Origin of the sequence: Streptomyces sp. NPDC127129 (assembly GCF_042671585.1) — a bacterium.
GTDB lineage: Bacteria > Actinomycetota > Actinomycetes > Streptomycetales > Streptomycetaceae > Streptomyces.
In genome coordinates, this window is record NZ_JBHXTV010000001.1 from 611,798 (window position 1) to 669,305 (window position 57,508).

The 57,508-nt window shown below is 69.8% G+C and carries 50 protein-coding genes and 2 pseudogenes (2 of these 52 cut by a window edge); 15 read left to right on the forward strand and 37 right to left on the reverse strand.

Annotation, left to right across the window (positions count from 1 at the left end):
• On the reverse strand, positions 1-382 hold the 5' portion of the coding sequence (locus ACFVGW_RS02665) for a RidA family protein (RefSeq protein WP_385850428.1). Its footprint begins 26 nt before the window's first position; 382 of the gene's 408 nt are visible here — the first part of the coding sequence; its start codon is at positions 380-382; its stop codon lies off the left edge, out of view.
• A gap of 122 nt (positions 383-504) precedes the next feature.
• On the opposite strand from ACFVGW_RS02665, the gene ACFVGW_RS02670 reads away from it, so the two are divergent.
• Positions 505-885, forward strand: a complete 381-nt coding sequence (locus ACFVGW_RS02670; RefSeq protein ID WP_383219787.1) for a winged helix-turn-helix transcriptional regulator — start codon at positions 505-507, stop codon at positions 883-885.
• A gap of 58 nt (positions 886-943) precedes the next feature.
• Here the strand turns inward: ACFVGW_RS02670 and ACFVGW_RS02675 are convergent, their stop codons facing one another.
• The gene (locus tag ACFVGW_RS02675) at positions 944-1,774 is read right to left on the reverse strand and encodes a YhjD/YihY/BrkB family envelope integrity protein (RefSeq protein WP_385850429.1); all 831 of its coding nucleotides are present in this window, start codon (positions 1,772-1,774) and stop codon (positions 944-946) included.
• A gap of 504 nt (positions 1,775-2,278) precedes the next feature.
• On the opposite strand from ACFVGW_RS02675, the gene ACFVGW_RS02680 reads away from it, so the two are divergent.
• Complete coding sequence (locus ACFVGW_RS02680; RefSeq protein WP_385850430.1) at positions 2,279-2,614, forward strand: hypothetical protein; 336 nt, start codon at positions 2,279-2,281, stop codon at positions 2,612-2,614.
• Here ACFVGW_RS02680 and ACFVGW_RS02685 read toward each other — a convergent pair.
• Positions 2,609-3,484: pseudogene (locus ACFVGW_RS02685) on the reverse strand (IS5 family transposase). The gene ACFVGW_RS02680 and the pseudogene ACFVGW_RS02685 overlap by 6 nt on opposite strands.
• A 1,149-nt stretch (positions 3,485-4,633) precedes the next feature.
• On the opposite strand from ACFVGW_RS02685, the pseudogene ACFVGW_RS02690 reads away from it, so the two are divergent.
• Positions 4,634-5,032: pseudogene (locus ACFVGW_RS02690) on the forward strand (tyrosine-type recombinase/integrase); the annotation flags it as partial.
• Positions 5,033-5,145: 113 nt separating this feature from the next.
• Here the strand turns inward: ACFVGW_RS02690 and ACFVGW_RS02695 are convergent.
• The 11 genes from ACFVGW_RS02695 to ACFVGW_RS02745 form a co-directional block, all read right to left on the reverse strand.
• Positions 5,146-5,898, reverse strand: a complete 753-nt coding sequence (locus ACFVGW_RS02695) for a hypothetical protein (protein ID WP_385850431.1) — start codon at positions 5,896-5,898, stop codon at positions 5,146-5,148.
• A gap of 81 nt (positions 5,899-5,979) precedes the next feature.
• Entirely contained in the window at positions 5,980-12,858 is a 6,879-nt protein-coding gene (locus ACFVGW_RS02700; RefSeq protein WP_385850432.1) for an RHS repeat-associated core domain-containing protein, read from the reverse strand.
• Between the two features lie 327 nt (positions 12,859-13,185).
• Complete coding sequence (locus ACFVGW_RS02705; RefSeq protein ID WP_385850433.1) at positions 13,186-16,854, reverse strand: LamG-like jellyroll fold domain-containing protein; 3,669 nt, start codon at positions 16,852-16,854, stop codon at positions 13,186-13,188.
• 1,074 nt (positions 16,855-17,928) lie between these two features.
• Entirely contained in the window at positions 17,929-18,828 is a 900-nt protein-coding gene (locus ACFVGW_RS02710) for an IS5 family transposase (RefSeq protein WP_385850434.1), read from the reverse strand.
• 21 nt (positions 18,829-18,849) lie between these two features.
• Positions 18,850-19,866 carry a TIGR03842 family LLM class F420-dependent oxidoreductase gene (locus ACFVGW_RS02715; protein ID WP_385850435.1) on the reverse strand — a complete coding sequence of 339 codons (1,017 nt, stop codon included), beginning with the start codon at positions 19,864-19,866 and terminating at the stop codon, positions 18,850-18,852.
• A gap of 12 nt (positions 19,867-19,878) precedes the next feature.
• Entirely contained in the window at positions 19,879-21,282 is a 1,404-nt protein-coding gene (hydA, locus tag ACFVGW_RS02720; protein WP_385850436.1) for a dihydropyrimidinase, read from the reverse strand.
• A gap of 28 nt (positions 21,283-21,310) precedes the next feature.
• Positions 21,311-22,591 carry an aspartate aminotransferase family protein gene (locus ACFVGW_RS02725; RefSeq protein ID WP_385850437.1) on the reverse strand — a complete coding sequence of 427 codons (1,281 nt, stop codon included), beginning with the start codon at positions 22,589-22,591 and terminating at the stop codon, positions 21,311-21,313.
• A complete protein-coding gene (locus ACFVGW_RS02730; protein WP_383219779.1) occupies positions 22,588-23,430 on the reverse strand; it encodes a nitrilase-related carbon-nitrogen hydrolase in 843 nt (280 codons plus the stop codon). Before ACFVGW_RS02730 ends, ACFVGW_RS02725 begins: the two co-directional genes overlap by 4 nt.
• Positions 23,431-23,680: 250 nt before the next feature.
• Complete coding sequence (locus tag ACFVGW_RS02735; RefSeq protein WP_385850438.1) at positions 23,681-25,027, reverse strand: UL36 very large tegument protein; 1,347 nt, start codon at positions 25,025-25,027, stop codon at positions 23,681-23,683.
• Positions 25,028-25,148: 121 nt separating this feature from the next.
• Positions 25,149-25,529: a PPOX class F420-dependent oxidoreductase gene (locus ACFVGW_RS02740; RefSeq protein ID WP_385850439.1), complete on the reverse strand. Its 381-nt coding sequence runs from the start codon at positions 25,527-25,529 to the stop codon at positions 25,149-25,151.
• A gap of 20 nt (positions 25,530-25,549) precedes the next feature.
• Positions 25,550-25,801: a helix-turn-helix domain-containing protein gene (locus tag ACFVGW_RS02745; protein WP_385850440.1), complete on the reverse strand. Its 252-nt coding sequence runs from the start codon at positions 25,799-25,801 to the stop codon at positions 25,550-25,552.
• Positions 25,802-25,834: 33 nt separating this feature from the next.
• Here ACFVGW_RS02745 and map point away from each other — a divergent pair, with 33 nt between their 5' ends.
• The gene (gene map / locus ACFVGW_RS02750) at positions 25,835-26,602 is read left to right on the forward strand and encodes a type I methionyl aminopeptidase (RefSeq protein ID WP_385850441.1); all 768 of its coding nucleotides are present in this window, start codon (positions 25,835-25,837) and stop codon (positions 26,600-26,602) included.
• A 15-nt stretch (positions 26,603-26,617) separates the two neighbouring features.
• Here the strand turns inward: map and ggt are convergent, their stop codons facing one another.
• Positions 26,618-28,423, reverse strand: a complete 1,806-nt coding sequence (gene ggt / locus ACFVGW_RS02755; RefSeq protein WP_385850442.1) for a gamma-glutamyltransferase — start codon at positions 28,421-28,423, stop codon at positions 26,618-26,620.
• A gap of 104 nt (positions 28,424-28,527) precedes the next feature.
• Between ggt and ACFVGW_RS02760 the strand changes: the two genes are divergently transcribed.
• On the forward strand, positions 28,528-29,304 hold the full coding sequence (locus tag ACFVGW_RS02760; RefSeq protein WP_385850443.1) for a hypothetical protein: 777 nt from the start codon (positions 28,528-28,530) through the stop codon (positions 29,302-29,304).
• On the opposite strand, the gene ACFVGW_RS02765 is transcribed toward ACFVGW_RS02760, so the two are convergent.
• Both ACFVGW_RS02765 and ACFVGW_RS02770 read right to left on the reverse strand, forming a co-directional pair.
• Positions 29,276-30,514, reverse strand: coding sequence for a cytochrome P450 (locus tag ACFVGW_RS02765; RefSeq protein WP_385850444.1), 1,239 nt, complete (start codon positions 30,512-30,514; stop codon positions 29,276-29,278). The genes ACFVGW_RS02760 and ACFVGW_RS02765 overlap by 29 nt on opposite strands.
• Before the next feature lie 47 nt (positions 30,515-30,561).
• The gene (locus tag ACFVGW_RS02770; protein WP_385850445.1) at positions 30,562-31,179 is read right to left on the reverse strand and encodes a hypothetical protein; all 618 of its coding nucleotides are present in this window, start codon (positions 31,177-31,179) and stop codon (positions 30,562-30,564) included.
• Between the two features lie 185 nt (positions 31,180-31,364).
• Here ACFVGW_RS02770 and ACFVGW_RS02775 point away from each other — a divergent pair, with 185 nt between their 5' ends.
• On the forward strand, positions 31,365-32,537 hold the full coding sequence (locus ACFVGW_RS02775) for an Ig-like domain-containing protein (RefSeq protein ID WP_385850446.1): 1,173 nt from the start codon (positions 31,365-31,367) through the stop codon (positions 32,535-32,537).
• A gap of 123 nt (positions 32,538-32,660) precedes the next feature.
• Complete coding sequence (locus tag ACFVGW_RS02780; protein WP_385850447.1) at positions 32,661-34,214, forward strand: alpha/beta fold hydrolase; 1,554 nt, start codon at positions 32,661-32,663, stop codon at positions 34,212-34,214.
• Positions 34,215-34,266: 52 nt separating this feature from the next.
• Here the strand turns inward: ACFVGW_RS02780 and ACFVGW_RS02785 are convergent, their stop codons facing one another.
• From ACFVGW_RS02785 to ACFVGW_RS02835, 11 genes are all read right to left on the reverse strand, one after another.
• A complete protein-coding gene (locus ACFVGW_RS02785; protein ID WP_385850448.1) occupies positions 34,267-35,139 on the reverse strand; it encodes an amino acid ABC transporter permease in 873 nt (290 codons plus the stop codon).
• Entirely contained in the window at positions 35,136-35,780 is a 645-nt protein-coding gene (locus ACFVGW_RS02790; RefSeq protein ID WP_385850449.1) for an amino acid ABC transporter permease, read from the reverse strand. Before ACFVGW_RS02790 ends, ACFVGW_RS02785 begins: the two co-directional genes overlap by 4 nt.
• Positions 35,781-35,796: 16 nt before the next feature.
• Positions 35,797-36,714, reverse strand: coding sequence for a glutamate ABC transporter substrate-binding protein (locus ACFVGW_RS02795; protein ID WP_385850450.1), 918 nt, complete (start codon positions 36,712-36,714; stop codon positions 35,797-35,799).
• Between the two features lie 17 nt (positions 36,715-36,731).
• Positions 36,732-37,061 (reverse strand): ATP-binding cassette domain-containing protein, encoded by a 330-nt coding sequence (locus ACFVGW_RS02800; protein ID WP_385850451.1) that lies wholly within the window; start codon positions 37,059-37,061, stop codon positions 36,732-36,734.
• Between the two features lie 152 nt (positions 37,062-37,213).
• On the reverse strand, positions 37,214-37,648 hold the full coding sequence (locus ACFVGW_RS02805) for a DUF6278 family protein (RefSeq protein ID WP_385850452.1): 435 nt from the start codon (positions 37,646-37,648) through the stop codon (positions 37,214-37,216).
• 106 nt (positions 37,649-37,754) lie between these two features.
• A complete protein-coding gene (locus tag ACFVGW_RS02810; protein WP_385850453.1) occupies positions 37,755-38,534 on the reverse strand; it encodes an exodeoxyribonuclease III in 780 nt (259 codons plus the stop codon).
• 65 nt (positions 38,535-38,599) lie between these two features.
• Positions 38,600-39,232 (reverse strand): MBL fold metallo-hydrolase, encoded by a 633-nt coding sequence (locus tag ACFVGW_RS02815; protein WP_383219749.1) that lies wholly within the window; start codon positions 39,230-39,232, stop codon positions 38,600-38,602.
• 40 nt (positions 39,233-39,272) lie between these two features.
• Positions 39,273-40,541 (reverse strand): alpha/beta fold hydrolase, encoded by a 1,269-nt coding sequence (locus ACFVGW_RS02820; protein WP_383291994.1) that lies wholly within the window; start codon positions 40,539-40,541, stop codon positions 39,273-39,275.
• Between the two features lie 93 nt (positions 40,542-40,634).
• A complete protein-coding gene (locus ACFVGW_RS02825) occupies positions 40,635-41,384 on the reverse strand; it encodes a sterol desaturase family protein (RefSeq protein ID WP_385850454.1) in 750 nt (249 codons plus the stop codon).
• Positions 41,385-41,386: 2 nt separating this feature from the next.
• On the reverse strand, positions 41,387-42,106 hold the full coding sequence (locus ACFVGW_RS02830) for a FadR/GntR family transcriptional regulator (RefSeq protein ID WP_385850455.1): 720 nt from the start codon (positions 42,104-42,106) through the stop codon (positions 41,387-41,389).
• Positions 42,107-42,204: 98 nt separating this feature from the next.
• Positions 42,205-42,792: a hypothetical protein gene (locus ACFVGW_RS02835; protein ID WP_385850456.1), complete on the reverse strand. Its 588-nt coding sequence runs from the start codon at positions 42,790-42,792 to the stop codon at positions 42,205-42,207.
• 58 nt (positions 42,793-42,850) lie between these two features.
• Here ACFVGW_RS02835 and ACFVGW_RS02840 point away from each other — a divergent pair, with 58 nt between their 5' ends.
• On the forward strand, positions 42,851-43,780 hold the full coding sequence (locus tag ACFVGW_RS02840; protein WP_385850457.1) for a hypothetical protein: 930 nt from the start codon (positions 42,851-42,853) through the stop codon (positions 43,778-43,780).
• A 32-nt stretch (positions 43,781-43,812) separates the two neighbouring features.
• A complete protein-coding gene (locus ACFVGW_RS02845) occupies positions 43,813-44,364 on the forward strand; it encodes a MepB family protein (RefSeq protein ID WP_385850458.1) in 552 nt (183 codons plus the stop codon).
• A 60-nt stretch (positions 44,365-44,424) separates the two neighbouring features.
• On the opposite strand, the gene ACFVGW_RS02850 is transcribed toward ACFVGW_RS02845, so the two are convergent.
• Complete coding sequence (locus ACFVGW_RS02850; RefSeq protein WP_352189125.1) at positions 44,425-44,676, reverse strand: DUF6479 family protein; 252 nt, start codon at positions 44,674-44,676, stop codon at positions 44,425-44,427.
• A 185-nt stretch (positions 44,677-44,861) separates the two neighbouring features.
• Here ACFVGW_RS02850 and ACFVGW_RS02855 point away from each other — a divergent pair, with 185 nt between their 5' ends.
• Entirely contained in the window at positions 44,862-45,461 is a 600-nt protein-coding gene (locus tag ACFVGW_RS02855) for a hypothetical protein (protein ID WP_385850459.1), read from the forward strand.
• 5 nt (positions 45,462-45,466) lie between these two features.
• Here the strand turns inward: ACFVGW_RS02855 and ACFVGW_RS02860 are convergent, their stop codons facing one another.
• Positions 45,467-45,880 carry a VOC family protein gene (locus tag ACFVGW_RS02860; protein ID WP_383219731.1) on the reverse strand — a complete coding sequence of 138 codons (414 nt, stop codon included), beginning with the start codon at positions 45,878-45,880 and terminating at the stop codon, positions 45,467-45,469.
• A gap of 313 nt (positions 45,881-46,193) precedes the next feature.
• On the opposite strand from ACFVGW_RS02860, the gene ACFVGW_RS02865 reads away from it, so the two are divergent.
• From ACFVGW_RS02865 to ACFVGW_RS02875, 3 genes are all read left to right on the forward strand, one after another.
• Entirely contained in the window at positions 46,194-47,030 is an 837-nt protein-coding gene (locus ACFVGW_RS02865) for a DUF4097 domain-containing protein (protein ID WP_383219729.1), read from the forward strand.
• A gap of 66 nt (positions 47,031-47,096) precedes the next feature.
• Complete coding sequence (locus ACFVGW_RS02870; protein WP_385850460.1) at positions 47,097-48,314, forward strand: cytochrome P450; 1,218 nt, start codon at positions 47,097-47,099, stop codon at positions 48,312-48,314.
• Between the two features lie 182 nt (positions 48,315-48,496).
• Positions 48,497-49,339, forward strand: a complete 843-nt coding sequence (locus ACFVGW_RS02875; protein ID WP_385850461.1) for a helix-turn-helix domain-containing protein — start codon at positions 48,497-48,499, stop codon at positions 49,337-49,339.
• A 6-nt stretch (positions 49,340-49,345) separates the two neighbouring features.
• Here ACFVGW_RS02875 and ACFVGW_RS02880 read toward each other — a convergent pair whose 3' ends face one another.
• Entirely contained in the window at positions 49,346-50,398 is a 1,053-nt protein-coding gene (locus ACFVGW_RS02880; protein ID WP_385850462.1) for a glycoside hydrolase family 43 protein, read from the reverse strand.
• 410 nt (positions 50,399-50,808) lie between these two features.
• On the opposite strand from ACFVGW_RS02880, the gene ACFVGW_RS02885 reads away from it, so the two are divergent.
• Positions 50,809-51,735, forward strand: a complete 927-nt coding sequence (locus ACFVGW_RS02885) for a hypothetical protein (RefSeq protein WP_385850463.1) — start codon at positions 50,809-50,811, stop codon at positions 51,733-51,735.
• Between the two features lie 116 nt (positions 51,736-51,851).
• Positions 51,852-52,304, forward strand: coding sequence for a peptidase inhibitor family I36 protein (locus ACFVGW_RS02890; protein WP_385850464.1), 453 nt, complete (start codon positions 51,852-51,854; stop codon positions 52,302-52,304).
• A gap of 92 nt (positions 52,305-52,396) precedes the next feature.
• Here ACFVGW_RS02890 and ACFVGW_RS02895 read toward each other — a convergent pair whose 3' ends face one another.
• The 6 genes from ACFVGW_RS02895 to ACFVGW_RS02920 form a co-directional block, all read right to left on the reverse strand.
• Positions 52,397-52,972, reverse strand: coding sequence for a hypothetical protein (locus ACFVGW_RS02895; RefSeq protein WP_385850465.1), 576 nt, complete (start codon positions 52,970-52,972; stop codon positions 52,397-52,399).
• Complete coding sequence (locus tag ACFVGW_RS02900; RefSeq protein WP_385850466.1) at positions 52,969-54,147, reverse strand: ROK family glucokinase; 1,179 nt, start codon at positions 54,145-54,147, stop codon at positions 52,969-52,971. Before ACFVGW_RS02900 ends, ACFVGW_RS02895 begins: the two co-directional genes overlap by 4 nt.
• 36 nt (positions 54,148-54,183) lie before the next feature.
• Positions 54,184-55,011 carry an ATP-binding cassette domain-containing protein gene (locus ACFVGW_RS02905; RefSeq protein WP_385850467.1) on the reverse strand — a complete coding sequence of 276 codons (828 nt, stop codon included), beginning with the start codon at positions 55,009-55,011 and terminating at the stop codon, positions 54,184-54,186.
• The gene (locus ACFVGW_RS02910) at positions 55,008-56,063 is read right to left on the reverse strand and encodes an ABC transporter permease (protein WP_385850468.1); all 1,056 of its coding nucleotides are present in this window, start codon (positions 56,061-56,063) and stop codon (positions 55,008-55,010) included. Before ACFVGW_RS02910 ends, ACFVGW_RS02905 begins: the two co-directional genes overlap by 4 nt.
• On the reverse strand, positions 56,060-57,079 hold the full coding sequence (locus ACFVGW_RS02915; RefSeq protein ID WP_385850469.1) for a sugar ABC transporter substrate-binding protein: 1,020 nt from the start codon (positions 57,077-57,079) through the stop codon (positions 56,060-56,062). The genes ACFVGW_RS02910 and ACFVGW_RS02915 overlap by 4 nt, the downstream gene beginning before the upstream one ends.
• A gap of 75 nt (positions 57,080-57,154) precedes the next feature.
• On the reverse strand, positions 57,155-57,508 hold the final stretch of the coding sequence (locus ACFVGW_RS02920) for a GntR family transcriptional regulator (RefSeq protein WP_385850559.1). The gene runs 381 nt beyond the window's last position; only the last 354 of its 735 coding nucleotides appear in the window; the start codon falls outside the window, past its right edge — the gene reads right to left on this strand; its stop codon occupies positions 57,155-57,157.

Sequence of the window (57,508 nt, forward strand, 5' to 3'; positions counted from 1 at the left end):
TCTCGACGAGGTGGTCGGGCACGTCCAGCGCCGCGACGCCCAACAGCGTGGCGGGCGGCACGGGGGTGACGCCCAGCTTCGCGGTCGCCCGGGCGATGCCCTCCATGAGGAGAGGCATCTTGTCGGGCGTCCAGTCCACGACGTAGACGGTCAGCTTCGCCACGTCGTCGAAGGAGGCGCCGGCCTCCGCCAGAGCGATGCCGACGTTGAGATAGCACCGCTCGACCTGCGCGGCGAGGTCGCCCTCGCCGACCGTGACGCCGTCGGCGCCCCAGGCGACCTGTCCCGCGACGAAGACCAGCTTCGAGCCGGTCGCGATCGACACCTGTCGGTACGCATCGACCGCGGGCAGTCCACTCGGGTTCACCAGGGTGATGGCCATGCCGCACGCCTCCTTCTCAGACGAGCCCCCGGTCGGGACCCGGTCTCTTGTGGTTACCAGGGAACCGTAGGAGAGTGACCCCTGACATGGAAGAACGCACTTTTCGGTGACTGGGGAACCTCATGGTGACCAAGCAGTTCAGGGGCTCGCCCGAGGACGCGGACCTGGCGCGGGCGGACTCGCTGGCGCGGGAGATCTTCTCGGACGTCGCCAACAAGTGGGCGCTTCTGATCATCGAGTTCCTCGGTGAACGCACACTGCGCTTCACCGAGCTGCGGAACGAGGTCGAGGGCATCAGCCACAAGATGCTGACCCAGAACCTGCGCATGCTGGAGCGCAACGGCCTGGTCCGGCGGACCGTTCACCCCACCGTGCCACCACGGGTCGAGTACACCCTCACCCAGCCGGGCCGGGCCCTGCGCAGGACGATCGACGGCCTGTGCGACTGGACCCACGCGAACCTCGGCCACATCGAAGAATCCCGCCGCCGCTTCGACGCCTGACATCACCTGACGCCTGACGTCCTGAGGAAAGCTCCCCCGCCTGCCGCAGCCGCGGGTCTCACCGGTCCAGGCCGAGGAGGCGGTTCAGTGGGGGTTCCACCGCCAGTACCGCGCCGATCGTGAACGCGAACGTGACCGCGGCGCAGACCACGATGAGCCACGAGAACATCGTCAGGACCAGTCCCAGTGAGCCGTACTCCGCCAGGGCCCTGTTGAGCGCACCGGGGATGTAGAGCCGCGCCGTGAGCCCGAGGGCCGTCGTGGCCGTCGCGGCGAGGAGGGCGCCGGGGAGGAGCGGCAGCCACGGGACCCGGCCGACCAGCAGGAGATGCTGGGTCCACAGCCACACCCCCGTGCTCACGAGGAAGAACACGGGCGTGCCCAGCCACAGTCCCACCCCGAAGCCGCCCCTGAGCGGCGCCTGGAGGAGCACGACCAGCATCAGGACCAGCAGCCACACGGTCCAGCGCCAGGCGGCGATCCGGGTTCGTGCCCGGGGGAGGCGCCACGCCCGTTCGCACACCCTGGCCATGGCGCGGCTGAAGCTCGTGGCCGACACCAGGGCCACGAGCGCACCGACGACACCGGACGTCTCCCGCACCGCGTCGGAGGCGGAGGGGTCGAGGACCTGCTGGAGCTCGCGGTCCGACGGCCCCGACAGCCCGAACATCGCGCGCAGCGAGTCGTGCATCTGGTCGCGCACGCCCTTCGGGGCGAACGCGGACAGGACGAACAGCAGCGGCACGGCGGCCAGGAACGCCGTGGCGGCGAGCCGGGTCCCCGAGTCCAGGAGGTTCCCGCTCACCAGCCTGCTCGTCACCTCGGTGAGGACGGGAAACCGGCTCTCGGCCCCGGTCCGCAACCTCCGCACCCGGGTCGACCACGACATCCCGCCTCCCAAGCCCGCCGTCCGCGGTGCGGGCGCCTCCGTACGAGCGCCTCCGCGCGGACGGCTCCAGCCAAACCCTCCCCCGCCCTTCCGGCCAGACAGGGCGGAGCAAACGAGTGAGACGGCTCCCGGCCGTGCTAGGCCGTGTATCGAAAGCGCTGTTCGCGGTGCTCATCGGCGGCTGCGGGCAGCGCTGGATGCACGAGCCGGGGATGGTGCGCGCCCCCTCCAGTCGCATAGTTGAACACGTTCAACGAGTCTGACACGATATCTCTCCGCGGCCCACCCCTATCGGCTGGTCGATGAGGGCTGAGGATGGGAGGTCCTGGTGGCGGGCGAAAGCAGGCTGCGTGCGTGGGGGGCGATCCTAGGTGGCTTGATGGCGGTTTTGGCTGTTCTGACGGCGTGTGCCGGTCCCTATCAGTACTACGAGGGAACAGGGCTCCACGACGCCACGGCAGCCGAAGTCGCTGGGGGGGGTGGCAAAACGTCGACGGGACCCGTGTGGTGCTTCGCGAAGACGGAACGGCTCTTCTCGAAAAGCTCGACGGGCAGGACTTCGACTTCGAGGACGGCTGGCGCTTCTCCGGCACGGGAACCTGGCAACTGACCGACGACGACGGCGGACAGGTCGTGCGACTCGCGCTGGCAGTCCGGACCCGAGTGGAGAGCCGTTCCCCCGTGATGACCACTGACACCGCGGCTTCTGAACCCCCATCGACATACGCGTGGTCCTTCTACGTGGACCGCGATCAGCACGACGAGTTGAAGCTGTTCTTCTTCTACGGCGATCCCGACATCGGGAACACCTACGTGATGACGCGCGAGACAGGGTCATAGCCATTCGTTGATCGCTGCGACCAGCACAGTCGCCTCGAAGCGGACGGCGAGCTTGTCGTATCGCGTGGCGACAGCGCGGTTCCTCTTGAGGCGGTTGATCCGGCACTCGACCGCATGGCGCTCGCGGTAGTCGACCGGGTCGAAGCGCGGCGGCCGGCCGCCGCGGGAGCCGAGCTTCTGGCGGTTGCGGGCCTGGTCGACCTTGTCGGGGATGGTGCAGCGGATCCCCCGGCGGCGGAGGTAGGCGCGATTCTTGCGGGAGGCCTACGCCTTGTCAGCCCGCACGCGATTGGGGCGAGCGCGTGGCCGGCCCGGCCCGATGCGGGGCACGCGGACTTTCTCGAGTACGGGTTCCAACTGCGGCGAGTCCCCGCGTTGCCCTGCGGTCACCACGATCGACATGGGCTGCTGGCCCTGCTCGACGGCCAGGTGCAGCTTGGTGGTGAACCCGCCGCGCGAGCGGCCCAGCCCGTGATCACCGGGCTCGGTGAACACGCCGCCCGGCGGTTCCTTCTGCAGGTCGCCCTGGTTCCGGGCCTCGGCCGCATGCTGATGGGCGCGGCACACCGTGGAGTCGACGCTCAGGTCCCATGTGATCGCGCCTTTCGCGTCGGCCAGGGACTGGAGCTGGGTGAGGATCCGGTGCCAGGTGCCGTTCCGCTGCCATCAGCGGAACAGGTCGTAGACCCGGCCCCAAGGCCCGTACTCGACGGGCACGTCCCGCCATGGAACACCGGTCCGGACCCGAAACCGTATGCCGTCGATCAGTCGCCGGCGAGGCCAGACCGGCGGCCGCCCCGCCCCAGCGCCCTTCGGCATCAATGGCTCCAGGACCGCCCACTGCTCGTCCGTGAGATCTCCCCGCCCCATGACTTGAGATCATTCACGGCCCAAGATCCACTTTCGATACACGGCCTAGTCGGCGCTGAGTGGTGGGACGACTGGGACTACGCCGACTACGGCCTCTCCCCCGCCCAGATCACTGACCTACAGGCCTGGGCCCTGGCCTGGGCCACCGACCTCGACACGCGGCTCCTGGCTGAGGGCACCTCAGGCGACGCGTAGAGCGCTGCACTCAGGAGGGTGATGACTTGGCCCAGGAGCTCCGGCCGGTGAACGCCGTGGCAATCGACAAACGGGCACCCCGGATCCGCATGGGAGCGGTCCGGGATGCCCGTCGACAGGGGACTGCAGTGATCCGCCCGAGGGTCTACCAGGTGCTACTGAGAGTCCGCCTGAGAACGCTGTCGAAGCCATGACACCAAGAGGTGGGAAGCGCCGCTTCGTTCTGCCTCAGCGAGCGCCTCCTCAAGTCCTTCTGACGGCCTGGAGTTGATGCCCAGAAAGATTTCGCAAAGGTCTTGCGACAGGGCAGAAACTCCCGGGCGCGTCGGATTACGCAGCTCAGCGAGGAGTGAACCACGATCCAACATGCGAGCCATCTCTGGAATCACTTCGCAGGTCAAGCATTCGCTAAGCGCAGCTCCGCATTGCTGTTCTGCGCCGGCTTTATACGACCACATCCTCCGCAGGTACCCGTCGCCTCCCGGGTCATATGAGAGTTCCTTTGAGGGAAGAATGAATCGGGTAGTGAAGGCCCCGGTCCTATCGGCAGGCCGAACGGAATTTCCGTCATACCTGCTGACCCAGTCCCAGTAGGTACCGGGGATGAGGCAGTAGGAAACTCCAAATACGACCTTTAGTGGGTCCACGCGAAGTTCTTCAAAGAAGAGGATCGCGGAATCGCCGGAGGCTGATGCCATTTTGAAGTCGCTGCCACTTCGTACCAGGCCGTGCTCCTTGGCGGCTGGCGCAGCAAAATTACGAAGGAATGTCTTCAGGTTCACGGATGCACTCCAATGTAAACGTTCACGCCGCGAGTCCGAAGGCCCGCTGCGTCGCAGCCACGCCGGTAATGTAACGCCTGCAGCGCCACCCTCGGCACCCATGGCCACGCCTCCCACTACGACGGCCCCAGCGGCACCCATGACGATCATGGAAACGAGTATGGGATCGAACCCTCACGAATGCATCCACTCCCTCAAGAAGCACAAGGAACGGCAGGACAGGGAGCGGGGAGAGGCCGGGGTGAGGAAGCAGGACAGCGGCCTCGTCTTCGCCATCCCGACCGGTGGACCTCTCGACCCGGCCAACCTCACCCGCCGACTCCGCAGCTTCCTCGACCGGGCCGGGCTCCGGCGCATCCGCTTCCGCGACCTGCGGCACTCGACCGCCACCTTGCTCTTGGAGCAAGGCGCCGACCTCGTGGTCATCAAGGAACTCCTCGGCCACGCCCACATCGGCGTCACCGCGACCGTCTACGCCCACGTACGCATCCGCCTCCAACGTCAAGCCATCAACGCGCTGGGAGACACTCATAGCCTCGGGGCAGCCGCCCAGCCCCTTGCCGATGGCTGACTACCATGCACGGCCTCGCCCGCGGACGTTGCCCTGCCGTCAGACACCTCTGAAGCCCGGTGGCTCCGTCTCCGCCGGGGCCTAGTTTTTCCGTCAGACGGATCGGAGGGTGATCAAGCGGTTGCGCGCCGCATGACTTCGGAAGAGACGTCGATGGAGAAGGAATCGGCATCGGCTGGAGATGCACCCTGAACCTTTTCCAAGATGAACGAGGTGATCGAGGAAGTCGCTGCTTCAGACAAGGTCGGGGAAACCCACCGCAGCCATTCCCCAATCATTCGAATTCGGAATTCCATCATAGCTGGACGCCGTGCAAAATCTTCTCTTTCCGCCGCCAAGCAGATGAGCTTCAGTGCAGCCGCGAGGCGATTTAGAGGAATGTTGTGCGCAGAAAGGATGAGCCCTAGCTCATCAGTCGAATCCAGGCTCGACGAATCCGCTACGCGAAACAGCGGAAGCGGGTAACTTCGGCAAGCGGTAAGGGCCACGTCGCACGTTCCCGGATCGAGCACGAAATCGATCCGAGATGCGTTGCCTGGGTCGTCGACGGAGACTAGGACCCGCCGATTTCCCGGAACACCAATCCCTTGCCTGAAACTTGACACTCCCAGTACGTCACCGACGCAGACCATACCGTCATCCAATCGCAGTGAGCCATCGAAGATCACGACGCCTTCCACTGGACTCGCGTCGCTCCAAAGCCTCACCCGCACCAGGCCAACCTGGGCGCGTGCAGCGAGGTGAAGGTGCCTTTCAGTGGCGATGATATTCGAACCATGCAAGGCCACAACATCGTCAGGAAGCTCCGTGGAGCCAATCCGAATCACAGGGTGATTCAAGAAAATTTCACCGGCACCGACCAACACTTAAGCACTCTCCTATCTGCTACCCAGAAAACAGCGCACGCCGGGCCTCCCTTTCGGGAAGCCCGGCGCGGTACTCTCAATTTACTGCGTATGGCCTGGCAAGAGCTCGGCTAGCTTCTCTCTCGCACTCGTATATCCCGGTTGCTCGAATGCCGGATCGTGATAGCCGTGCTCTCTCAACATCCTCTGAGCCTTCTGCACGGCGGCCGACTGCAAATCGCTGCAGACCTTGCAATGCGGGAACAGGTTTCGTGGGAGGCTGGCCGGCCCGATTCCCGTGGAAGGCTGATGATCTCCGATCATAGTCGGTGTCGTTCCGCCGCATGTGTGGCACACCCTCCCTTGCATCGCAGCGCTCTGGGCAGGCGTCACAACCGGGCCAGTAGCGGGGACTGAACCATCAGCGTGCGGGCCAACCCGAAGAGTGTCAGCCTCCGCCTGGGTAAACCTCACATTGCAGTTGTGAACCAGGACCGGCGTGGCACCCGCCAGCACATAGTACGCGTGGATGTCCTCGACGCTGAGGTCATGCGTGCGCTGCCGCTTCGTGTAGTAGCTGAGCGCCGTGATCTGGACGTGCGTGCCCGCGCTCGTGCGGAGCCACTGGCCCGTCTGGAGCTCACCAGCCTGGACCCATTCGCCCAGTTCGGGGACCCAGAACGGGTGGGTGTCGGTGGCGATGATGCTGGACAGGCTGTCATCCGTCGCAACGGTGATCTCGGTGAAGTCTTTGTCGTCCTCAGTCCGAATGGTTTCGCGGACCTTCTTCTCCGCGTTCTCGCCCGTCTCGACATCGGTCGTGAGAACGGCGTCTCCGACCTCGACGTCCTCGATGTTCTTCGTCGAGCCGTCGGCCATCTCGACTTTGGTTCCGGGCAGGAACGAGTGGCACCTCCCGAGGAGCTTATTGATGCCCTTTGCGGCGGCCTTTCCGACCCCTGCGCTGACGACGGCGCCGGCCGCGCCCCAGATCGCGCCGTTGGCCTGCGCGGCGAGCTGACCCGTGACGCTGTTGTCCGCGCCTGGCGTCAGTGCGTTGTTGACCGCGGCCCCGGCGGCACCCGCCACCGCGCCGCAGCCGGCCACCGCCGCGAACCCGGCCCCGCCAGAGGCGAATCCGGCCCCGACTGCAGTTCCGACGCAGAGCGTGCCCACGACGATCTCGGTGACGACCGAGATCGCCTCTCGGTGCTCGACCGCCCAGTCCTTGGTGTCCTCCCAGGCGTTCGACAGGCCGCACTTCGAGTACCAGGGGCAGTCGTCGTCAGCTGCGTCATCGCTGTCACCGCTGCTGGCGGTCCCGTCATTGTTGCCCTGCTTGTCAGGCTCCTCAACCGTCGGTGAGGATCCGTTGCCAACCTCGCAGGAACCGCCCCCCGCACCGCATGCGGGCATGAGCCCTGTGGGGTCCGATGTGGTGATCGGGTTGTTGTTGGCGTAGCTGTATCCGTTGAGGGATTGCGGTTGGTCGAGCGCCAGGATCGGGTCGACGCTGATGAATTGACCGAGGTTGGGGTCGTATTCTCGTGCGCCGATGTGGGTGAGGCCCGTTTCGGTGTCGGTGGGCTTGCCGAGGAAGGTCTTGTCGTCCGGCCAAGTGCTGGGGGTGGTTCCGCGGGCGGCACCGAAGGGGGTGGTGTAGCGCTTGGTCAGGGTCTGGGCGGTGTCTGTGGTGATGGAGAGGTTGCCGGTGTTGTGGTGGTCGGCTGCGAGGAAGTGGAGCTTCTCGGCGCCGGCCTCGTTGGTGCGGAGCGCGATCGTGGCGCCGACCGCTGCGTAGTAGCGGTTCGCCCACTTCTGGGTGCCTTTGAGGTGGACTTCGGTGGCACCGAGGTAGAGGACGGTCTCACCACTGGCGCCGGAGGCGCGGCGTATAAGGAGTTGTCCGTCAGCGTCGTAGAGGTAGTCCGTTGCGGTGGTGCCCTCGGTGAGCTTGGCGAGCTTGCCTTCAGCGGACCAGGCCAGGGACTGGCTGGTGGTGCTGTCCAGCGTTTCGACGCGGGCGGTGGTGTTCCCTGTGGAGTCGTACGTGTACCTGGCGGTCTCGTCCGCGCAGTTGCCGTCAGCCGTGGTGGCCTTCAGCGCGTGCGTGCGAGTGGTGTCATAGCAGTAGGTGCGGGTGACCGGCGTGGCGGTGTTCTGCTTCTCCGTGGCTCGCTGGCCTGCCGCGTTGTACGTGTAGGACGTCCAGTAGGGAGCGGCTCCACCAAGATTGGCCACCGTGCGCCCCTGGGGAGCACAATCCGCGGTCTTTGGGGTCCAGGCTTCAGACACGCGGCGCTGGCCGTCGTACGTGAAGCACTGGAAGTCGGCCCCCATTCCGGTGTTCGCGTGATCGAAGATCGACGTGACGTTGCCGCTCGGGTCGTAGGTGTAGGCAGTGTCGCGCACTGCACCACGGGTCTGGTCGTCGACGTCCGCACCGGTGAGTCGGCCGGTGCCCTCCTCGTAGAAGTTGGTGAGGAAGACCTTCTTGTTGCCGCTGGCGGTGGAGGTGCCCAGGGTCAGCTGCTGTACCTGGCCCAGATCGGTGTAGGAGGCGCCCAGAAGGTAGCCGGATGCGCCGGAGAGACCGATGGGCATGCTGAGGCTGTTGTAGGCGGTGCTGATGACTTCCTGAGCAAGCCCGCCAGCTGCCGGCTCGGTGACGCTGTTGACTGTTCCGTCGAGACGGTAGTCGATCTTCGCGGTGGTGGTGGCGGTGACCGCTCCCGAAGTGACCAGCGGGTCGTCGGCCGGGAGTGTCAGGGTGGTGGTCGTGGGTCGACTCATGGAGTCATAGGCCGTGACCTTCTTGGTGTAGGCCTTGCTGCCGGTCTGGCCCTTGCCTCCTGTGTAGCGGATGGAGGCGTCGGGCAGGCCCTTGAGGAGCGAGTCGTACGTCCATTCCGCGAGGAGGTTGGCGTCGCTCTTGCTGTTCTGCCACAGGCCGGTCTTGCGGCCGATTTCGTCGTATCCGTGGACAAGGATCCGGTCTTCGGCGTCCTTGGTCGTCTGGATTTGGTCGAGGTCGGTGTAGGTGCTGGAGCCTGTGCCCTTGTCGGGGTCGGTTGTGGTGTCCTGCCGGCCGTAGAGGTCGTACGTGTACGACCACTTCGCGCCGTCGGGGCCGGTCACCTGTTTCTGCTTGCCGTCCCGGAAGTAGCCGTGGCTGACGGACGTGTACGTGGCGCCAAGCCCACCACCGTAGGCGGCATCGTCTGGCTGGGTACCCGCGTAGGTACGGGTTTCGGTGGTGCGGCCGAGAGCGTCAGAGATCGTGCGGGTGGCGTTGCCACCCTGCTGAGCCGTCGTGGCGACGGAGTCACCGGTGTAGCTGGTCACGACCGGGGCGAACTTCTGCACGCCCTTGACCAGGAGGGTGGACTTCGCCTGACGGCCGAGGCCGTCGAACTCCACGTTGACCTGCTGGGGTGCGCCACCGTACTCGGCCCGGGTCCAAGCGCTGCTGGGCGCGCTGGTGGAGTCGAAGATATCCGCGTAGGTCTCGTAGGCCAGGCCGCGGTCGTTGTACCGGGTGTCGGTGAGGATGCGGCCGCCGTTGGGGGCCGGGGTCTGGGACTGGAGCGGGCGGAGCAGGGAGTCCACCAGGCTGTAGCTGGTGGTGTAGGTCTGGCCGTCCGGCTTGAGGGTGGAGACGGAGGTCCAGGAGGGAAGGTTGGTCTGGTTGATGCCGTAGTCGAAGGTGGCGGTGGCGGTGTCGCCGCCGGACTTGGAGCGGTTGGGTGCCCAGGTTGCGGTGATGCGGCCCAGCGCGTCGTAGGTGTGCTCGGTCCGCTTGAGGTTGGCGTCCAGGGTGTGGGTTACGGAGCCGCGCGCGGGGTCGTAGTACGTGTAGGCCTTGTGGGCTTGGCCGTTGGCGAGCGTGGGCTTGGTGACGATCGTGGAGGTGAGCGGCCCCACGGTGGCGGGGTAGTAGGCCGTCGTGGTGACCTTGCCGTTGGCGTCCGTCACCGTGAGGGGACGGCCGAGCTTGGCGGTTGCTCCGTCGTAGGTGACCTTGGTCAGCGTCTGCCAGCTGGTTGGATCGCGGTCGGCGGTGCTGCCGGCGACGGCGGTCGGGTAGCCCTTGGCGCGGCCGGTCCAGGTGGGGAGACCCAGCGTTGGGGTCTGGGCAGCGGTCCAGCCGGTGGCGCCAGTGTTGTCGTAGACAGTGGCAGTGTCGGACAGGACGTCACCGCGCTGGTCTGGGGCCTCGCTGCTTGTGTACTTGTGGGTGATGCTGGTGGGCATCTTCAGCTGGTCGTCGGTGAGCGAGCAGGCTTGACCCACGGTGCGGGTACGGGAGACCAGTCCGGTCAGGCCCTTGGCGTCGTTTCGGGCGTACCAGATGCGGGTGCATGTCTCGTCGCCGGCAGGTGACAACTCACCGTGGTTCTCCGTGTGGGTTGTCATCCCGTAGCTGTCGTAGGTGTAGCTGACGGCCGAGGTGCGCCACTTCTTGGCGGCGGTGAGATAGGTGTGGGTGTACGCCCTTGAGGTGCGGGCCATGTACGCCTTGATGCTGGCGTACGACTTCTGCTGGCTGGCTGTCTGCCGGTACCAGATGTTTTTGAATTTGTTGCTGACCGCGAGGGCGCCGTCGTAGGTGATCTGCTGGCGTAGCTGGCCTGTGTACTGCTCACGGTCGAGGCTGTCGGGGAGGTCCAGTTCGTCACCGGTGCTGCCGGCGACGTTGTCCAGGTCGATGCTCGCAAGGGTGACGCTGCGGGTCAGCGGATTGCCGTTGGCGTCCTTCGCCTTGAGACGGTCGCCGTGCATGCCCTGCATGTACAGGCTGACGGTCTTGGAACGGGTGGCGCCGATCGCTCCGGTGTGGGCGGTCACCTTGCGGTAGCCGCGCCAGGAGGACCAGGTGCGTTCCTTCTCCTTGGTGAAGGGGTCGTCGTTGTAGTGCCAGGCCGGGCCCTCGTAGGTGTAGGCGTGTTCCACGCTGGGGTTGCGTCCGGCGGGGTCGGCGGTGTTGACGGCGATGACGCGGTACTTGTGGAACCAGTCCAGCTGGGGCTCGCCGCCGTTGACGGGCCAGTAGACCGGGTAGCAGGAGAGGTTGTTGTCGTCCTCGGCAGCGGGCATCTTCGTGCCTCGGACGCACTCGGGCTCGGAGAAGGCGACGGTGGTGATCGCTCCGGTCTCGGAGGTGAGGGTGGAGATACGTGGACGTGTCAGGGGTACGACATCGTCTGCGGCTCCGTCGACGCGGTTGGCGCGCTGCTGGTAGGTGAAGCCGATGGTCGGCAGCCCGATGGAGGTGCCGTTCTTGCCGGTCCGCTTCAGCCCGGTCAGGGTCCATACCTGGTCGGAGCTGTTGCCGATGTCCTGACCGTCGAAGATCTCTTGCGTCAGGGTGTAGGAGTCGACCGGCTTGTAGGCATCGGGCTCGGCGGCCGTGGACCAGACGTGGGTGTGGATGGCCGACAGCAGCTTCCGGGTGAAGAATGCCGGACCGGTGGCCTTGCAGTCCGTCTCCGTCGACGTGCAGATCGAGTCGAAGGGAACATCTGGCCACGTGTCGGCGGTGTCCTCAGTCAGCGTGCCGCAGCCGCTCCCGCTGTCCTTGCAGCGTTCTTTGTAGTCGAAGGTCACCTTGCCGGACGCGGTCCCGGTGAACAGTGTGTCGGAGCGCTGCCCGTAGCGGATCTCATTCAGATACCCGCCGCGGGTGTACGAAGCGAGTGCGGTCTTGTCACCGTTCTTGGCGTAATGGTTGGAGTCGGCCGTGTACCAGTAGGACGAGGCGTTGCCGTGGACGTCCTCGACGAGGTCGAGGTTCCAGCGCCAAGCCTGCTGCTTGGCTCGGCCGGAGAACGACGTGCCGGCGGAGTAGCCGGGTTCCCCCGCGTCGTCGCCGAAGACCGGGACGGCCCACACCGAGTGGGTCCGCTCGCTGCCCGCTCCGGCAAGCTTGTTCAAACCAAAGGTGTACGTGGTGCCGTCACCCGTGACCACCTTCCAGTACTCACCGGCACCATCGACGGACGCATCCCCCTCGTCGCCGTTGTCGGCACCGGTCGCGTGAATGACCTTGGAGGCGTCGTCGTCCTTCAGCCGCCACTGGCCACTGGTGTCGTCCTTGACCAGCTCGGTGGCCTTGCCGTTCAGGACGAGCGAGGCGTTCTCGTACTTCCAGCACTGGTCGTTCTTATCGGTCTGACCATCGTCGTCGCACGAGCCGTACTTGCGCTCGATGTACGAGGAGGTCAGGGTGAAGCCCTCACCCACCAGGGAGCCCTGGTTGTTGGTGTTCGCGGTGCGCCCGTCGATGCTGCCCGAGTCGTAGGACAGCGCCAGCGACGGCGCCGGCCCGGCCACCGCAGGCGGGACCGAGATCGGGTAGGACCAGGTGAACGAGCCGGAAGAACCACCGGCCTCCCAGGAAGAGGCACCGGACAGCGGGGTGGCCTTGTAGTCGCCCGCTCCCTTGTCCGATCCGGCCGACGAGGTCGCGGCCAGAGCAAGGATCCGCGGAGCGGTGTCGACCGCGTCCAGACGGCCGGTGACGGTCTGTTCCCCGACATCGTTATGCGACGGGACCGGCTTGGTCTCACGGCACTCGGCCTTGTCCGGTGTGGTCAGCGCGCACGCGGGCAGCGACATCAGCCCGAGGCGGGTGGCCCAAGCACCGCCGATCGCAGAGCCGAAGGAGCTGTAGTCAACTTCTACCTCGGCCGCACCCGGCTTTTGAGCGGCGACCGAGAACAGCACACCGGTGACGCCGGCTGCGCGCGTGGCCTTCTGGTCAAACACCTTCACCTTGGACGTGCCGGACGCCGGGCGCTGCACCAGCCGGGCCGGGCCAGTCCCCTCGACCCCGCGCACATCCACCAGTGTGCCGCTCGCGGGAGCGGCTGCGGGATCCAGCTGGTCGGCGACCGTTTGGGCCTTCGGCCACGTGCTGCGGGCCCGCTCACGTTCGGCAGCGGCCGCCAGCGCTCGGTTGGCCGCCCTCTCCCGGCTCACCTTGGCGCGTTCCTTCTCGGCGCCTGGTTCCGTGACCTTGTATACCTTCGCTGGCGCGGAGCGTGGGACCTCAGGACGTCCCGGGAGCTCAGCGGCTTGCGCCATGGGCACCAGCGGCGTGGGTATCGACAACGCGAATGCGAGCGCGCCGATTACGGCACTTTGTCGTCTGCGTAGACGCACACGTCTGGACACGACGGAAGTACTCCTTGTGATCATTCGATCGACGTGAAAGAGAAGGCGGAAACGTGTGCCCGGAGTCGGGCAGCGTCGGTCGGTCAGAGCGCGATGGTGCTCTGACCGACCGGGCGGGGGGTTAGTGGGGGATCACCCACCGACGACGGCTTGCACCTGTGCGTCGTTGCTCAGTGCGCCCGCCCAGAGGCGGATGTCGCTGATCTTCCCGGGCAGAAAGCTGCTCCAGGCGGTGCCGGTCCAGCTGTTGCCGACGGTGAAGCCCGATCCGAGCGTGGACTGGTAGGCCAGCGGCATGCCCTCCTGGAGGCCGCCGACGTAGAGACGGACAGTCTGTGACGGGGCGTCGAACACCCCTGTCACCTGGACCTCTCCCTCGGGGGTGACGAGCTCATCGCTCTGTACTGACACACCCGTACCGTCCGAGGTCAGCCGGCCGAAGTGCCAGCGACCCACCGGAACCTGCTCGATAATTACCTGGCCGGTCTCCTCGTCGATCACGGGATCCTCCCCGGCATCGACTTCGGCATCCTTCATTCCGGTCTTCTCGAACCAGATACCCCATGAGGAACCCGTCCCGGTCTGCTGGCCCACGACCTGCATTCGCGACGCGTTCGCCATACCGGCAAGCATTTTCGTGTTCACGTCTACTGCCGTGGACGCGGAGAACGATCCGGTGTCGTCCACCAGGGGACGGGCTGACGAAGCGGATTCGTCCACACCATTCAGGACGATGTACTCACCATTGAGGGAGGATTCCGAGCTCAGTGTGAGGGTGTTGCCGTAGCCGCTGTCGTCCGACAGGGAGGAGCCGGATCCACCGGCGGGATTGTATTGGGCCACCAGCTCGACGTAGCCCCAGTCCCGGCTGTCCTTCGGGCCGGCCTGCTGTGCCATCTCCGCGTCAGTCAGGGCCCGCTGCCACACGGCTACCTCGTCGATCTGACCGGCAAAGAAGTCCGTGTAGGTGCTGGCGTACTTCGCCCGACCGATCTTGAACGCGCCAGCAGAAGCAAACCCGCCCGTAGTGAACGCGTCGGTACCCTGGAGGACACCGTTGACGTAGAAGGAGATCTTCCTGCTGCTGGTGTCGACTACGGCACCGAGGTGCGTCCATGCCTTGGGCTGGGGCGGGTTGATGGCGTTCACCCGCTGATTCGAAAACGATGTTCCGTCTGCGTCCTGTTCGGGCAGTCGCACACACCACCTCTGCTTGTCAGCGCAGTAGCTCAAGTAGAAGGGACTGTGCCGGGCGCCGTCTTGGGCCAGGACTGTGGCGTTTGCCGACCCCGCAGCATCGATCCGGGCCCACGCCGTCACGGTGTAGGACGCCAGAGTCTCGACGACCTGAGAGGCGGAGGTCGCGCTTCCCTGGCTCGTGGTGACCAGCGACAGCGCCTTGTCCTGCGATTTGCTGTCGTCTGCGGCGGTCAGCTCGCCCCGCCGGCCGTGATCTGTCCGAGTCGCACCGGCGGCGGTGAGCGTCAGAGTGTCCTGCAGAGCGGGGTCCGTCGTGGATCGGTCCAAGGCCACGCCGGAAGACTCGTTGAAGTCCCAGAGCGCGACAGGCTCGGAACCCCCCAGGACCAGGAACTTCACGACTGTCACGCCGACACGATTGGCGGAGTCCCTGGCCTCCACGGTGAGAAGGAAGGTGCCGGACTGCGGGGGCGTGATGCTGGTCGTGTAGGAGCCTGCCGTCGCTGCCTTCCAGCCGCTCGGGCCTGTGTCCGTTGAAAGCTTGTACTGGTAGTGGGTGTTCACGTCCCCGGCGGCCGGGCTGAAGGTGAACGAGCCTGCCTGTCCAGGGCCACCTCGTGGCGTGCAGGAACCGCCCGTGACGCACTGGGTGTACACCGAGTTGAACGTCACCACCGGCGGCTTGGGCGCGCTGGAGTCCACCTTGAAATAGCACCAAGGAGCACCGCTGCTGCTCAGCGCGCCTGTGTAAGAGGTGTTCGGGAACGAATGCGTGGAAGCCGAGTAGCGGTAGAGCTTGCCTTCCGTAAGCGCTACATTCCAGTCCTTCGTCAGATTCGGGAAGTCCTTGGCTGTGGCGCTGTAAGCCGCATGACCTGTGGTCGGCTCGAGCGAGGACGTTGTCGGTTGGGGAGCGTCGAACCACGATCCGTCAGGGTTCTTGCCGTCAATGTCGTAGTACACCCGGAGCATCGCTCCGCTTTCACCACCGGTCACAACCCGGGGCGTCGCTACGAGGCTGGGGGTCGCGTCGGAGACCGTGGTCGGCGCAGACTCCGACTTGCTGCAGATCTGCGTTCCCCCCGAGGAGGGGAAGCCGTACTCGGCAGGTGTCGCCGGCTTGCTCATGTACGTTGCCACGAGCACCGCGTCGTTGTTGAACCGCTTCCAGGCGATGGTGTCCGATTCGTCCTTTGCCCTCAGCATCAGCGTCAAGGCGCTGAGAGTGCCATCGGCGAACGACTTGGTGGTCGCGGTCAGGTTCTCGTCCGGTTCGGCCGGGTTGTCGTTGAACTCGATCACCGCGCGCGGCTGGGACGGAGAACAGGCGGTGCCTCGGCCCGCGGATACGTTGCGGTCGCCCATCTGGTCCCGCTGGGTCGGCCCGGGCCACTTGGAGGCCGATGAGATCGTGTCGGTGCGTTCCAGGTCCACCCAGGCCGGGCTGCAGGAGAACGACCAGGTTTCCGTCACGCGGAACGTGGCGTCCAGGACATGCTTGCCCCTGAGCTTGGTGGGAGAGAACTCGAAGTACATGCGGTTCACGTAGCCCGACCCGCAGTAGTACGACACCCCGTTGATCACCGCAGAGCCGCACTTGCCCACGCTCATGCCGTTCTCGCCGTTGCCGAAGGCGTAGAAGACATCGCCGTCGGACGAGAGCACGGTGCGCTCCGACTGGTCCGCTTCCACGGACGGGTCGATGTAGAGGGGGAAGTCCTCGACGGGGGTGGCAGCGATGAAAGCCGCATCAGGTATCACTGTCAGAGAGTCATGGGCCAACTCCACCTCCATGACCGCGGCCGTGTCACCGGCCCCCGGACCAGCCAGCGGGTCGCCCTCCTCGGGAGGCGCCACAAGATCCGACGCCTCCTCCTGCGCGGAGGAAGTCCCGAGAGAAACCCCGGACTCTGCACGGAAGCCCGCGCTCTGCGCGCTCACCCCCGCGTCCGAGGCTGCTGCACCGTCATCCCCGGCGGAATTCCACATCCGGGCGGTCGGCGAACGGAACACCACCTGGCCGTTGCCGTCCAATGCCTCCACACTGCCCACCGCGCCCTCGCGCAACCGCAGCCCGTCGGCCTTCAGGCCGTACTCGATCGCCTTCAGCTCGGGAAGTGCCGCCGCCTCAGGCGTCTCGACCTCCAGCACCTGGCGGAACCCATCCACCGTCGCGGTCAGGATCAGGTTCACGTCCGGCAGGACGTTCTCGTAGATGGCGCGCTCGCTGTCGAGGCGGGGCTCGGGAAGTTGGCCGGGCCAGCCCATCGACACCGACTGACCGTCCTGCCCGATCGTTGCGAGCCCCTCGCCCGAACCACCGCCGGAGAACGACAGATCCACCACGGCGGCTTTGGGACCGATCGAACCGTCTTCGCGACGCGCGAGTGTCGCGTCCGGCTCAGCCCAGCCGCTCCCCGTGTCCACCCGGACCGGGACAATCGACTTCTCCAGCGTGAACGTCGCCCCATCAGGGTTCGCGAACACGGTCTCCCGCTCCGTTCGCTCCCCCACTACCTCCACCCGGTCACCGGAGTCAGCGGCCTTCTGCAGTGCCTGCTCAGACTCAGTCAGGGCGATGCCAGGAGACGCATCCGCCACCGCTGGACTGGCTGTCATCACCGGCGCGGCGCCTGCCAGTAGCACCCAGGCTGTCGCCAGGGCGAGTACACGCCCTCTTCTGTGGGCGCGTGTCGCGCACCTTGCTCTCGCGTTCATTCCCCACCCGTCACTACACCAGGCTCAGCGAGTGCACGGCCCGGTGTGCAGCATGTATATGTAGAGTGAAGATCAAGAACTGACTGTGATCTTCCGAGGGAGATCCAATGGGGCGAGTGACACCGTGTCAACGGTCTTGACCTGCACAAACTTCATTCCCAGAGGACAGAACAGACATCTGTCGCCAACTGTTGCGACCAATGCGGACACACGCCTCAGCCGAGGGTGATGAAGAACACTTGTTCTAGGCCGTGTATCGAAAGTGGCTGGCAGCGAGCTGTGGGGCATGTGCGAGAACCCGGTCGCTGGCCGTGTCGCGAACCTGCGATGGTGTCCGTCATGGATTCCGAGCCGCGTACTGATCTCGCTCGTCACTATGACCCAGGGGTTCCGTTGGCTCGGTTCGCGGGTCAGATACTTGTGGTCTGTCCGCGATGCGGAGGCCGCGCCCTCGTGATTCCCCGGCCAGGCATTTCTGATCTCAAATACTTCAGCGAGCTCTTGTTCCAGCCGCGTCGTCTGGCTTGTGGAGGGTGTGGTGCCGCCGCTGACTGGAACCCTGAGGTGCGGGGGGCTGGGCTGGTCGGCGCGGTGCTGGGTGGTAGTGAGGATCCGTTTTTCCAGCGGCCTCTGTGGCTGCAGACCCGTTGCGCCGGGCAGATCTTGTGGGCCTACAACGAGGAGCACGTCGACGAGCTGTCCGCCTACGTCGGTGCGCGATTGCGAGAGCGTGGCGGCGTAAGCCCGACGAGGGCGATGTTCGCTCGGCTGCCGGCGTGGATGAAGAGGTCGGACAATCGCTCGGAGGTGCTGGCCGGCCTGGAGACACTGCGGGAGCTGGCCAAACGGACGGCACCTGCCGACCGCTCCGATGTCGCCTTCGGGCGCGGTGACCGCCCCCGAGCGCACAGGAGCACGTACTTTCGGGGCGGCCCCTACGAGTCCTGAAAGCCCCGGTCACAGCCATTCGTTGATGGCTGCGACGAGGACGGTTGCCTCGTAGCGGACCGCGAGCTTGTCATACCGCGTGGCGACGGCGCGGTGTCTCTTGAGGCGGTTGATCCCGCACTCGACCGCGTGGCGCTGGCGGTAGTCGGCCGGGGCGAAATGCGGCGGCCGACCGCCACGGGAGCCGAGCTTCTGGCGGTTGCGCGCCTGCTCGGCCTTTGTCCGGGATGGTGCAGCGGATCCTGCGGCGGCGCAGGTAGGAACGGTTCTTGCGGGAGGCGTACGCCTTGTCAGCCCGCACTCGATCAGGACGGACGCGCGGTCGGCCCGGCCCGATGCGGGGAACACGGACTTCTCCAGCACAGGTTCGAACTGCGGCGAGTCCCCCCGCTGCCCTGCCGTGACCACGATCGACATGGGCTTTTGGCCCTGCTCGACGGCCAGGTGCAGCTTGGTGGTGAACCCGCCGCGCGACCGTCCCAGCCCGTGATAACCCGGCTCGGTGGACACGCCACCCGGCGGTTCCTTCTGCAGTTCACCCTGCTTCCGAGCCCCAGCCGCATGCTGATGAGCGCGGCACACCGTGGAGTCGACGCTCAGGTCCCACACGATCGCACCCTTCGCGTCGGCCAGGGACTGGAGCCGGGTGAGGACTTGGTTCCAGGTGCCGTCCCGCTGCCACCGGCGGAACAAGTCGTAGACCCGGCCCCACGCCCCGTACTCGACGGGTACGTCCCGCCACGGAACACCGGTCCGGACCCGGAATCGTATGCCGTCGATCAACTGCCGCCGAGGCCAGACGGGCAGCCGGCCTGTCCTCGTGCCCTTCGGCAACAACGGCTCCAACACCGCCCACTGCTCGTCCGTGAGATCTCCCCGCCACATGAACCGAGACCATTCATCGCTCAAGATCCACTTTCGATACACGGCCTACGACGTGAGGACCGGGATGATGTCGGAGCCGTACGCGTCGATCGTCACCTCCCGCGCGTCGTGCATGTTGTAGACGGCGAACTGGTCGACGCCGAGCTCGCGGAGCGTCCTCAGCTTCTCGACGTGCGCCTCGGCCGGGCCGAGGAGACAGAAGCGGTCGACGATCTCGTCGGGGACGAAGTCCGTGGAGGGGTTTCCGGCGCGGCCGTGGTGACTGTAGTCGTAGCCGTGCCGGTCCTTGATGTACGCGGTGAGCGCGTCCGGGACCATGCCGGAGTGCTCGCCGTACTTGGCGACCAGGTCGGCGACGTGGTTGCCGACCATGCCACCGAACCACCGGCACTGGTCGCGCGCGTGGGCCAGCGCCTCGGGCGAGTCGTCGGCGGTGACGTACGCGGGGGCGGCGACGCAGATCGTGAGCGCGTCCGGGTCGCGGCCCGCGTCCACCGCCGCCTGACGGACCGCCTTGACCATCCACTCGGTGAGGAAGGGGTCGGCGAGCTGGAGGATGAAACCGTCCGCCTTCTGTCCGGCGAGCGCCAGCGCCTTCGGACCGTACGCGGCCATCCAGACCGGCAGCTTCCCGCCGGCCACCCAGGGGATGCGGATCGGGTTGCCGTCCACGACCGCCTCGCGGCCCTCGGCGAGGTCGCGGATCACGTCGATGGCCTCGCCGAGCCTGGCCAGGGTGTTGGGCCTGCGCCCGGCGACGCGCATGGCGGAGTCGCCGCGGCCGATGCCGCACACGGTCCGGTTGCCGTACATGTCGTTGAGCGTGGCGAAGGTGGAGGCCGTCACCTCCCACGTCCGCGTCCCCGGATTCGTCACCATCGGGCCGACGTGGAGCTTGGTGGTGTGTTCGAGGATGCGGCTGTAGATGACGAAGGGCTCCTGCCAGAGCACGGCGGAGTCGAAGGTCCAGCCGTAGCGGAAGCCGTTGCGCTCCGCGCGGCGCATCAGGCCGACGACTTCGGAGGCGGGCGGGTCGGTCTGCAGGACGAGTCCGAAGTCCACGTCGTGGTTCTCCTAGTTCAGGTACTGACAGGTGGATCGCGGGGTGAAGGCGCCGTGTCCGGCGCGCCCGGTGAACTTCCTCTGGTCGATGACGAGTTCGCCGCGGGAGAGGACGGTCTCGACCTGGCCGGTGACCGTCCTCCCCTCGTACGCCGAGTAGTCGACGTTCATGTGGTGGGTCTCCGCCGACAGCGTCTGGACGGTGTGCGGGTCGTAGATCACGACGTCGGCGTCCGCGCCCGGCGCGATCGTGCCCTTCTGCGGGTACAGGCCGAACATCCGGGCCGGTGTCGCGCAGGCGATCTCGATCCAGCGGCGGCGGCTGATGTGCCCGTCGACGACGGCCTGGTGGAGCAGGTCCATGCGGTTCTCCACGCCCGGGAGCCCGTTGGGGATCTTGGAGAAGTCGCCCCGGCCCAGGTCCTTCTGGCCGACGAAGCAGAAGGGGCAGTGGTCGGTGGAGACCACCTGGAGGTCGTTGGTGCGCAGCCCGCGCCAGAGGGCCGCCTGGTGCTCCTTCGGCCGGAGCGGTGTCGAGCAGACGTACTTGGCTCCCTCGAAGTCCGGCTCGGCGAGGTTGTCGGTGGAGAGGAAGAGGTACTGGGGGCAGGTCTCGCCGAAGACCGGCAGACCCTTGTCCCGGGCCGCCGCCAGCTCCGCGACCGCCTCCTCGGCCGAGACGTGGACCACGTACAGCGGCGCCCCGGCGACCCGTGCGAGCTGGATCGCCCGGTGGGTGGCCTCGGCCTCCAGGAGGACCTTGCGGACCTCGCCGTGGTAGCGGGGGTCGGTCTCGCCGCGGGCCAGGGCCTGTTCGACCAGGACGTCGATGGCGATGCCGTTCTCGGCGTGCATCATGATGAGCCCGCCGTCGTCGGCGGCCTGCTGCATCGCCCGCAGGATCTGGCCGTCGTCCGAGTAGAAGACCCCCGGGTAGGCCATGAACAGCTTGAACGAGCTGACGCCCTCCTGGACGAGCCGGTCCATCTCCTTGAGCGTCGACTCGTTGACGTCCGACATGATCATGTGGAAGCCGTAGTCGATGGCGCACTGCCCGTCCGCCTTGGCGTACCAGGCGTCGAGCCCCTCGCGCAGGGAGCGGCCGACGCTCTGGACGGCGAAGTCGACGATGGTGGTCGTGCCGCCCCAGGCGGCGGCCCGGGTGCCGGTCTCGAAGGTGTCGGAGGCGAAGGTGCCGCCGAACGGCAGCTCCATGTGGGTGTGCGCGTCGACGCCGCCCGGGATGACGTACCGGTCGGTGGCGTCGAGCGTGCGGTCGGCGGTCCAGCCGGCGGCCGCGTCGGAGCCGTGCGCGGCGAGCGCGGCGATCCGGCCGTCCTCGATCAGGACGTCTGCGTGGATCTCGTCGGCGGCGGTGACGACGAGGCCGCCGCGGATGAGGGTGCGGGTGGTCACGGGTGTCCCCCTGACTGGATGCGGTGAACTACAGGGAACGGAGGGCCTGTTCGAGGATGTCCGCGCCCTCCTCGGCCTCGGCGACGGTGAGGGAGAGCGGCGGGGCGATCCGCAGCGAGCTGGTGTTGTGACCGCCGCCCTTTCCGATGAGCAGCCCGTTCTCGCGGGCGGACTCCAGGACGGCTGCGGCCGCCGCCGGGTCGGCCTCGTCGGTGCCGGGCCGGGTGAGTTCGATGCCGATCATCAGGCCGCGGCCGCGCACCTCGCGTACGGCGTCGATGCCGGCGCCGACGGCCCGCAGCCGCTCGATCAGCAGCCCTCCGACGCGCCGGGCGTTGCCCTGCAGGTCGTGTTCGAGGAGGTAGCCGAGGTTGGCGAGCCCCGCGGCCATGGTGACCGGCGAACCGCCGAAGGTGGAGATGGAGTTGGCGTCGAGACAGTTCATGATCTCGGCGCGGGCGACGACTCCGCCGACCGACATGCCGTTGCCGATGCCCTTGGCGAAGGTGAGGATGTCCGGCGGGCCGGCCTCGCCGTGCGCCTGCCAGCCCCAGAAGTGGTCGCCGGTGCGGCCCCAGCCGGTCTGCACCTCGTCGGAGACCCACAGGATGCCGTGCCGGTCGAGGACGCGGCGGAAGGCGGCGTAGAGCCCGTCGGGCGGGGAGGTGAAGCCGCCGACGCCCTGGATGGGTTCGGCGATCAGCGCGGCGACGTCACGGGTGTGCCCGAGGAGGTCCTCGAGGTCGGCGACGCAGGCGTCGATGAACCGCTCGTCGCTGTACTGCGCGTACGGTCCGCGGGTGCGGACGCCGCCGTGCACGTAGAGGGTCTGGAGCGGGGAGAGGCCGGTCGGCGACCAGGCGCGGTTGCCGGTGATGCCGACGGTGGAGAAGGAGCGGCCGTGGTAGCTGTTGCGCATCGCCAGGATCTGGTTGGAGCGGCGGTAGGCGGTGGCGAGCAGCAGGGCCGTGTCGTTGGCCTCGGTACCGGAGGTGGTGAAGAAGACGCGGGCGTCGGGGATGCCGGAGAGGGCCGCGATCCGTTCGGCGAGCTCCACCATGGGCCGGTTGAGGTAGAGCGTGGAGGAGTGGATGATCCGGCCGGCCTGCTCGGCGACGGCCTTGGTGACCTCGGGCACGGCATGGGCGGTCATGGTGGTGAGGATGCCGCCGAAGAAGTCGAGGTACCGGGTGCCCTCGGCGTCCCAGACGTGACGGCCCTCGCCGTGGGTGATCTCGATCGGGTCCTTGTAGTAGAGGGCGACCCAGTCGGGGATCACGGCGCGATGGCGGTCGTACAGGCCGGTCACGGCTGCACCAGCCCGTCGTAGGCGTCGGGGCGTCGGTCGCGGTAGAAGGCCCACTGCTGGCGGACCTCCTCGATGACGCCGAAGTCGAGGTCGCGGACGACGAGTTCCTCCGTCTTGTCCGAGGCGGTGTCGCCGACGAACTGGCCGCGGGGGTCGACGAAGTAGCTGGTGCCGTAGAAGTCGTTGTCGCCGTACTCCTCGATCCCGACACGGTTGATGGCGGCGACGAAGTACTCGTTGGCGACCGCGGCCGCGGGCTGTTCGAGCTGCCAGAGGTAGGAGGAGAGGCCGCGGTGGGTGGCCGACGGGTTGTACACCAACTGGGCGCCGTTGAGGCCGAGTTGACGCCAGCCTTCGGGGAAGTGGCGGTCGTAGCAGATGTAGACGCCGACCTTGCCCACGGCGGTGTCGAAGACCGGCCAGCCGAGGTTGCCGGGGCGGAAGTAGTACTTCTCCCAGAAGCCCTTGACCTGGGGGATGTGGTGCTTGCGGTACTTGCCGAGGTAGGAGCCGTCGGCGTCGATGACGGCGGCGGTGTTGTAGTAGAAGCCGGCGCCCTCGACCTCGAAGACGGGGACGACGATCACCATGCCGGTCTCGCGGGCCAGCTCCTTCATCCGCGTGACGGTCGGGCCGTCCGGGACGGGCTCGGCCCAGCGGTAGTGCTCGGGTTCCTGGACCTGGCAGAAGTAGGGGGCGTTGAAGACCTCCTGGAACCCGATGACCTTGGCGCCCTGCCGGGCCGCCTCACGGGCGTGCTCCTCATGCTTGGCGATCATGGATTCGGTGTCGCCGGTCCAGGTCGCCTGGACGAGTGCGGCGCGTACGACGTCGGTCATGAGCTGCTCCTTCGGCGCGGCGTCAGAGAGCCTCTACGCACGTAGACACGGTGCGTAGGAGGAGAACGTAAGCCCCGTCACACCCCGGAGCAAGACCACCGCCGTGAACCGCCGGAGTCGATCATGTTTCATACCCGACTGGTCCATGTCGGACACGCACCGACACGATCGGGTTGATGTACGAGCGGTTGTCGCCGGTCACGCGGCGCGCACGGATCCGGGTCGGATCCGGCTCGCGGCCGGGTCCGGGTCAGGCGCCCGCGAGGCCCGCCACGCGCAGCGCGTGGACCAGGTCGCGACCGAGGGCCGGGGAGATCGCGGCCGCGGCGGTGCGGAGTTGGGGGATCAGTATGTGCGGGTCGGCGGCGGCGAGCTGGGCGGCGTCCTCGGGCGTACGGACCCGGAGGAAGGCCGTGAGCAGGGCGTGGGCCTCGCGGTGGTGCCCTTCGGCGTGCAGCGCGGCGCACGCGCCCGCCAGTTCACCGGCCGGGCGGGCGATTCCCTGGCGAAGCAGCCGCTCGCAGTCCTCGGACCGGCCCGCGTCGGCGAGCGCCCCGGCGACGGCGGCGAGCCGCTCGGGCGGCAGCAGGGCCGCCTCCCACAGGAGCGTGGACCAGTCGGCGCCGAGGCCGGCCCGGTGCAGCTCCGCGGCGAGCGCGGGGAGCCAGCCGGGCGGCCCGGAGACGGCCTCGCAGAGCAGTGCGTGCGCCTCGCCGCTGCGCCCCTGGGAGCGGAGCCGCTGGAGCGCGTAGACCGCGTTCCCGGCCGCGCGCTCCGCGTCGGCTGCCGGAGCGGGAACGGGGTCGGAGGCGGGAGCGGGGTCGGAGGCGGTGGTGGGAGCGGGATCGGAGGCGACAGGCGCCTCGACTCCGCCGAACCGCGCCCCGCGTGGCGCCGCGCCGGCCACCGGCAGGTCGGGCACGGACACAGGGACCGGTACGCCCTCCCCGCCGGACTCGGCCCCGCCGAGCCAGGCATACCGCGCACCACGCGCCTTCCGCCGCGACGCGGGGGCGGGGGCGGAGGCGGCCTCGGGGGCGGTGCCGGGCGCCGGCCCCGAGCCCGTTCCGGACGCGGAGCCGGAGGCGGGCGGTGGCGGGCGGTCGTCCGGGAGTGCCGCCAGGCGGGCTGTGAGGTCTGCGATGCGGGCGGTCGCGCGGGCGTGGTCGTCCCGGGTCCAGGCCAGTACGCCGTCGATCCGGTCGCCGTCCGGGGTGCCCCGCGCCTCCCTCAGCGCGGCGTCCAGCTCCCGGGCGCGGGCCTCGGCGTACCGCAGCTCGCGCTCCATCACCTCCAGGCGCCCGCGCAGTGCCTCCGCCCCGCCCGGCCGCCGGTCGTGGGCCGCCGCGGCCGCGCCGTGCAGGGCCCGCGCCCGGGTGGCCTGCGGCCCGGACGCCGGCTCGCCCAGGTCGTGGAGCAGCGACTCCACGACGTCCCAGGGCAGGATCTCCGTACCGTCGAAGCAGGCCCGCAGGCCCTCCGGGTCACGGCTCGCGAAGACGCCGTACCAGCCTTGGCCCGGCACCAGGCTCGCCGCAAGGCCTCTGAGGTAGCGCGCGAACGCGCCGACTTCCGCCGGGAGTTGATACACCGTCATACCGCCCGCACCGCCCGCGCACTCGACTGGGCCCTTCCGGTCCGGGGGTATTCGACCCCAGTCGTGTTACGGGACGGCTACGGACTGTTTTCGTCCGCCGCCCGCTCCGATGGCGAACGGGTCAGAAACTCACCGCTATCCCGGTGTGCGGCCGCTTGCCCAGCCGGGCGATCGTCGCGGGCCAGTCGACGAGCCAGAACTGCCAGGTGTACTTGCGCGCGAGGAGCTTGCGGACCCGTCGCAGCTCCTCGCCCTCCAGGAGCCGGCCGGAGCCCTCCAGGCGCACCGCGTCCTCCGCGACGTTCCCGCGCACGTCGCATACGGCGACGACGGTCCGCGGGTCGTTCCGCAGCCGCTTGACCTTCCAGGAGTCGGTACGGGTCCAGGCGTACAGCTCGTCGCCCTCGACCGCGTACCAGACCGGCGTGGCGACGCCGGTGCCGTTCCGGCGGAAGGTGGTCAGACTGACGTAGCGGCCGCGCCGCAGCTCCTCGGGAATCATGACGCCGAGCCTAGGGGGTGTCAGACCGGCGCCATCGCGCACCGGGTGACGAGGGCGTCCATCGAGAGGCCGAGGACGCTCGCGAGGGCCGCGACGGTGAAGAAGGCGGGGGTCGGGGCCCGCCCGGTCTCGATCTTGCGGAGGGTCTCGGCGGAGAGTCCCGCGGCCGCGGCGATCTCGACCATCGAGCGGCCTCCACGCGCCTCGCGCAGGATGCGGCCGAGCCGCTCGCCGCGCTCGCGCTCTTCGGGGGTCAGGGGTGTGCGCACCATGCCCACCATTGTAATACCGGTATAGTAATGGGCATGGTGGAGATCAAGACGGACGAATCCCTGCGGGCCATGCGCGACGCCGGGCGGGTGGTCGCCGAGGCGCTGGCGGCCGCACGGAAGAAGGCGGCGCCCGGCGTGACGGCGAAGGAGCTGGACCTGGCGGCACGGGAGGTCCTCGCGGCGGCCGGAGCCGGCTCGCCGTTCCTGGACTACCACCCCGAATGGGCGCCCGTGCCGTTCCCGGCGGTCGTCTGCGTCTCGGTGAACGACGCGATCGTGCACGGCATCCCCGGCGAGCACCGTCTCGCCGACGGAGACCTGGTCTCCCTCGACTGCGGGGCCCTCCTCGGCGGCTGGGCGGGCGACTCCGCCGTCAGCTTCACCGTGGGCCGGGCGCGCCCCGAGGACACCCGGCTGATCGACACGGCCGACGCCGCGCTGGAGGCCGGCATCGGCGCGGCCGTCGTCGGCAACCGGATCGGCGACATCGCGCACGCGATCGGCCGGGTCTGCCGGAGCGCCGGGTACGGGATCCCCGACGGTTTCGGCGGCCACGGCATCGGCCGGGCCATGCACGAGGACCCGGGCGTGCCCAACGAGGGACGCCCGGGCCGGGGCATGCCGCTCCGGCACGGCATGGTCCTCGCGATCGAGCCGATGCTGATCGGCGGCGGCGGGGACGACCACTACACGGCGCGGGACGGCTGGACGGTCCGCACGATGGACGGCTCCCGCGCCGCCCACGCCGAGCACACGGTGGCCGTCACGGACGACGGCCCCCGGATCCTGACGGCCCTGTAGGGCGACGGGCGGGACCTATCCCGCCGGCCGCACCACCATCGCCGAGCCGCCGCCGCGCCGCACCTTCTCGGCCGCGGCGATCCACCGGCCGTCCGGCAGCCGCTGGACGCCGGTGGCCGCGCCGATCTCCGGGTTCTGCCGGAAGCCGTGCCCGATGGCCTCGAGTTCGGCGCGCAACGGGCTGTTCCACAGGGCCGGTTCCAGCTCCGTCGTCGCCTGGTTCCGCTGGCTGGCGCGCGGGGCCGCGATGGCCTCGACGAGGGGCAGGTCGCGGTCCACGACGCCGGTCAGCGTCTGGAGCACGGTGGTGATGATGGTCGCCCCGCCCGGGGAGCCGAGCGCGAGCACCGGCCGGTCGTGGCGGTCGAGGACGATCGTCGGGGAGATCGACGAGCGGGGGCGCTTCCCGGGGCCGGGGAGGTTCGGGTCGTGGACGGCCGGGTTCGCCGGGGCGAAGGAGAAGTCGGTCAGCTCATTGTTGAGGAGGAAGCCGCGGCCCGGGACGGTGATCCCGCTGCCGCCGGTCGACTCGATGGTCAGCGTGTACGCGACGACGTTGCCCCACTTGTCGGCCACCGTGAGGTGCGTGGTGTTCTCGCCCTCGTACGTGGTCGGTGCGGCCGTGCCCCCGCTCGCGCAGGCCACCGGGTCGCGCGGGTCACCCGGCGCGAGGGGGCTGGTGAGCGCGGCGTCGTCGCGGATCAGGCACTCCCGGGAGTCGGCGTACCGCTGCGAGAGGAGCTCCCGCGTCGGCACGTCCTCGAAGGCCGGGTCGCCGACCCAGCGGCCCCGGTCGGCGAAGGCGATCCGGCTCGCCTCGATGAAGCGGTGGAGATAGGCGGTCTGCGAGGCGGCGGAGAGGTCGGTGCGCTCCAGGATGTTGAGCGCCTCGCCGACGCTCGTGCCGCCGGACGAGGAGGGGGCCATCCCGTAGACGTCGAGGCCGCGATAGGAGACCTTGGTGGGCCGGCGCCGTTCGGTCTCGTACGCGGCGAGGTCCCGTTCCGTCAGATCGCCGGAGCGGACCACCCGCGTGGCTCCCTCCCGTACCGGAGGCTTCCGGACGGTGTTGACGATGTCCCGGGCCAGCGGGCCCCGGTAGAGGGCGCCGACGCCGTCGCGGCCCAGCTTGTCGTACGTACGGGCCAGGTCGGGGTTCTTGAAGACGGAGCCCACGACAGGGAGTTGCCCGCCCGGCAGGAAGAGCGCGGAGGAGGCCGGGAAGTCCCGGAAGCGGGCCTCGTTCGAGGCCGCCTGGGCACGGAACGTCGCGTCGACGGTGAAGCCGTCGCGGGCGAGGCGTTCGGCCGGTTCGAGCAGGGTGCGCAGCGGTTTGGTGCCCCAGGCGTCGAGCGCGGCCTCCCAGGTGGCGGGGGTGCCGGGAGTGCCGACGCCCCTGCCGCTGGTCATGCCCTCCTCGAACGGGATGGGTGCGCCGTTCTCCACGAAGAGGTTCGCGTCCGCCGAGGCCGGCGCGGTCTCGCGGCCGTCGATCGTGCGGACGGTCCGTGTCCTGGCGTCGTAGTGGACGAAGAACCCGCCACCGCCGATGCCCGCCGAGTACGGCTCGGTGACGCCGAGGGCCGCGGCCACGGCGACGGCCGCGTCGACGGCGTTGCCGCCCTTGCGGAGCACCTCGATGCCGGCGGCGGAGGCGTCGGCGTCGACACTGGCGACGGCTCCGCCGTACCCGACGGCGACGGGTTGCTTCACGGGGGGCGGTGGTGGCGTGGGGCCGGCCGGTGGCGCCGCGGCCCCCACGGAGAGCACCGTCACGGCGACGGCGAGCAGAGAGACCTTCCGAGTGGTGGAGCGTCCCACGTGTACCTCCAGTCAACGACCGTCCGCGCAGCGTAACTTCCGCCCCGCCCTCGCGTCAGGACCGCCTCGAACACCGGTGCGCCGTGCCGCTAGCATGCGCCCCCATGAATGAAGACCTGCGCAATGTCGTGCTGGGGGTCCTGGCGACCGGAGTCAGCGCCTCACTGGGCTGGCTGGCCCGGACCTTTCTCTGGCGCCGCAAGCTCCGGCGCAAGCAGGCGTTCTTCGGCCTGACCGACGGTTCCGAGTGCCTGCTGGTGATGAACCGCAAGGCGGGCGGCGAGCGGACGGTGCACAACGTCGACGTCTCCGCCCTGCTCGAACTCTCCGCCCTGATCAAGGACTGCGGGGCGCGGCCGGCGATCGTGCAGCACGACGAGGCACGCCAGGGTCTCGGGGACCGCGCGGAGTTCTGCGTCGGCGGACCGTCGTCGAACCGCCGGATGGCGGCGCATCTCACGTCCCTGCTGCCGGGCTTGACGATGACCGTGGATCCGGACGCGGCCACGCACCGGGGGCAGGTCACGGTCGGGGGCGAGACGTACCGGCTCACGAAGGGGATGACCGAGTACGTGGTCCTCGCGCGCCTCACCGGAGGGGACGGAGGGCGGCCGGTGTTCCTCTTCTGCGGGCAGACCGCGGTGACCAACCAGGCAGCGGCGCGCCATCTGGCCAAGCATCACGAGAAGTTGGCGCGCAAGTACGGCACCGGGCCCTTCGTGCTGCTCCTCAAGGTGGTCAACTCCGACGCGTACGGCCCCGATGTGGTGGAGCTGGTCGCCGATGTCACGCGGGCGGCGCGGACCGAGCCGCCCCGGCCGGCCGAGCCCGCCGGGCCGGCAGAAACCCCTGCTACCGCACCCGAACCGGCAGGTTCTTGACGCCGTTGATGAAGTTGGAGACGAGGCGCCGGGGCGGTGCGGTGAGTGTGAGGTCGCCCAGGGTGTCGCGTACCTCCTCGTGCAGGACGCGGAGCTGGAGCCGGGCGAAGTGGGCGCCGAGGCAGACGTGCGGGCCCTCGCCGAAGGAGACGTGCGGGTTCGGGGTCCGGTCCAGGTCGAGGCGGTGGGGGTCGGTGAAGACGCGTTCGTCGTGGTTGGCGGAGGCGTGGAAGACGACGACCTTGTCACCTGCGGCGACGGGCCGGCCGGCCAGTTCGGTGTCGCGGACGGCGGTGCGGCGGAACGAGAGTACGGGCGGGTGCCACCGCAGCAGTTCCTCGACGGCCCGTTCGACGCCGGTCCCGCCGTCCCGGAGCCGCCGCCGTTCGTCCGGGTGCTCGGCGAGGGCGAGCAGCCCGCCGGGGGCGGCACTGCGGACCGTGTCGTTGCCGGCGACGGTCAGCAGGAAGAAGAACATCTCCAGTTCGGCGGGGAGGAGTTCGGAGGTGGCGAGCGTGGTCATGATGTCGTCGGCGGGGTTCTTCCGCTTGTACGCGGCGAGCTCCTGGGCGTAGTCGAACATCTCGGCGAGCATGGCGGGGGACCGGGGATTGACGGGCCGGCCCCGGTCGCCGAGGACGGGCGGCTCGTCGGGGTCCTGGTAGGCGATGACCCGCTCGGTCCAGCCGAGCAGCAGGCCCCGGTCGCTCGCGGGTACGCCGAGCAGGTCGGTGAGGTTGAGGAGCGCGTAGTCGTCGGTGACGGCGTGGACGAGGTCGACCTCGGGGCCGGCATCGAGGGCTGCCTTCAGCAGTTCACGGGCGCGCGCCCGCGCGGTCCCGGCGAACCGCTCGATCCGCCCGGGCGTGAAGGCGCGGCTGACGAGCCGCCGCAGCCGGCCGTGGTGCGGCGGGTCCTGGTTGAGCATCATCCGCCGGATGAACGGCAGATCGGCCGGGTCGGGGTCGCGGATCTGGGTGGCGCCGAGGTACGAGGAGTAGGCGGTGGAGTCCTTGAGCACCCGTACGACGTCGGCGTGGCGCGTCACGGCCCAGAACCCGGTCCCGGCGGGCCAGCCGAGGACCTCGTACTCCTCCTGCCAGGCGACGGGCCACCGCTCACGCAGCGCCCGGAAGGCCTGGTGGGGAACCCCCTCGGCATAGATCCGGGGATCGAAGACATCGGGCACGCCACGGTCGTCGCTGTCCACGCCCCCAGCTTGGTGCGCCGGCCGCCGGAATTCCAGGTCCGGAAGGATCAGGTCTCCCCGGCACGGGTCCACAGGGTGAGGTCACTGCTGGTCGCGACGGCGAGCGTCCGCCCGGAGGGCGAGAACCCGACGGCACGCAGTTCCGACCAGCGGGAGTGGAAGACGTGCCACCACGTATCGCCGTGCTCGTCACGGTGGAACATGCCCCCCGGGGCGCTCAGCAGGACCCGTTCGTTCGGCCAGTCGGGGCCGACGACTTCGACGTGCCATCCGCCGGGAGCGGTGGTGTGCAGCCCTCCTCCGTAGAGTCCGGCGATCCGCACACGCGTCCCGGCGAGCGGCCCGAGCCCCGGGCAGGAGAGGTCGGGTCCGGCCGGGAGGTCGTCCTCGCCCTCGGGGTCCGGGTCCCGCGCGATCCGCTCCCCGGTGGTGGCGTCGAACAGCCCGTGCCCGTTGTGCGAGACGGCCATCACGAGGTCTCCCCCGCTCTCGGGATCCACCGCGAACCCGATCCCGACGAGACCGCCGACGGCCGCGCACGGCTCGAAGACGGGGCGCCACGGCGCGGGCGCCGGCACCTGAGGGGCGGCCAGGATCCGGTCGCGCAGTTTCTGTTGGTACGGAGTGAGTCCCGGCATCGCCGGGCCGTGGGAGGAGGGGGGCATGGCGCCGATCGAGGGTCGAGGGAGGGCTTGAGCCGGGCCCATCATGCAGGTCGGAGCCGTGCCACCGGGCGGCGGGGTCGCCCATGTCACATCCGACATCGGCGAAATAGTCCACATATTCGGAACCGATCACGGCCACCGGCACTCTCACCCCGCGTAAGAGATCACCACCGGAGGTCGTCCCCGTGAACCGCATACCCGTGCCCGCCCTGCTCGTCACCGCCGCCCTGACCCTGGGGCTCTGTGCGTGTTCCGGTGGATCGGGCGGGGCGGGCGGTCCGGGGGGTGACGACAAGCAGGCCGCGCCGAAGACGCGGATCTCGGTGAACCTGACCGGGGACGAGGCCCGGGCCGGGGAGCCCGTCACCGTGACGCTGGCCGAGGGCGAGCGGCTCAAGGAGGTGAACGTCACCGACTCCAAGGGCGCCCGGCTGGAGGGGAAGGTGGCGGCGGACGGGAAAAGCTGGACGTCCACGCGGCGGGCGGCGCCCGGGACGGCGTACGCGATCGAGGCACGGGACGCCGCCGGGGGCAGCGCGAAGGCCGCGTTCACCACCGCCGCCCCCGACAAGGTCAACAAGCTGACCCTGGCCCCCGGGAAGAACACCACCGTCGGCATCGCCCAGCCGCTCTCGATCGTGTTCGACCACCCGGTGAAGAACAAGGCGGACGTCGAGAAGCACCTCAAGGTCACCACCTCGAACAACACCGAGGGCTCCTGGGGCTGGATGCAGGACTGGTCCGGCAAGGACCGCGTCGACTGGCGGCCGAAGGAGTACTGGAAGTCCGGGACGAAGGTGACCCTCGACGCCACGCTGAGCGGGATCGACTCCGGCGCCGGCGGCTGGTTCGTACGCGACTACACGACGACGTTCTCGATCGGCCGTAACCAGCTGGTCAAGGTGGATCTCGACAACCACCGGCTCACGCTGCTGCGGGACGGCCAGACGGTCAAGGACGTACCCATGTCGGCCGGCACGCCGGGCGGCGAGAAGGCGTCCTGGCGCGGGAAGACCGTCCTGATGTCGAAGGAGGGCACCATCAACATGCGTTCCGAGACCGTCGGCCTCGGCGACGCGTACGACAAGATGGTCGACTACTCGATGCGTCTGACCTGGTCGGGGATGTACGCGCACGCGGCCCCCTGGAACGCCGCGTACTTCGGCAGCGCCAACAGGAGCTCGGGCTGCATCGGGATGAGCGACGCGAACGCGCGGAGTGTGTACGACGCGGTGCAGGTGGGCGACCCCTTCGAGATCACGGGCTCCGACGCCAAGGGGACGCAGGCCCTGAACAACGGCTACGGCGAGTGGAACCTCTCCTGGGCCGAGTGGCAGGCCAAGAGCGCGCTGCGCTGATCACGCGTTCAACAATCGTTACCCTCGCGTAACTTACCGACCAGTTACCCCAGGTAAGTCTGGCCGGTTACCGTCGGGTCACTTTGCACTGTCCCCACCAGTGACACGAGTGAGGAGTGACCCGTGCGTACATCTCTCGCCTTCGCCGTCTCGGCCGCCCTGGTGGCCGGGACGGCCCTCGGGCTCGCCCCCGCCGCCCACGCCGCGGAGTCCGGCACGTCCGTACGCTTCGTCGACATCGCCGGCGACGGCGGCACCGTCCTCAAGGCCAATGTCGTCACCCCCGCCGGTGCCGACGGCTCGGCCCGCTACCCCGTGATCGTGCTCCCCACCAGCTGGGCGATGCCCCAGATCGAGTACCTGGCCCAGGCCCAGAAGCTCGCCGACTCCGGCTACGTCGTGGTGAGTTACAACTCGCGCGGCTTCTGGCAGTCCGGTGGCCAGATCGAGACCGCGGGGCCCAAGGACATCGCCGACGCGTCCAAGGTCATCGACTGGGCCCTGGCCCACACCCCCGCCGACCCCGCGAAGGTCGGTATGGCGGGCGTCAGTTACGGCGCCGGAATCAGCCTCCTCGCCGCCGCGCACGACGACCGCATCAAGGCCGTCGCGGCCCTCAGCGGCTGGGCCGACCTCATCGAGTCCATCTACAGCGGCCGCACCCAGCACGTCCAGGCCGCAGGGCTGCTCGGCGGCGCGGGCTACCTCACCGGCCGCCCCGGACCCGAACTCCAGCAGATCCTGGGCGACTTCCTCTCCTCGAACCTCGCCAAGGAGGGGGAGATGATCGAATGGGGCAGGAAGCGCTCCGCGGTCACCTACCTCGACCGGATCAACGCCAACGGCGCCGCGATCATGCTCGGCAACGCCTGGGGCGACACCATCTTCCCGCCCAACCAGTACGCCTCCTTCTACGAGAAGCTCCAGGGCCCCAAGCGCCTGGAGTTCCGCCCCGGCGACCACGCCACCGCCGAGGCCACCGGTCTGCTCGGGCTGCCCAACGACACCTGGACGAGCGCCCACCGCTGGTTCGACCGCTATCTCAAGGGCACCGACAACGGCATCGACCGCGAACAGCCCGTCCAGCTCAAGTCCCGTTCCACCGGCGGCTACGAGGGTTACCCGGACTGGAAGTCGGTCGGCGCGGACGAGCGGAAGTTCGCGCTCGGCGGCACCCAGCGGATCTGGGCGAACGTCGACTCCGGTGCCAACGGTGGCGTCGTGTTGCTCACCAACCTCCTGGACCAGCTGTTCAGGACCCCGCCCGTGGCCTCCGTCCCTCTCCTCCCCCGCGCCTTCGCCGGCGTGTGGCAGTCCGAGCGGTACGCGACGCCCCAGAAGGTGCGCGGCACGGCGAAGGTGCACACCACGGTCACCTCCACCAAGGAGAGCGGCACCCTCGTCGCGTACCTCTACGACGTGGGCCCGCTCGGCCTCGGCAAGCTGGTCAGCAATGCCCCGTACACCTTCCACGGGAAGACGCCCGGCACACCGTTCGGTGTCGACCTGGACCTGTTCTCCACGGCCTACGACGTGCCCGCCGGACACCGTCTCGCCCTGGTCGTCGACACCGTCGACCCGCTCTACATCGAGCACAACCCGACCGGCGCGCAGCTGACCTTCTCCTCCCCGGAGTCCGACCCCTCGTACGTGGCGGTTCCCCTGCGGAAGGAGTGATCACCGGCTGCTGCCGGGCGGGCATGGCTCCCTGCGCGCTGCTGCGCGGCGGCTAGGGCCCCTTGGCGGGGCCCCCGCCCGGCAGCAGCGTCCCTGGTTCGGCCGGAGCGAGGTCGACGGCCTGTGTCTTGGGACTGCGCCCTTCTCTCCCGGCCACCCAGGTGGCGAACCAGGAGAGCAGGACGCACATCCCGATGTAGATCGGCGAGATGACCAGGACGACGGGGATGAACGGCAGGTCGTAGTCGAGGTTCGACGCGATCAGCTTGCCCGCGTGCAGGAACTCCTCGTACGTGATGAGGAAGCCGAGCGAGGTGTCCTTCAGGGCCACCACCAGCTGGCTGATGATGGCCGGCAGCATGGCGCGGACGGCCTGCGGCACGAGGACGTAGGTCATCACCTGGGTCTTGCGCATACCGAGCGCGTAGGCCGCCTCCCCCTGGCCGCGGGCGACCGAGCGGATTCCCGTACGGAACACCTCGGCGAGCACCGAGCCGTTGTAGAGCGTCAGTCCGGCGACCAGTGCGGGCAGCGGCTGGACCTTGAGCGCCACGAAGATGAAGAAGATCACCACCAGGACCGGCATGGCGCGGAAGAACTCGGTCAGCAGCGTCGAGACCCGGCGGAACACCGCGCGCTCCGAGAGGCGTCCGGTGGCGAGCACCGCGCCGAGCGCGAGCGAGAGCACGGAGGCGTACGCGAAGGCCTTGAGCGTGTTCCCGAGGCCGCGGAGCAACAGCTCCTGGATGCCGACGTATTCGAAGGGGGACCACTTGGTCGCGGTGAACTGGCCGGTGTCGAAGAGGAGATGGAGGACCCAGCCGGCCAGCGCGACGGTCACGACGGTCGAGATGACGCCGTAGAGCAGATGGCGCCTGCGGGTGGTCGGTCCCGGGATGTCGTAGAGGGCGGTGGACTCGGTCATCGGGCGACTCCCCAGCGCTTCTCCAGGACGTGGAAGACGGCGCTGATGGTGAGGGTGATGATGAGGTAGCCGACGGCGATCCAGACGAAGGTCCAGATGATGTTGTAGCCGAGTTCGCTCAACGCCTTGTAGGTGCCGAGGAGTTCGTTGACGCTGAAGGCTCCGGCGATGGCGGAGTTCTTGGCGAGTGCGATCAGTGTCGAGCCGATGGGCGGGATGACCGAGCGGAAAGCCTGCGGCAGGACGATGGCCTTCAGGCTCTGGCCGAAGGTCATGCCGAGGCTCCGGGAGGCCTCTCCCTGGCCGCGGGGCACGGTGTTGATGCCGGACCGCAGCACCTCGCAGATGAAGGCCGAGGTGTAGCAGCCCAGCGCGAGGACCGCGAACAGCTCGAAGGGAAGCACGATCCCGAAGCGCGGCAGGCCCAGCATCACCGTGAAGAAGAGCAGGGTGAGCGGGGTGTTGCGCAGGATGGTGACCCAGACGGCCCCGAAGACCCGGAAGGAGCCGACCGGTGCGACCCGGAAGGCGGCCATCACGAAGCCGAGGACCAGGGCCAGCGCCGAGGAGTAGACGGTGAGTTCGACCGTGCCGAGGAAGCCTTCGCCGTAGAGCGCGAAGTTCTGTGTCAGGACGTCCATGCCGGGTTCGCCCTCCTCAGCTCGCCGGGTAGCGGTCGATGGCGGGCGGCCGCGGGGCGGGCACCCCGGAGAGGCCGAGGGTCAGGTCGTACGCCTTCGTCCAGTCGCCGTTCCTCTCGTGGACCGCGAGCGCGTCGTCGAGGGCGAGGCGCAGCGCGTTGTCGTTCCGGGGGACGCCCACGCCGTACGGCTCCTTCGAGAACGGCCTTCCCGCGACCTCGAGTTCGTCGGGGACCTTGGCCGCGTAGCCCATGAGGATCGTGTCGTCGGTGGTGACGGCGTCGACCTGGTAGGTGAGCAGGTTGTCGACGCAGACGGAGTAGGCGTCGTAGGCGACGAGTTCCGCCTCGGGGTGGTCCTTCTCGATCCGCTGGTACGGGGTGGAGCCGGCGGCCGAGCAGACGCGCCTGCCGTCGAGGTCCTGCGGCCCGTCGATGCCCTTCTCGCCGGTGCGCACCAGGAGCGACTGGCCGGCCATGTAGTAGGGACCGGCGAAGCCGACGAGCTTCTTGCGGTTGTCGTTGATGGTGTAGGTGCCGACGTAGTAGTCGATCTGGCCGTTCTGCAGGGCGGTTTCGCGGTTGGCCGAGGCGACGGTCCTGAACCGGATCGAGGCCGGTTCGAAGCCGAGCGAGGCCGACAGCATCCTGGCAATCTCGATGTCGAAGCCCGAGTACCGTCCGGTGGCCGGGTCCTTCTCCCCCATGTAGGGCTGGTCCTCCTTGGCTCCGACGACGAGGTGGCCGCGCTTCCTCGCCTTCTCCCAGGTCGGCGAGGACGGCAGCCGGAACGCCGACTGGACCTGGTAGACGGGGAGTTCGTCCGGCTGCGGACCCTTGACGGGCGGGCTGCCCTCCTTGCCGCAGGCAACCAGAGCGGTGGCGGCGACGGCGGCCAGCGCGAGGACGGTGAGGTGGCGTCGCGTACGGTGCATCGTGTCCGGCCCCCCGCTCAGCGCTTGAGGATCTTGGACAGGAAGTCCTTGGCGCGTTCGCTGCGCGGGCTGGTGAAGAACTCCTCGGGTGTGCGGTCCTCGACGATGCGGCCGTTGGCGAGGGCTCGCGCGATCGCGACCCGCTGCTGCTGACCGCCGGAGAGCTGGGCGGGGATTTTGTCCGCGTGCGCGGCGAGGCAGAGCGTCGACTTACCCGATCCGGACGGGCCGATGACCACGACCACCTCCCCGCGGCCGACGGTGAGAGTGATCCCCTGCAGCACGTGCAACGCGCCGTAGTGCTTGTTGACGTCACGTAGCTCGATCAACGGATCGGCGACCGCCATACGCTCCCCTGCCCCCTTCGCGGCTCTGTCGAGGTCAGCGCAAACTATCCACCCCAAAAGGGACTTCACGCTCGACACGCATAAACACGGCATAAGCCGTATTTACTGCAAGGGGGTGGCGCGCGGCCGGCAGCGGAGCGGTGCGGCAGCGGTCAGAACTCGGCAGCCTCCCCGTACACCTGGGAGAGTTCGGGCGATCCGCTCATGGCCCAGTCGAGCCCCGCCTCGACCACGTTGATCTCACGCCCCGAGGCCAGCCGCACCACAGGCTGACCGCCGGGCCACACCTGCCAGCTCGAGCCCGGCACGTTCCGCACGATGACGGTGCCCAGATAGAGCCCGGCGTCGTTGCCCAGCCAGGGCAGCTCCTCCGGATCGTCGCGCCAGCGCGGCGGGAGCTGGTCGAGGGCGGCGAGCGAGCGCGGGGTGTCGTCGAGCGTCACCCCTGCGTCCTGGACTCTGGCGCGCAGCAGCTCGCACTCGGCGAGCAGCTCACCCACTCCCTTGGGGTCGCGATCGAAGGCCGCGGCCAGGGAATGCTCGGCCTCATGCCTCTTGCGCCAGTTGTCCAGGAACGGGATGTTCATCCGAACAGCGTCGCATTTCACCCTCCCGTGGCACCACCCGGCGCGCGGAGATCGTCTACGGGGGGGGCGGGACCCGATGCCGTCTACGGGGGCGGGTCCCGAAGTCCTAGACGTCCAGGTCGACGACGACCGGGGCGTGGTCGGATGCGCCCTTGCCCTTGCGCTCCTCGCGGTCGACGTAGCTGTCCTTGACCGCGTCGGCGAACGGCTTGTTGCCGTACACCAGGTCGATGCGCATGCCCCGGTTCTTCGGGAAGCAGAGCTGGCGGTAGTCCCAGTACGTGAAGGGGTGGTCGTACTTGAGGGGGCGCGGCACGACGTCCGTGAGGCCCGTCTCGCGGAGGCCGGCCAGGGCGGCACGCTCCGGTTCGGTGACGTGCGTGAGGCCCTCGAAGGCCGCCCGGTCCCAGACGTCGTCGTCGGTCGGCGCGATGTTGTAGTCGCCGAGGACGGCGAAGGGCCGCTCTCCCGCCGCGTCCTCGGCGACGGCCGCGCGGAGCGCGTCCAGCCAGCGGAGCTTGTACGCGTAGTGCTCGTGGGCGACCTCGCGGCCGTTCGGCACGTACACCGACCAGACGCGGACCGGGCCGCAGGTGGCGGAGATGGCCCGGGGCTCCTGCAACGTCTCGTAGTCGGGGCCGTCGGTCAGTCCGGTGACGACGTCCTCCAGGCCGACCTTCGAGATCAGCGCCACGCCGTTCCAGCGGCCGGTGGCGTTGACCACGGACTCGTAGCCGAGCTCGCGCAGCTGGTCGGCGGGGAACTGCTCGACGGTGCACTTGGTCTCCTGGACGCACAGCACGTCCGTGCCGGTGCTCTCCAGCCAGGCCAGGAGTCGAGGCAGGCGGGCGGTGATCGAATTGACGTTCCAGGTCGCGATGCGCATGTGCGTAAGCCTAACGGCGGGGTGTGACAGTCACCGGTCCCCGCCCGTCGCGCACCGCCGGTGGATCACAGCTCGGTGGAGTCCCCCGGGGCCAGACGGCCGTGGTCCGTGCCGCCGAGCTGCCCGATCTGCCGGTCGTAGATGGGCCGGGCGAGGTCCGTGAGCAGGGCGTCGTGGATGTCGAAGGCGCGGCGCGGCTTGACCTCCCGTACGTAGTCGATGACCTCGGCGATCTTGTTCCAGGGGGCCATCACCGGGAGCATCAGCGTGTCCACCGGGTGCTCCGGCACGGTCAGCGCGTCGCCCGGGTGGAAGACGGCGCCGTCCACGAGGTAGCCGACGTTGGTGATCCGCGGGATGTCGGGGTGGATCACGGCGTGCAGCTCTCCGTGGACCTGGACGTCGAACCCGGCCGCGGTGAAGGTGTCGCCGTGGCCGACGGTGTGGACGCGGCCGGGGAAGGCGGCCGAGAGCTTCTCCGCGACGCTCCGCAGCGTCCAGATCTCGGCCGCCGGGTTGGACTCCAGACCGGCGCGCAGCCGGTCCTCGGCGAAGTGGTCCGGGTGCTCGTGGGTGACGAGCAGGACGTCGGCGCCGACGGCGGAGTCCTGCTCGCTGAACGCGCCCGGGTCGATGACGAGCGTCCGCCCGTCCTTCTCCAGCCGGACGCAGGCGTGGGACATCTTCGTCAGCTTCACAGGACTTCCCCTCACGACGGGCCGCTCCGGCCCGCTCAGCCTACGCCTGGGGCGTCGTCTCCTCCTTGATCACCCTGCCGACGACACCCAGGGCGCTCTCCGCGGCGGGCAGCCCGCAGTAGACGGCGGTCTGCAGCACGACCTCGCGGAGCTCGTCGGGCGTCAGCCCGTTGCGCAGGGCGGCCCTGGTGTGGTCGGCGAGCGCGTTCAGATGGCCGCCGGCGATCAGCGCGGTGAGGGTGACACAGCTGCGCGTGCGGCGGTCGAGGCCTTCCCGGCTCCACACCTCACCCCAGGCGTACCGGGTGACGAGGGCCTGGAGGTCGGCCCCGTACTCGTCGGTCAGCGCCTCGTCGACGTGGGCGTCGCCGAGGATCTCGCGGCGGAGCTTGAGGCCTTGGTCGTACGGGTCGGTCCGCACGGCGTCCACGGGTTCGCCCGCCGGCTCGGCGGGCGCGATCTCGGCGACGGGCACGACGGGGGCGGAGACGGGCGGCATCGCCAGGGCGGGCACGGCGCTCTGCGTGTCGTGCACGACACCGGCGAAGTGGCCGGTGAGCAGTTCCGTGACGGCGGCGGGCTGCTCGACCGGGGCGAGGTGGGAGGCGCCGGGGACGACGGCGAGCCGGGCGTCGGCGATCCCGGCGACCAGGGTGCGGGCCTCGGCGGGGCCGGTGACCTGGTCGTCGGAGCCGACGAGCACGAGCGCGGGGACGCCGATCCGGCCGAGGGCCTCCCGTACGTCGAAGACGGCGAGCGCCTCGCAGGCGCCGATGTAGCAGCCGGGGTCGGTGGTGCGGACCATCTGTACGGCCCACTCGACGATCGCCGGCTGGGCGGCGCGGAAGGCGGGGGTGAACCACTGCTCGGGTGCCGTCCGGGCCATCGGTTCGAGGCCGTGGGTGCGGACGATCACTCCGCGCTGGCGGAACTCGTCGGCGCTGCCGAACCGGGGCGAGGTCGCGACCAGGGCGAGGGAGGCGACCCGGTGGGGCGCCCGCAGCGCGAGGTCCAGGCCGACGGCGCCGCCGATGGAGCAGCCGGCGTAGCCGAAGCGCTGCACGCCCAGGTCGTCGAGGGTGGCCAGCAGGCGGTCGCCGAGCTCGGCGACGGAGGTGAAGGGCAGGGCGGGAGCCCCGCCGTGCCCCGGCAGGTCGAAACGGACGATGCGCCACTGCCGGGTGAGCTCGGGTATCTGCCGGTCCCACATGTGCCAGGTCGTGCCGAGGGAGGGTCCGATCACCAGCACGGGGGCGTCGTCGGGGCCGTCGATGCGGTATTGCAGGGTGTTCGTCGGTGTCTCACTCACTCGCCAGACCCTCTCATCCCGCACGAGAACCCGCGGCGCCGGGTCGGACCTGACGGTCCGGCCCGACGGCTCCCGCCGCCCGTGACCGGTGCGTCAGGCCGCGCCGTGCAGGTTCTTCGCGGTCGGTGAGGTCTGCACGGTGGCCGGGTCGGGGAACGTCCCCAGGAGCCGGTCGGCGCTGGCGGTCGTGGTGACGGTGAACCAGTAGTGCTCGTTCTTGTAGTGGTGCAGGCGATGGTTGCGCCAGACCGCCTTGTAGGCCCTGCTCCGAGGCCGGTAGTCACTGTGGATCAGGTAGTGGGTCCACTCGTAGACCAGCCCCGTCACCGCCACGCTCAGCATGAACGTCAGGGCCTGGCCCAGCCGCGGGAAGGCGATGAGGGCGATGGCGTTGTAGCCGACGACGACCCGGACGAGCGCCCTCCAGGGGATGAAGACCAGCGGGACGTCACGCGGGTCGACATGGTGCTCGCGGTGCTTCCTCGCGAGGAGGGTGTCGAGGACGACTCCGGCGACCTTCCTCGGACGCCAGTGGAGCACGAAGACGTGTATCAGCCACTCCAGGAACGGAAACAGCAGGAGCAGGATCACCGGGGCGTACGCGTCCGTGACGCGCCAGTCGCCCAGCACGATCCGGCAGGCGAGCACGGTCACCAGCGTGCCGCTGATCATCCAGGGCGAGGGGTAGCGCCAGAAGGCCCGGAACACGCCTCCCAGCGTGACCTCGGTCCGGCGCGGTACCGACTGTGCGGCCTCGTCCGCTCGAACGCGGGCCCGGGCGGCCTCGTCCGGGTCTCCGTCGGCGGACGTCCGTATGCGCGTGATCGTCCTGCGCAGGTTCATGGCTACTCCTCGTCGAGCAGATCGATGACGTCGATCAGGGCCGTGGTCGCCGGGCCGAGCAGATCCTCCGCGCGGGTGCGCGCGGCGGTCGCGTCGCCCTGGACGATCGCCTCCGCGAGGACGGTGTACGCGTCGGTACGGTCCACCTCCGCGGCCATGACGTGGGCCAGTGCGTCCAGGGCGGGCTCGTAGGCGGCGCGGAGGCTGTTGAACATCAGGCGGAAGGTCACGGACTCGGCGGCGTCCGTGACGTGCTCCCAGAAAGTCAGGGCGAGCCGTTGCCTGTTGACGGGATCGGTGTCGTCCTCGAGCGCCCGGACGGCGGCACGGAGCGGGGCGGCGAGTTCCGGTCCCCTGCGCCGTGCCGCGAGTTCGGCGATCTTCGGGCCCATGTGGAGCCGCGCCTCCAGGATGCTGCGGGCGACCCCCAGGTCGATCTCGCCGCCGGCGAACAGGAGGCGGGGCAGCAGATCGAGGCCGCCCGCTCTGCGGATGTCCCGCACGGTGGTGGCGTCGCCCTGACGGACTTCGACCAGACCGGCGTGCGCGAGCCGTTGCAGCGCTTCCCGCACGGCGGGGCGTGAGACGCCGAGGACTTCCGCGAGTCGCCGCTCACTGGGAAGGCTCTCGCCCGGAGCGAGGCTGCCGCTCACGAGTTCCCCGAAGAGCTGGTCGAACACTTCGTCAGGAACCGAGCGCCGGTTGACTGGTTGCAGAGGCATGCGGAGACCATACGACCGACCGGACAGATGGTCTAGTGGTCAGACCAGTCGAGTTGGGGGTGTCCGGCGGACCGGCCATGGGTCGCACTCGGACGGGGTCAGGGGCGGGAGGGATCGGGGCGGGACGCTCCGAGGGTCTGATCTGCCGTCGCGAACCGGTGCTCCCCAGCCTGGAGTTCGTCGTGGAGCTGTCCAAAATATGCCGTCTCCGCCGTACCGGTGAGTACCGCCAGCAGGAAGGCCGAGCAGCCCACCTCGTGGTGCTCCCACAGAGGGCCGCGTCCCTCGTTGTAGAGCACGGTCCACTCGTCGGGCTGCCGGCCGGGCCGCGCCAGCCAGTAGAGGAAGGCGCCCGTGCCCTCCTCGAAGGCCCACGGCAGGACCCGGGCCCCGGGCTCCAGCAGTTCGACGGGCTTCGCCTCGAACTCCCAGAGGCCGGCCAGGATCTCGTCCCGTTCCGCCGCCTGCGCGTACAGGTCGCAGTCGTCGTAGGCGGAGCCGGGGACGAGCAGCCAGATCGTGTCGGTGAAGATGCCGTCGCCGTACGTCCCGACGAGCCGCTTGTAGTCGGCGGGCAGTGCCGTACCCAGGGCCCGCTCGGCCCGCGCCCAGTCGACAGCGGGCGGCGGGCCGGCGGGCGGGGGACAGAGGCGGACGAGGGCGTCGAGGGCATTCAGGGCGATCATGGACTGAACGCTACTGGCGGGCCGCCGAGCGGCATCGGCGGGTGGCTACGCTCCTGTCATGCGGCGAAGCGATGTCACGCGGGGCGACGGTACGTGGGTGGGGCTGGCCCTCGACGTGCGGCGCCGACGGCCGGGGTTGGGTGTGTACAGCGCCGGGCCGCGGCTGGTGGTCTCGCAGGAGGCGCGGACCGTGCTGCTCGCCGAAGTCGGCGAGCACCTCCAAGGCGTGGACTTCTGGCGGACCGACGCGTACCGCTCCTGCGTACCGCCGCTCCGGGCCGATGCGGGGCGCGCGATGGCGGGCAGACCGGAGCGGTGGGCCCATGGCTTCGCGCGATACCTCGCCGACGCGCCGGACAGCCCCCTGCACGAGGGCCGATGGCTGCTCTCGCCCGAGAGCCCGCTCGGACGGTGGCGCCACCCCGGGACCTCGCACGCCGAGCACTGGGGCTCGATGCTCGTCGAGGGCCATCCGGACGGATACATCGACTGGCACGTCCACTCCATCGCGTGGGAGGTCCTTCCGCTGCGGCCGATGCCGGAGGCCGACGACAGCAGGGTCAAGGCGTACCGCAAGCAGGTGCGGGAAGGGACCCTCCCACCCGTCCTGCTGTGGTGGGTCAGCGGTCTGGACTGCCATCTGATCCTGGACGGTCACGCGAGGCTCGCCGCGGCGATCGCCGAATCCGTCGAGCCCCCGCTGCTCCAGCTGCACCGCACGGTGGCGCCCGAGGACCGGGAGGGGCGCATCGACGAGGCCGTGGGCTCCTACGCGGACGAACTGGCCCGCTTCGCCGGGCTCCGCACCGTCCACGGCCCCACCGTCCCGGACGGCGCCGCCACCGCCGGCCCGGAGCTCGTCCGCCGCCTCCACGCCCTGGACACGGCCACGCAGCCCACCTGGGCCTGGCCCCTGCCCGGTGGGCAGGAGGAGTGGCATCGCCTCGCGCGCGAGGCGACCGCGGGGAGGGACTGGCCCCGCACCTGAGGACTCACCCGCCCCTGTGACAGGGTGGACGAATGACGGCGAACCACGCGCACCGGTCCGATCCGTGGTCGGGCACCGTCCCGGTGCACGGTGATCTCCTCGCGGCGAAGGAACTCGTCTACGACCCCTGCGGGTTCACCTGCTCGCAGCCGGTTCCCGAGCCCGAGAGTGCCGACTACGCCGCCCACACCTTCACCCTCGACGGGCTCTCCGTCCGGTTCCGCGCCGCCCGGACGACCCCCACCAAGGCCGGCCAGTTCGTCACGGTGTGGAAGAGGTCTCCCGGCGGGCCCATCCAGCCCTTCGACAGCGCGGACGCCGTCGACCTCTTCGTCATCAGCTGCCGCGACGGGCACCGCTTCGGCCAGTTCGTGTTCCCCAAGGACGTGCTCCGCCTGCGCGGTGTCGTATCGGCCGACGGCTCCGGCGGGAAGCGGGCCTTCCGCGTCTACCCGCCCTGGGTGACCACCACCAACGGTCAGGCCGGCCGGACCCAGGCCTGGCAGCTGGACCACTTCCTGCCTGTGGACGAGGGCGGGCCCGGCGTCGTCGCACACGCCCTGGAGCTCTACCGCCGCCGGTAGGCAGGCACCCCGCTTTCAGCCGCCCCGCCTTCAGCCCTCGACACCGGTGGACGTGTGCGGTCAGCGGCGGGAGTCCCCGAGGTCCGGGTCGGCGTCGGGAGTGGTCCACGAGTCGTCGCGGGCCGCTTCGGGGTGCGCCTGCGTGGGGTCGCCGACCGGCCGTCGCCGGCGCGCGACGCGACGGCTGCCCCACCAGAACGCGCCGATGAGAAGTGCGACGACCACCACGCCGAGGACGACGGCGAAGAGCACGGCATTGGATCCTGCCGACGCGAGAGCGGGTGTCGCTGTGATCGTGGTGAACGCGGTCATGATCGCCTCTCTCGAACGGGTCCAAGCGCTGCTCGTCGCGCCTGTCCCCTCCCGGCGTCCGCAAACGCGGCCGTACGGGGGACCACGCGGGGGACCACGACGGGGACCACGTTGTTTCGTCGTCCCGGAAGCGGAGAGTCGCTGGGGCACGAAGCGCGTGAAGGGCGCGGAACGGAGGCAGTGCCATGCGCGACAAGCCCGAGACCCTGTCGGGACCTCTCCTCACCGTGTACTTGAACGATCACCTCACAGGCTCGGCGGCCGGCGTACGGCTGATCCACCGCATCGCCGACCGTCAGCGCCGTACCGGGCCGGGGCCGGTCCTCCTCGACCTGGCCCGCCAGATCGAGGAGGACCGGCGGAGCCTGCGCCGCATCATGCGCGACCTCGACGTTCCCGTGAGGCCGCTGCGCGAGGTCGTGGGGCGGATCGGGGAGAAGGCGGGACGGCTCAAGCTCAACGGCAGGCTGTTCTCCCGCTCCCCGCTCAGCGACGTGCTGGAGCTGGAGGCGATGCTCATCGGCGTCGAGGGCAAGGCGGCGTGCTGGCGGTCTCTGCGCGTGCTCGCCGAGACCGGCGCCGGTCTCGACCGCGCGCTGCTCGACCGGCTCCTCGCCCGTGCGGAGGAACAGTCCCGCACCCTGGACGGCATCCGGCGGGAGCGCTCCGCCGAGGTGTTCGGCGCGGAACTGCGCTCACCCGTCGACGAGGCCGGCGCCGACAGCGAGGATCCCGGCGCCGATGCCGAGGATCGTCGTGCGGTCTCCGGCTCAGGTGCCGGTTGACGCGGTCAGCCCCAGGTACGGGAGCACAGCACCAGGCGGTAGCCGTCCGGGTCGGCGATCGTGACGCCGTACTCGTCCCAGTACGGGTTGTGCGCCGCGACACGGGTGCCGCCGGCCGCCACCAGACGGTCGATCCGGAACGCGTCCACCGGCTCGCCGAGGTAGACGACGAACAGGTCGTCCACCGTCGGGGTCGGCTCCAGCGGCCGCTCGGGATCGTGCGTCAGCTCGAAGTGCCAGGCGCCGTCGGGCGGGCCGACCATCAGCAGGTCGTGCTCGCCCGGGTGGCGCTCGGTCGTGCGCCACAGGACGTCCAGGCCGAGGCCGTCCACGTAGAAGCGTTCGGCGGCGGCGAGGTCCCGCGAGGGACGGGCCACGCGGACCTTGACGGTGGAGTCGATGAGTGGTTCCTGGGTCATGGACCGACCATATGATCGCGAACCCCGCCCCGACCAGGCATTTCAGGGGCGGGAAGGGCGCGTCCCGACCCCCGCATGACGCCATACGGCTCGATCTGGCGCCATCAGGCGCCAACTATGACTTGCGATGGCGCCACTCTGATGCCATCCTTTCCTCATGGACCTGAGCCGTCAGGTACAGCTGCACCACCGTGCACACACGGCCCTTACCCATGAACGCCGTTGCAGGGACCGACCCTGACGCCATGAGTGGCACCGATGGCGCCACACTCCCGGCGGAACCACCCGACAGAGCCCAGAGGACGAGACAGCCATGCCTTCTTACGACACCCCCCAGCCCATCACCGCGTCCCTCCAGTTCGAGGTCGGCGACGTGCGGATCGCCGCGAGCAAGCGCGCGAGCACGGTCGTCGAGGTCCGGCCGAGCAACGCCTCCGAGGAGGCCGACATCAGAGCGGCGCAACAGACCGACGTCACGTACGCGGACGGTGTCCTGACCGTGAAGGGGCCGAAGAACAGGTCCCTGTTCGGCAGACACGGATCGATCGACGTGACCGTCGAACTGCCCGCCGGCTCGCACCTTCGGAGCACCTCCCCCATGGGGAACCACACCTGCGAGGGCCCGCTCGGGGACTGCCGGGTGAAGACCTCGCTGGGCGACATCCGGCTCGCCGAGGCGGGCGACACGGACCTGCGCACCGGCCACGGGAGCATCGCCGTCGAGCGGGCCGTCGGCAAGGCCGACATCCAGGGAGCCGGCCGGATCGCCATCGGGGAGATCATGGGCCCGGCCGCGGTCGCGAACAGCAACGGCGACACCGCGATCGGCGAGATCACCGGTGACCTGACGGCCCGGTCCTCCAACGGCGGCATCACCGTCGGCATCGCACACGCCTCCGTCGAGGCCAAGGCCGCCAACGGAAGCATCCGCGTGGACGAGGTGGCCCGGGGCGTCGTCCAGCTCCGGACCTCCGCCGGCAACGTCGAGATCGGCATCCGCCGGTCCACCGCCGCCTGGCTGGACGTCAACTCCCGGATCGGGACCGTCCGCAACGCGCTCGACGCCGCCGAGGGCCCCGCCACGACCGACGAGACCGTCGAGATCCATGCCCGCACCGGCGTCGGCGACATCGTCGTCCGCCGCGCCTGACCATCCGTCATCACCGCAGCGCAACGGCACAGTTCACCGCACGCCCCGCTCTCCACGGAGGACACCTTGCAGCACGAACCGCCGGCCCGTACCGAGCCCGTCACCATCCCCACGCAGCGCGCCGCCGACTGCCCCTTCGACCCGCCCGCCGGACTGGCGGAGCTGCGCGAGGCGAGCCCGCTGACCCGGATGACGTACCCCGACGGGCACGTCGGCTGGCTGGCCACCGGTCACGCCACGGTCCGCGCCATCATGGGCGACCCCCGCTTCAGTTCACGGTACGAGCTGATGCACTACCCCTTCCCCGGCGGCCCCGAGGGCCCGCTGCCGCCCGCCCCGGTCGGTGACATGACCGGGATGGACGCGCCGCAGCACACCCGCTTCCGGCGCCTCCTGACCGGCAGGTTCACGGTCCGCCGGATGCGGCAGCTCTCCGACCGGGTCGCGGAGATCACCGCCGCGCATCTGGACGCGATGGAGCGGAGCGGCCCCGGGACGGACCTGGTCGAGGCGTTCGCTCGCCCGTTGCCCGCGCTGATGATCTGCGAGCTGCTCGGTGTCCCCTACGCCGACCGCGAGCGCTTCCAGAACCACGCCCACACCCTCATGGCCATGGACGTGACGCCCGAGGAGCAGTACGCCGCGTTCACCGGACTCCACGCGTACATGGCCGAGCTGGTCGCCGCCAAGCGCGCCGAACCCTCCGACGACCTGCTCGGCGACCTGGCCCAGGACTCCGACCTCACCGACGAGGAACTCGTCGGCGTCGGCGGCTTCCTGCTCGCCGCCGGGCTCGACACGACCGCCAACATGATCGCCCACGGAACCTTCGCGCTCCTCGGCAACCCGGCCCAGGCCGAGGCGGTGCGTACGGATCCGGAACTGGCCCCGCAGGCCGTCGAGGAGCTGATGCGCTACCTGACGGTCGCCCACACGGGCGTGAAGTCGGCCCTCGAGGACGTCGAGCTGGAGGGCCGGCTCATCAAGGCGGGCGAGAGCGTCACGCTCTCGCTGGAGGCGGCCAACCGTGACCCGGAACGGTTCCCCGACCCCGACCGGCTCGACGTGCACCGCAAGGCCACGGGGCACCTGGGTTTCGGACACGGCATCCACCAGTGCCTCGGCCAGCAACTGGCCCGCGTCGAGATGACCGTGGCCCTGCCCGCGCTGCTGAGGCGGTTCCCCACGCTGCGCCTTGCCGTGCCGGCCGCGGAGGTGCCGCTGCGGACGAACATGAACATCTACGGCGTGCACCGGCTGCCGGTCACCTGGGACGAGAGCTGATCGAGCGTCAACCCGGCGGCTCCGGGAGTCCTTCGGGAGAGTGGTCCTGATTGCCGCCGGGATCCGCCGCGCCCTAGGGTTCTGACCTGCTGGAACACCCCTGCACCACCTGTGCGGACCGGAACAGAAGGGCGCCGTGATTGGCTGCCGACCGGCCTGGCGACGAGGAACCCGCCCGTGCGTTGGGCAGAGCGCTGCGCGAGCTGCAGCGGCGCTCCGGATGCACGCTGCGTTCCCTCGAGACGAGCGTGCGGATCAGCGACTCGTCGCTGTCCCGGTACTTCCGCGGCACCACCGTTCCCCCGTGGGCGACCGTCCGCGACCTGTGCAGGGCCCTCGACGCCGACCCCGCCGAGTACCGGCACCTGTGGGAGGCCGCCGACCGGAGCCAGCGCCGACCGGTCCAGGTCCAGGACACCGGCCCGCAGGAGCCCGACGGGGCCCCGGCCGTCGCCCCGTCAAAGACCCCGGCCCCACGGCGCCGGCTCTCCGCCCGGAGCAGGCACACGGTCTGGGCCCTCGCCTGGACGGTGGTCGGCCTGGTGATCGGCGCCGCGAGCACGACGCTCGTCCAGCCGGGGCACCGGACACCCGGCGACGAGGCGCCGCCGCCCGCGCACGGCGCGCCCACCGCGTCCCCCTCGTCCGCCACCACCCCCGCGTCGGGCGTCCCGCGGATCTTCGTGAACCGTGCCACGGGAACCTGCCTCGACGACAGCCTCGACATGGGCACCCGTACCTACGCGTGCAACGGGATGTCGTACCAGCGCTGGACCGTCCGCACGGCGGCGGACGGCAGCGTGCAGCTCAGGAACCACGCCACGGGCGAGTGCCTGGACCACCACCCGGGCGGCCTGCGGACCGTGGCCTGCGGCCCGTCCGCGTCCCAGCGGTGGGCCGTGACCGCGCGGGGCGACGAGGCGGTCGAGGTCCGGAGCGCAGCGACCCGGCACTGCCTGGACGACGGCGCCGGAGGCGTTCGGATCCTGCCCTGTGACCGGACCACCCGTCAGAAGTGGGCCTGAGCCGGGTCACCCCACGACCGGCCGTCCGTTCTCGAACCGCAGACCGGCGACGTGCAGCACCCGTCGTGTGCGGTCGGCGGACCAGCCGTGGAAGAGGATCCGGTCCTTGCCGTCGGGGCCGGTCACGACGTCCTGTCCGCCCGGTCCGGCGACCGCGCCCGCGAAGGTCTGCGTCGTCATCAGCGGTACGTCGCCCTTCACGTACGGCCCCGTGAGCTCGTCGGCCGTCGCCCAGCCGGTCGCGTAGGCGTCCGTGCGGTAGTCCCCGGCCGAGTACAGGAGTACGTACCGGCCGTCCCGCTCGACGAGCGTGGGCGCCTCCACGAGACCGCCCTCCCAGGGCCGGTCCTGCCTGACGAGCCGGACCGGCTCTCCGGTGACGCGGGTGCCGTCCCAGGAGACGGGCTGGATGTGGAGCCAGGTGTCCTTGCCGCAGCAGTTCCCGTCGCTCTTCCAGAGCAGGTGGCGGGTGCCGTTCTCGGTGTGGCTCGACGCGTCGATCGCCCCGCCCTCCTCGGGCGTGCAGACCAGAGGCCCGTCTCCGGCCGGACGGAAGGGGCCGCCGGGTGAGGACGACGTGGCGGCCCCGATGCACTGGCGGCCGCCGGCCCGGTCGCGGGCCGTGTACTGGAGCGTGAACCCGTCGCCGTTGTCGAAGACCTCCGGAGCCCAGACGTGGTTCGGCGGATCGAGCGTGACCCACGCGCCGACGACGGGCAGGACGTCCGTCGCGTCGACCTTCCAGCGGACGAGGTCGGTGGAGGTGGCGTGCTGGACGTTCCGGCCGTGGGCGTTGGTGGCGTAGGCGTGGTAGACGCCGCCGACCTTCATGACGTCCGGATCGGCGAAGTCCTGATCGAGGACGGGCGTCACCGGCGACGCGGACGCCGGTGACGCCGGTGACGCCGGTGAGACGGAGGAGGAGGATGCCGCGGCTCCGGCCGGCAGCGCGGCGAGGCAGGCTGCCGCGCCCAGCGCCGCGGCCGTGACGAACCCCCGCCCGATCAGGGCGTGTACGGGGCGGAGGTGTCCGCCCTCTCGGCTCCTGCAGTGGTGCACGGTTCCGCTCCCTCGGCTCTGGTCGTACCGCCCGCGCGGACGACGTCGTCGGCGACGCACACCACGTGAACGACCCGCTCGCCGCCGCGTTGCGCGGGAATGTCCGCAGGGGCGCCGCCGGTCCCGTCCCGGACGCGCGCACGTCCCGGGACAGGAGCGTCATCGCAGGTCAGCGGGGTGGGAATCCCGACTTCGCCGAAGCTGCCGGGACACGGTTGCGGGCCTCTTCCCGACCGCCGCAGACTTCGGTTGTCCGGCTGCGGCACCGCTCGACGACAGCGCCTCCGGCCCGGACGCACTCCCCCGTCGTGCCCCGTCGTGCCCCGTTCCCGAGCCCCCCGCACGGAGCGGGCGACTCCCGACGCGGCACCGTCGCACCCCGCCTCCCCGACCTCCGCAGGAGATCCCCCATGCCCCGGAACAGCTCTGCCCGTCGTTCCCTCCTCACCACCACCCTCGCGGTCACCGGCGCCGCGGTCGTACTCGCCGCGACGCTGCTGACCGGGGCCGGACCGACCGCGGGTGAACGGGCGTCCCCCGTGCGTCCGGGCCGCCAGGCCACGGAGGCCGACCGGCTTCTGCACGACGCCGAGCAGCGGCTGCTGCGCGACTGCATGCGCCGGCACGGGTTCACCTACCAGGCCTTCCCGCTCGACGAGGATCCGGGGATCAAGGCCTTCGCCTACGTCCTCGACGACGCGGACTGGGCCCGGCGGCACGGCTACGGCGCCGAGTTGCGCCGGAAACGGGCGGCGCTCGTCAGGAACGATCCGAACCGCGCCTACTTCGCCGGCCTGTCGGCCGAGCGCAGGGCCGAGGCGCTGGTCGCCGCCAACGGCCCCTCGCCCGACGGGCCGACCGTGCGCCTGCCGGGAGGCGGAACCGTGCGGCGCAGCGACCGAGGCTGCGTCGCGGAGGCGCAGCGGCTGCTGTACGGAGACATCGGTGCCTGGTTCCGCGCCTCGGCCCGCGTCGACGCCCTGGAGCAGATCCGCCGCGCTCGCGTCCTGGCGGACGCGGCCTACGTGGAGCGGCTGGGTGCGTGGCGGCCGTGCATGCGGCGCGCCGGATACGCGTACGCCACGCCCGCCGCCGCCCGGGCCGCCGCGCTCTCGACCGTACGGCCGCTGCCCCGGGAGCACGAGGTGAGCCTCGCGCTCGCGGAGGTGCGGTGCGCCGGGGAGTCCGCGCTGGCCCGCACGGCGCGGCGCCTCGACGAGCACCACGGCAGGGTCCTGGCCCACGCGTACCGCACGGACGTCGAGGCGCGGGAGCGGCTGCGGGCCGCCGCGCTGCCCCGGGCCCGCCGGCTCCTGGGCGCCGACCCGCGGGACTGACCGTCCCGCCCCTCCACCCCGCCGAGTGCCCGACGGCATCCGGCGGCCCCACGTGCCGCGCACGGCGGCACGGCCACGGCCCTCACCCGGCCACCACCCGAGAAGGAGAACACACCATGCGCATCACGCGTGCCCTCGTGACGGCACTCGCCGTCGGGGCCCTCACCCTGCTGACCGCCCCGGGCGCCGGCGCCCGTACCGCCGTGCCCGAGGCCGCCCCGGTCGCGGCGACGGCTCCGGCCGCCGTGCCCGCCCCGGACGGGTTCCTCTACGCCTGGGAGCACCCCCACGCGGGCGGTTTCCACTGCAGGTGGAACGCGAACAACGCCAACTGGGCCGGCTGCCGCAACAAGGTCTCGGACGTCTGGAACAACGGGTTCCCCGGCCGCGGTGAGGACGTCAAGCTCTACTACGGCCTGGACTGGAGCGGCTCGTGGGTCTGCCTCCACCAGAGCCACTCCCTTCCCGACCTCGGTCTCTCCGGTCTGAGGTTCTTCGGCCCGGGTGCGGGCAAGGGCGAGTTCGTCAACGACAACGTCTCGTCGCACGAGTGGGTCGACGCCTGCTGACGTCGCCCTCGCACGGCGCCGGCCCGACGGGACACCCGTCGGGCCGGCCTGTGCGTCCGTGGCGCCCCGGCGCGCACGGGTGCCCCGTGAGGTCAGGGGGTCGTGGCGGACACCACGTACACCGTGGGGGCCGCGGGGTCACTGAGGTCGACGGTGACGGCCTCGTGGGGACGCGGCTTGTCCCGGCTGACGGTCGTGCCCGACCAGGTGCCGTCCCCGGAGAAGTCCCAGCCGACGATGTCGGCGTCGCGGTCGCTGACGGTGACCTCGCCCGGGGCCAGCTCGGAGCGGCTGGTGCCGATCTCGTTCAGGAAGGCGTCGAGTCGTCCGGCACTCGTCGTGAACTGGACGTACAGCCGGCTCGTCTTCCAGTTGCTGGTCTCGTAGTAGGCGACGCCCGTGCTGCCCTGCGGGATCGGGACCTCGAAGATGCGGCGCTTCATCAGCGAGGGCCAGTTCTCGCGCAGACCGGTGGCGGAGGACTCGCGCTCCTTGTCGCGGCCGCTGTCGCGGCTCTGCCCGGCGGAGATCACGAGGTATCCGGCGGGGATGCCGACGAGCAGCACGATGATGATCGCCGTCAGCCAGCGGCGGCGGATCATGTGGCGCCGGTCCTCCGGCATCTTGGGGCTCTGTTCGGGAGAGGTGGTCGGGGAGGGGACGGTCATGAAGGCGGGTCCTGGGTGGTGCGGGAGGAGGTGCGTGGCGCGGTGCCGTTGCGCAGGGCCTGCGCGTAGCGCTCGTACCGTTCGTAGCGCTCGACCCGGCGCCGGTTGGCGCGGCGGAAGCGGCGGGCGACGAGCCGGGCGAGGTCGGCGGCGCCGACCATGCCCGCCTCGGGGCCGAGCTGGGCCTTGGCGATCCGGGCCTCGGGGCGGTAGCCGCGGCCGGTGAGATGGCGTCGGAAGGCGTCCCGGGCGGGGCCGATCAGCAGGTCGTCGGCGGCGCTGACGCCTCCGCCGATGACGAAGCAGGAGGGGTCGAGGGCGGCGGCGAGGTTGGCGATGCCGACGCCGAGCCACTGGCCGATGTCCTGGAGGAGCTCGACGCACATGGCGTCGCCCTCGCGGGCCAGCTCGGTGATGAGCGGGCCGGTGATCTCCGGGACGTTGCCCTTGACCCGCTCGATGATGTTGTACGCGACCGGGGAGTCGGCGGCCGCCAGCTCACGGGCCTCGCGGACCAGGGCGTTGCCGGAGCTGTACTGCTCCCAGCAGCCGCGGTTGCCGCAGGGGCAGCGGTGTCCGCCGGGGACGACCTGCATATGGCCGAACTCTCCGGCCACGCCGTACTTGCCGCGCTTGACCTGCCCGCCCTCCAGGATCGCGCCGCCGATGCCGGTGCCGAGCGTGATCATGACGAGGTGGTCCTCGCCGCGTCCGGCGCCGAAGCGCCATTCGGCCCAGGCGGCCGTGTTGGCGTCGTTGTCGACCATGACGGGGACGGCGAGCCGGGACTGCAGCGCATCGCGCAGCGGCTCGTTGCGCCAGGCGAGGTGCGGGGCGAAGAGGACGGTGGCGCGGTCGGCGTCGACCCAGCCGGCCGCTCCGATGCCGACGGCGTGCACGTCGTGCCGGTCGGAGAGGTCCAGGACCAGTTCGACGATGGTGTCCTCGACGACCTTGGGGCTCTTGGACTTGTCCGGCGTCTCGGTGCGGAGCTTCTCCAGGATCACGCCGTCCGCGTCGACGACCCCGGCCATCACCTTCGTACCGCCGATGTCGATGCCGACGGTGGGCACCCGCGGCGCGGTCAGGTGCGAGCGCCGCTCCCGGGTGCCGACGGTCCGCAGCACCGTGGCCCGTGCGGAGCCCCGGTTGGCGAAGTCGCGGTAGGTACTCATCGGCTCGATTCTGCCAGGTGCGGTGTCGGGGGGCCGTTACGAAGAGGTGGGGCGCTCCAGCTCGTGGCGCAGGTCCTCCAGCTCGCTGCCGCCCGCCATCTGCCGGGTCAGCTCGTCCAGGGTGACCGAGTCCTTGGTGTGGCTGCCCGCCATGACCCCGCGCTTGAGCAGGACGAAACGGTCGCCGACGAGATAGGCGTGGTGCGGGTTGTGGGTGATGAGGACCACTCCGAGGCCCTGGTCACGTGCCGCGGCCACATACTTCAGGACCACTCCGGACTGTTTGACGCCGAGGGCGGCGGTCGGCTCGTCCAGGACGAGGACCTTGGCGCCGAAGTACACGGCGCGGGCGATGGCCACGCACTGGCGCTCACCGCCGGAGAGGGTGCCGATGGGCTGGTCGACGTCGCGCAGGTCGATGCCCATGCGCAGCAGCTCGGTGCGGGTGGTCTCGCGCATCAGCTCGACGTCGAGGCGCTTGAAGGGGCCCGCGCCCTTGGTGGGCTCGGAGCCGAGGAAGAAGTTCCGCCAGACCGGCATGAGGGGGACGACGGCCAGGTCCTGGTAGACGGTGGCGATGCCGAGGTCCAGGGCCTCGCGCGGGTTGGCGAGGGAGACCTCCTCGCCCTCGATGCGGAAGGTTCCGGCGTCGTGCCGGTGCAACCCCGCGACGATCTTGATGAGCGTGGACTTGCCGGCTCCGTTGTCGCCCAGGACGCAGGTGATCTCTCCCGCGTGGACCTCCAGGGAGACGCCTTCGAGGGCACGGATGTTGCCGTAGTACTTGCTGACGTCGTCGAGCTCGACGAGAGCGGAGCCGGCGGCCGGGGACGGGGCCGGGGCGGTGGTCTCGGGGGTGGTCACTTCGTTGCCTCCACACGCCGGCGGATCCAGGCGTTCAGCAGGGTCGCGAGGAGGAGCATCGCTCCCAGGAAGAACTTGAACCAGTCCGGGTTCCACTCCGCGTAGACGATGCCCTTGCTGGTCATGCCGAAGATGAACGCGCCGACCGCCGAGCCGATGGCGGAGCCGTATCCGCCGGTGATCAGGCAGCCGCCGATGACGGCCGCGATGATGTAGATCAGCTCGTTCCCGACGCCCTCCCCGGACTGGACGACGTCGAAGGAGAAGAGCAGGTGCTGGCCGGAGATCCAGGCGCAGAAGGCCACGCCCATGTAGAGACCGATCTTGGTCCTGACGACCGGGACGCCGACCGCGCGGGCCGCGTCGGCGCCGCCGCCGACGGCGAAGATCCAGTTGCCGAAGCGGGTGCGCAGCAGGATCCAGGTGGCGACGGCGACCAGGCCGATCCACCACAGGATGGTGACCTTGAGGTCGACGCCGCCGATGGTCACCTGGGAGGCGAAGAGCTTCTTGGCGGAGGGGAAGCCCTCCATGTCGGCGATCGACTTGGTGGAGACCGTGCCGCTGATCAGCTTGGTGAAGCCGAGGTTCAGGCCGGTCAGCATCAGGAAGGTGCCGAGGGTGATGATGAAGCTCGGCAGCTTCGTGCGCGTCAGCATGACGCCGTTGAAGACCCCGATGGCGAGGGTGACCAGCAGCGAGACGCCGACGCCGACCCAGATGTTGGCGGTCATCTGGTAGCTGACCATCGACGAGATCAGCGCCGAGGTGGTGACCATCACGCCGGCCGACAGGTCGAACTCGCCGCCGATCATCAGCAGCGCGACGGGCACCGCCATGATGCCGATGGTGGAGGCCGCGTAGAAGACCGTGCCGAGGCTGGAGGCGCGCAGGAAGCCGTCGGCGACCAGCGAGAAGAAGACGAAGACGGCGGCGGCGCCGACGACGGAGCCGAGCTCGGGGCGGGCCAGGAACTTCCTCAGCGGGGAGGTGCGCAGCAGCCGCTCGTCGACGTGGTCGAGGCCGTCTCCCGTGGGGGCGGTCGCGCTCACCGGGTGCCCCGCTCCGTGTAGCCCTTCAGCGCCTCGGCGTCGTCCTCGGTGATGATCTGGGGGCCGGTCAGGACCGGCTTGCCGCCGCCCAGGACGTCGGCGTTGTACTTGTACAGCCAGAGCAGGTCGACGGCCTCGTACCCCTGGAGGTAGGGCTGCTGGTCCACGGCGAAGCCGAGGGTGCCGGCGGAGAGCGCGGAGGCGACCTTGGCGTTGAGGTCGAAGGTGTCGACCTCGGCTTCGGAACCCGCGGTCTTCTTCGCCTGGACGGCGGCGTCCGCGAAGGGCGCGCCGAGGGTGACGACGGAGTCGATGGACGGGTCGGACTGCAGCTTGGCCTCGATGGAGGCCTGGACGTCGGGCATGTTGGTGCCGTCGACGTACAGGTTCTGCAGGTCGCCGCCGAACGTCTTCTTCGCTCCGGCGCAGCGCTGCTCGTGGCCGACGTTGCCCTGCTCGTGCAGGACGCACAGGGCCTTCTTCTTCCCGCGCTTGTCGAGCTCCTCGCCGACGGCCTCGCCGGCGACGCTCTCGTCCTGCCCGATGTGCGTGAGCGCGCCGAAGGCCTTGGACTGCTCGGAGCCGGAGTTGACGGTGATCACCGGGATACCGGCCTTGACGGCCTTCTCGACGGCGGCCTTCATCGCGTCGGGCTTCGCGAGGGTGACGATCAGCCCGTCGACGTCCTTGGCGATGTACGAGTCGATGAGCTGGGCCTGCTGCTGCGCCTCGTCGCTGTGGGCGTAGAGGAAGTTGATGTTGTCCTTGACGGCGGCCTGCTCGGCGCCGTTCTGGACGATGTCCCAGAAGGTGTCGCCGTCTCCCGAGTGGGTCACCATGGCGAAGGTCCACCGGGGGGTGTTCACGGCCGCCTTCCCCTGGGCCGCGGCCGCCTTGCGGGCGTCCTCCGCGCGCTTCCCGCCGGTGCTGCTGCACCCCGCGAGTGCGGCGGTGAGCGCCACCGCGAGCACGGCGCCGACTGCGGCGCGTACCCCTCCTGTCCGAAGCCTGGTCACGAGGCCGTGCCCTCCTTTGTGTCCTTCTGCGTGCATTGCAGTATCGGTCATGGGGATCGCGCGGACGTCAGTGGGTCAGGGGCGGACCAGGAGCTGGAACTCGAAGGAGTACCGCGAGGCCCGGTAGAGGTGGGATCCGAACTCGACGGCCCGCCCCGTGTCGTCGAAGGTGGTGCGTTCCATCGTGAGCAGCGGCGCCCCCTCCTGTTCGGCGAGCAGCTCCGCCTCGGCGGCCGTGGCGGAGCGGGCGCCGACGGTCTGCCGGGCGCTGTGCAGAGTGATACCGGCGCCGCGCATCAGCCGGTAGAGGCCGGTCGCCGCCAGACTGCCGGCGTCCAGGTCGAGCAGTCCGGCCGGGAGGTGGTTGCGCAGGTACGCCATGGGCTCGTCGTGTGCCGTACGGAGCCGCTCCACGTACCGGACGTCGCT

What these genes read in the sequence shown, in the direction of transcription:
- ACFVGW_RS02670 (WP_383219787.1), top strand. Translation starts at nt 505, where the DNA reads ATGGTGACCAAGCAGTTCAGGGGCTCGCCCGAGGACGCGGACCTGGCG.
- ACFVGW_RS02675 (WP_385850429.1), bottom strand. Translation starts at nt 1,774, where the DNA reads ATGTCGTGGTCGACCCGGGTGCGGAGGTTGCGGACCGGGGCCGAGAGC.
- ACFVGW_RS02730 (WP_383219779.1), bottom strand. Translation starts at nt 23,430, where the DNA reads ATGACCGACGTCGTACGCGCCGCACTCGTCCAGGCGACCTGGACCGGC.
- ACFVGW_RS02735 (WP_385850438.1), bottom strand. Translation starts at nt 25,027, where the DNA reads ATGACGGTGTATCAACTCCCGGCGGAAGTCGGCGCGTTCGCGCGCTAC.
- ACFVGW_RS02740 (WP_385850439.1), bottom strand. Translation starts at nt 25,529, where the DNA reads ATGATTCCCGAGGAGCTGCGGCGCGGCCGCTACGTCAGTCTGACCACC.
- ACFVGW_RS02745 (WP_385850440.1), bottom strand. Translation starts at nt 25,801, where the DNA reads ATGGTGCGCACACCCCTGACCCCCGAAGAGCGCGAGCGCGGCGAGCGG.
- map (WP_385850441.1), top strand. Translation starts at nt 25,835, where the DNA reads ATGGTGGAGATCAAGACGGACGAATCCCTGCGGGCCATGCGCGACGCC.
- ACFVGW_RS02760 (WP_385850443.1), top strand. Translation starts at nt 28,528, where the DNA reads ATGAATGAAGACCTGCGCAATGTCGTGCTGGGGGTCCTGGCGACCGGA.
- ACFVGW_RS02770 (WP_385850445.1), bottom strand. Translation starts at nt 31,179, where the DNA reads ATGCCCCCCTCCTCCCACGGCCCGGCGATGCCGGGACTCACTCCGTAC.
- ACFVGW_RS02785 (WP_385850448.1), bottom strand. Translation starts at nt 35,139, where the DNA reads ATGACCGAGTCCACCGCCCTCTACGACATCCCGGGACCGACCACCCGC.
- ACFVGW_RS02790 (WP_385850449.1), bottom strand. Translation starts at nt 35,780, where the DNA reads ATGGACGTCCTGACACAGAACTTCGCGCTCTACGGCGAAGGCTTCCTC.
- ACFVGW_RS02795 (WP_385850450.1), bottom strand. Translation starts at nt 36,714, where the DNA reads ATGCACCGTACGCGACGCCACCTCACCGTCCTCGCGCTGGCCGCCGTC.
- ACFVGW_RS02800 (WP_385850451.1), bottom strand. Translation starts at nt 37,061, where the DNA reads ATGGCGGTCGCCGATCCGTTGATCGAGCTACGTGACGTCAACAAGCAC.
- ACFVGW_RS02805 (WP_385850452.1), bottom strand. Translation starts at nt 37,648, where the DNA reads ATGAACATCCCGTTCCTGGACAACTGGCGCAAGAGGCATGAGGCCGAG.
- ACFVGW_RS02810 (WP_385850453.1), bottom strand. Translation starts at nt 38,534, where the DNA reads ATGCGCATCGCGACCTGGAACGTCAATTCGATCACCGCCCGCCTGCCT.
- ACFVGW_RS02825 (WP_385850454.1), bottom strand. Translation starts at nt 41,384, where the DNA reads ATGAACCTGCGCAGGACGATCACGCGCATACGGACGTCCGCCGACGGA.
- ACFVGW_RS02830 (WP_385850455.1), bottom strand. Translation starts at nt 42,106, where the DNA reads ATGCCTCTGCAACCAGTCAACCGGCGCTCGGTTCCTGACGAAGTGTTC.
- ACFVGW_RS02835 (WP_385850456.1), bottom strand. Translation starts at nt 42,792, where the DNA reads ATGATCGCCCTGAATGCCCTCGACGCCCTCGTCCGCCTCTGTCCCCCG.
- ACFVGW_RS02840 (WP_385850457.1), top strand. Translation starts at nt 42,851, where the DNA reads ATGCGGCGAAGCGATGTCACGCGGGGCGACGGTACGTGGGTGGGGCTG.
- ACFVGW_RS02845 (WP_385850458.1), top strand. Translation starts at nt 43,813, where the DNA reads ATGACGGCGAACCACGCGCACCGGTCCGATCCGTGGTCGGGCACCGTC.
- ACFVGW_RS02850 (WP_352189125.1), bottom strand. Translation starts at nt 44,676, where the DNA reads ATGACCGCGTTCACCACGATCACAGCGACACCCGCTCTCGCGTCGGCA.
- ACFVGW_RS02855 (WP_385850459.1), top strand. Translation starts at nt 44,862, where the DNA reads ATGCGCGACAAGCCCGAGACCCTGTCGGGACCTCTCCTCACCGTGTAC.
- ACFVGW_RS02860 (WP_383219731.1), bottom strand. Translation starts at nt 45,880, where the DNA reads ATGACCCAGGAACCACTCATCGACTCCACCGTCAAGGTCCGCGTGGCC.
- ACFVGW_RS02865 (WP_383219729.1), top strand. Translation starts at nt 46,194, where the DNA reads ATGCCTTCTTACGACACCCCCCAGCCCATCACCGCGTCCCTCCAGTTC.
- ACFVGW_RS02885 (WP_385850463.1), top strand. Translation starts at nt 50,809, where the DNA reads ATGCCCCGGAACAGCTCTGCCCGTCGTTCCCTCCTCACCACCACCCTC.
- ACFVGW_RS02890 (WP_385850464.1), top strand. Translation starts at nt 51,852, where the DNA reads ATGCGCATCACGCGTGCCCTCGTGACGGCACTCGCCGTCGGGGCCCTC.
- ACFVGW_RS02895 (WP_385850465.1), bottom strand. Translation starts at nt 52,972, where the DNA reads ATGACCGTCCCCTCCCCGACCACCTCTCCCGAACAGAGCCCCAAGATG.
- ACFVGW_RS02900 (WP_385850466.1), bottom strand. Translation starts at nt 54,147, where the DNA reads ATGAGTACCTACCGCGACTTCGCCAACCGGGGCTCCGCACGGGCCACG.